Annotated in this window: 53 protein-coding genes (2 of these 53 only partly in view); 28 read left to right on the forward strand and 25 right to left on the reverse strand. The window is 71.1% G+C overall.

Annotated features, from left to right (window positions below):
- The 4 genes from NQU54_RS23485 to NQU54_RS23500 all read right to left on the reverse strand — a co-directional run.
- Positions 1-1,044, reverse strand: the 5' portion of a protein-coding gene (locus tag NQU54_RS23485) for a methyltransferase (RefSeq protein ID WP_257632859.1). It extends 99 nt beyond the left edge of the window; the window shows 1,044 of its 1,143 coding nt (coding positions 1-1,044); its start codon is at positions 1,042-1,044; the stop codon falls past the left edge of the window.
- Positions 1,045-1,334: 290 nt separating this feature from the next.
- Entirely contained in the window at positions 1,335-2,411 is a 1,077-nt protein-coding gene (locus tag NQU54_RS23490) for a CU044_5270 family protein (protein WP_257632815.1), read from the reverse strand.
- Positions 2,408-3,184 carry an RNA polymerase sigma factor gene (locus NQU54_RS23495; RefSeq protein ID WP_257632816.1) on the reverse strand — a complete coding sequence of 259 codons (777 nt, stop codon included), beginning with the start codon at positions 3,182-3,184 and terminating at the stop codon, positions 2,408-2,410. Before NQU54_RS23495 ends, NQU54_RS23490 begins: the two co-directional genes overlap by 4 nt.
- A 269-nt stretch (positions 3,185-3,453) precedes the next feature.
- Positions 3,454-4,404: a bifunctional helix-turn-helix transcriptional regulator/GNAT family N-acetyltransferase gene (locus NQU54_RS23500; RefSeq protein ID WP_257632817.1), complete on the reverse strand. Its 951-nt coding sequence runs from the start codon at positions 4,402-4,404 to the stop codon at positions 3,454-3,456.
- Positions 4,405-4,617: 213 nt separating this feature from the next.
- Between NQU54_RS23500 and NQU54_RS23505 the strand changes: the two genes are divergently transcribed.
- Positions 4,618-5,001 carry a VOC family protein gene (locus NQU54_RS23505; protein WP_257632818.1) on the forward strand — a complete coding sequence of 128 codons (384 nt, stop codon included), beginning with the start codon at positions 4,618-4,620 and terminating at the stop codon, positions 4,999-5,001.
- 285 nt (positions 5,002-5,286) lie between these two features.
- Positions 5,287-5,928: a hypothetical protein gene (locus NQU54_RS23510; protein ID WP_257632819.1), complete on the forward strand. Its 642-nt coding sequence runs from the start codon at positions 5,287-5,289 to the stop codon at positions 5,926-5,928.
- Between the two features lie 149 nt (positions 5,929-6,077).
- Here the strand turns inward: NQU54_RS23510 and NQU54_RS23515 are convergent, their stop codons facing one another.
- The gene (locus tag NQU54_RS23515; protein WP_257632820.1) at positions 6,078-7,136 is read right to left on the reverse strand and encodes a LacI family DNA-binding transcriptional regulator; all 1,059 of its coding nucleotides are present in this window, start codon (positions 7,134-7,136) and stop codon (positions 6,078-6,080) included.
- Between the two features lie 174 nt (positions 7,137-7,310).
- Here NQU54_RS23515 and NQU54_RS23520 point away from each other — a divergent pair, with 174 nt between their 5' ends.
- The 11 genes from NQU54_RS23520 (at position 7,311) to NQU54_RS23570 (ending at position 17,449) form a co-directional block, all read left to right on the forward strand.
- The gene (locus NQU54_RS23520; protein ID WP_257632821.1) at positions 7,311-8,468 is read left to right on the forward strand and encodes a Gfo/Idh/MocA family protein; all 1,158 of its coding nucleotides are present in this window, start codon (positions 7,311-7,313) and stop codon (positions 8,466-8,468) included.
- 7 nt (positions 8,469-8,475) lie between these two features.
- On the forward strand, positions 8,476-9,441 hold the full coding sequence (locus NQU54_RS23525) for a DUF6807 domain-containing protein (RefSeq protein ID WP_257632822.1): 966 nt from the start codon (positions 8,476-8,478) through the stop codon (positions 9,439-9,441).
- A 14-nt stretch (positions 9,442-9,455) separates the two neighbouring features.
- Positions 9,456-10,196: a cupin gene (locus NQU54_RS23530; protein ID WP_257632860.1), complete on the forward strand. Its 741-nt coding sequence runs from the start codon at positions 9,456-9,458 to the stop codon at positions 10,194-10,196.
- 102 nt (positions 10,197-10,298) lie between these two features.
- Positions 10,299-11,546 (forward strand): ABC transporter substrate-binding protein, encoded by a 1,248-nt coding sequence (locus NQU54_RS23535; protein ID WP_372505996.1) that lies wholly within the window; start codon positions 10,299-10,301, stop codon positions 11,544-11,546.
- Positions 11,543-12,505: a carbohydrate ABC transporter permease gene (locus NQU54_RS23540; RefSeq protein WP_257632823.1), complete on the forward strand. Its 963-nt coding sequence runs from the start codon at positions 11,543-11,545 to the stop codon at positions 12,503-12,505. The genes NQU54_RS23535 and NQU54_RS23540 overlap by 4 nt, the downstream gene beginning before the upstream one ends.
- Positions 12,502-13,374, forward strand: coding sequence for a carbohydrate ABC transporter permease (locus NQU54_RS23545; protein WP_069864061.1), 873 nt, complete (start codon positions 12,502-12,504; stop codon positions 13,372-13,374). The genes NQU54_RS23540 and NQU54_RS23545 overlap by 4 nt, the downstream gene beginning before the upstream one ends.
- 10 nt (positions 13,375-13,384) lie before the next feature.
- Positions 13,385-13,969: a hypothetical protein gene (locus NQU54_RS23550; RefSeq protein WP_099013808.1), complete on the forward strand. Its 585-nt coding sequence runs from the start codon at positions 13,385-13,387 to the stop codon at positions 13,967-13,969.
- Positions 13,966-14,178 (forward strand): twin-arginine translocation signal domain-containing protein, encoded by a 213-nt coding sequence (locus NQU54_RS23555; RefSeq protein ID WP_257632824.1) that lies wholly within the window; start codon positions 13,966-13,968, stop codon positions 14,176-14,178. The genes NQU54_RS23550 and NQU54_RS23555 overlap by 4 nt, the downstream gene beginning before the upstream one ends.
- 117 nt (positions 14,179-14,295) lie before the next feature.
- Positions 14,296-15,456 (forward strand): Gfo/Idh/MocA family protein, encoded by a 1,161-nt coding sequence (locus tag NQU54_RS23560; RefSeq protein WP_079152980.1) that lies wholly within the window; start codon positions 14,296-14,298, stop codon positions 15,454-15,456.
- The gene (locus NQU54_RS23565; RefSeq protein ID WP_257632825.1) at positions 15,453-16,622 is read left to right on the forward strand and encodes a dihydrodipicolinate synthase family protein; all 1,170 of its coding nucleotides are present in this window, start codon (positions 15,453-15,455) and stop codon (positions 16,620-16,622) included. The genes NQU54_RS23560 and NQU54_RS23565 overlap by 4 nt, the downstream gene beginning before the upstream one ends.
- Positions 16,619-17,449, forward strand: coding sequence for a sugar phosphate isomerase/epimerase family protein (locus NQU54_RS23570; RefSeq protein ID WP_257632826.1), 831 nt, complete (start codon positions 16,619-16,621; stop codon positions 17,447-17,449). The genes NQU54_RS23565 and NQU54_RS23570 overlap by 4 nt, the downstream gene beginning before the upstream one ends.
- A 111-nt stretch (positions 17,450-17,560) precedes the next feature.
- Here NQU54_RS23570 and NQU54_RS23575 read toward each other — a convergent pair whose 3' ends face one another.
- The 6 genes from NQU54_RS23575 to NQU54_RS23600 all read right to left on the reverse strand — a co-directional run bounded on the left by NQU54_RS23575 (position 17,561) and on the right by NQU54_RS23600 (position 25,538).
- Positions 17,561-18,952 carry a helix-turn-helix domain-containing protein gene (locus NQU54_RS23575; RefSeq protein ID WP_257632827.1) on the reverse strand — a complete coding sequence of 464 codons (1,392 nt, stop codon included), beginning with the start codon at positions 18,950-18,952 and terminating at the stop codon, positions 17,561-17,563.
- A gap of 502 nt (positions 18,953-19,454) precedes the next feature.
- Positions 19,455-19,850 carry a D-ribose pyranase gene (rbsD, locus tag NQU54_RS23580; protein WP_257632828.1) on the reverse strand — a complete coding sequence of 132 codons (396 nt, stop codon included), beginning with the start codon at positions 19,848-19,850 and terminating at the stop codon, positions 19,455-19,457.
- Positions 19,847-20,773: a ribokinase gene (rbsK, locus tag NQU54_RS23585; protein ID WP_257632829.1), complete on the reverse strand. Its 927-nt coding sequence runs from the start codon at positions 20,771-20,773 to the stop codon at positions 19,847-19,849. Before rbsK ends, rbsD begins: the two co-directional genes overlap by 4 nt.
- Before the next feature lie 19 nt (positions 20,774-20,792).
- Positions 20,793-22,742 carry an ABC transporter permease/substrate-binding protein gene (locus NQU54_RS23590; protein WP_257632830.1) on the reverse strand — a complete coding sequence of 650 codons (1,950 nt, stop codon included), beginning with the start codon at positions 22,740-22,742 and terminating at the stop codon, positions 20,793-20,795.
- On the reverse strand, positions 22,732-24,249 hold the full coding sequence (locus NQU54_RS23595; RefSeq protein ID WP_257632862.1) for a sugar ABC transporter ATP-binding protein: 1,518 nt from the start codon (positions 24,247-24,249) through the stop codon (positions 22,732-22,734). Before NQU54_RS23595 ends, NQU54_RS23590 begins: the two co-directional genes overlap by 11 nt.
- A gap of 272 nt (positions 24,250-24,521) precedes the next feature.
- Positions 24,522-25,538: a LacI family DNA-binding transcriptional regulator gene (locus tag NQU54_RS23600; RefSeq protein WP_257632831.1), complete on the reverse strand. Its 1,017-nt coding sequence runs from the start codon at positions 25,536-25,538 to the stop codon at positions 24,522-24,524.
- Positions 25,539-25,711: 173 nt separating this feature from the next.
- On the opposite strand from NQU54_RS23600, the gene recD2 reads away from it, so the two are divergent.
- Complete coding sequence (gene recD2, locus NQU54_RS23605; protein WP_257632832.1) at positions 25,712-27,955, forward strand: SF1B family DNA helicase RecD2; 2,244 nt, start codon at positions 25,712-25,714, stop codon at positions 27,953-27,955.
- Between the two features lie 151 nt (positions 27,956-28,106).
- Positions 28,107-29,396 carry a citrate synthase gene (locus tag NQU54_RS23610; RefSeq protein ID WP_069864091.1) on the forward strand — a complete coding sequence of 430 codons (1,290 nt, stop codon included), beginning with the start codon at positions 28,107-28,109 and terminating at the stop codon, positions 29,394-29,396.
- 748 nt (positions 29,397-30,144) lie between these two features.
- On the opposite strand, the gene NQU54_RS23615 is transcribed toward NQU54_RS23610, so the two are convergent.
- From NQU54_RS23615 to NQU54_RS23635, 5 genes are all read right to left on the reverse strand, one after another.
- Complete coding sequence (locus tag NQU54_RS23615; protein ID WP_257632833.1) at positions 30,145-32,502, reverse strand: heavy metal translocating P-type ATPase; 2,358 nt, start codon at positions 32,500-32,502, stop codon at positions 30,145-30,147.
- 87 nt (positions 32,503-32,589) lie between these two features.
- Positions 32,590-32,814, reverse strand: a complete 225-nt coding sequence (locus tag NQU54_RS23620; RefSeq protein WP_087684215.1) for a heavy-metal-associated domain-containing protein — start codon at positions 32,812-32,814, stop codon at positions 32,590-32,592.
- 142 nt (positions 32,815-32,956) lie between these two features.
- Positions 32,957-33,178, reverse strand: coding sequence for a hypothetical protein (locus NQU54_RS23625; RefSeq protein WP_308408501.1), 222 nt, complete (start codon positions 33,176-33,178; stop codon positions 32,957-32,959).
- Positions 33,175-33,492 (reverse strand): hypothetical protein, encoded by a 318-nt coding sequence (locus tag NQU54_RS23630; protein ID WP_257632834.1) that lies wholly within the window; start codon positions 33,490-33,492, stop codon positions 33,175-33,177. The genes NQU54_RS23625 and NQU54_RS23630 overlap by 4 nt, the downstream gene beginning before the upstream one ends.
- A complete protein-coding gene (locus NQU54_RS23635) occupies positions 33,489-33,842 on the reverse strand; it encodes a hypothetical protein (protein ID WP_257632835.1) in 354 nt (117 codons plus the stop codon). The genes NQU54_RS23630 and NQU54_RS23635 overlap by 4 nt, the downstream gene beginning before the upstream one ends.
- A gap of 181 nt (positions 33,843-34,023) precedes the next feature.
- Between NQU54_RS23635 and NQU54_RS23640 the strand changes: the two genes are divergently transcribed.
- Complete coding sequence (locus NQU54_RS23640) at positions 34,024-34,836, forward strand: helix-turn-helix domain-containing protein (protein WP_257632836.1); 813 nt, start codon at positions 34,024-34,026, stop codon at positions 34,834-34,836.
- Complete coding sequence (locus NQU54_RS23645; protein WP_167501739.1) at positions 34,833-35,051, forward strand: DUF397 domain-containing protein; 219 nt, start codon at positions 34,833-34,835, stop codon at positions 35,049-35,051. The genes NQU54_RS23640 and NQU54_RS23645 overlap by 4 nt, the downstream gene beginning before the upstream one ends.
- Positions 35,052-35,142: 91 nt before the next feature.
- On the opposite strand, the gene NQU54_RS23650 is transcribed toward NQU54_RS23645, so the two are convergent.
- The 3 genes from NQU54_RS23650 to NQU54_RS23660 form a co-directional block, all read right to left on the reverse strand.
- Positions 35,143-35,352, reverse strand: coding sequence for a helix-turn-helix transcriptional regulator (locus tag NQU54_RS23650; RefSeq protein WP_257632837.1), 210 nt, complete (start codon positions 35,350-35,352; stop codon positions 35,143-35,145).
- Positions 35,353-35,635: 283 nt separating this feature from the next.
- Positions 35,636-36,655, reverse strand: a complete 1,020-nt coding sequence (locus tag NQU54_RS23655) for a Gfo/Idh/MocA family protein (RefSeq protein WP_257632838.1) — start codon at positions 36,653-36,655, stop codon at positions 35,636-35,638.
- 92 nt (positions 36,656-36,747) lie between these two features.
- Positions 36,748-37,668, reverse strand: a complete 921-nt coding sequence (locus NQU54_RS23660; RefSeq protein ID WP_257632839.1) for a sugar phosphate isomerase/epimerase family protein — start codon at positions 37,666-37,668, stop codon at positions 36,748-36,750.
- 333 nt (positions 37,669-38,001) lie between these two features.
- Between NQU54_RS23660 and iolC the strand changes: the two genes are divergently transcribed.
- The 5 genes from iolC to NQU54_RS23685 all read left to right on the forward strand — a co-directional run bounded on the left by iolC (position 38,002) and on the right by NQU54_RS23685 (position 44,305).
- Positions 38,002-38,949 carry a 5-dehydro-2-deoxygluconokinase gene (gene iolC / locus NQU54_RS23665; protein ID WP_257632840.1) on the forward strand — a complete coding sequence of 316 codons (948 nt, stop codon included), beginning with the start codon at positions 38,002-38,004 and terminating at the stop codon, positions 38,947-38,949.
- An 86-nt stretch (positions 38,950-39,035) separates the two neighbouring features.
- Positions 39,036-39,923, forward strand: coding sequence for a Cgl0159 family (beta/alpha)8-fold protein (locus NQU54_RS23670; RefSeq protein WP_167501734.1), 888 nt, complete (start codon positions 39,036-39,038; stop codon positions 39,921-39,923).
- A gap of 42 nt (positions 39,924-39,965) precedes the next feature.
- On the forward strand, positions 39,966-40,898 hold the full coding sequence (gene iolB, locus NQU54_RS23675; protein ID WP_257632841.1) for a 5-deoxy-glucuronate isomerase: 933 nt from the start codon (positions 39,966-39,968) through the stop codon (positions 40,896-40,898).
- On the forward strand, positions 40,895-42,781 hold the full coding sequence (iolD, locus tag NQU54_RS23680) for a 3D-(3,5/4)-trihydroxycyclohexane-1,2-dione acylhydrolase (decyclizing) (protein WP_257632842.1): 1,887 nt from the start codon (positions 40,895-40,897) through the stop codon (positions 42,779-42,781). The genes iolB and iolD overlap by 4 nt, the downstream gene beginning before the upstream one ends.
- Positions 42,782-42,808: 27 nt before the next feature.
- Positions 42,809-44,305, forward strand: coding sequence for a CoA-acylating methylmalonate-semialdehyde dehydrogenase (locus NQU54_RS23685; RefSeq protein WP_257632843.1), 1,497 nt, complete (start codon positions 42,809-42,811; stop codon positions 44,303-44,305).
- A gap of 198 nt (positions 44,306-44,503) precedes the next feature.
- On the opposite strand, the gene NQU54_RS23690 is transcribed toward NQU54_RS23685, so the two are convergent.
- The 4 genes from NQU54_RS23690 to NQU54_RS23705 all read right to left on the reverse strand — a co-directional run bounded on the left by NQU54_RS23690 (position 44,504) and on the right by NQU54_RS23705 (position 46,647).
- On the reverse strand, positions 44,504-45,010 hold the full coding sequence (locus NQU54_RS23690; RefSeq protein WP_257632844.1) for a hypothetical protein: 507 nt from the start codon (positions 45,008-45,010) through the stop codon (positions 44,504-44,506).
- 166 nt (positions 45,011-45,176) lie between these two features.
- The gene (locus NQU54_RS23695) at positions 45,177-45,800 is read right to left on the reverse strand and encodes a hypothetical protein (RefSeq protein ID WP_257632845.1); all 624 of its coding nucleotides are present in this window, start codon (positions 45,798-45,800) and stop codon (positions 45,177-45,179) included.
- Positions 45,797-46,309, reverse strand: a complete 513-nt coding sequence (locus tag NQU54_RS23700; protein WP_257632846.1) for a hypothetical protein — start codon at positions 46,307-46,309, stop codon at positions 45,797-45,799. Before NQU54_RS23700 ends, NQU54_RS23695 begins: the two co-directional genes overlap by 4 nt.
- An 8-nt stretch (positions 46,310-46,317) precedes the next feature.
- A complete protein-coding gene (locus tag NQU54_RS23705) occupies positions 46,318-46,647 on the reverse strand; it encodes a hypothetical protein (protein ID WP_257632847.1) in 330 nt (109 codons plus the stop codon).
- Positions 46,648-47,002: 355 nt separating this feature from the next.
- On the opposite strand from NQU54_RS23705, the gene NQU54_RS23710 reads away from it, so the two are divergent.
- From NQU54_RS23710 to NQU54_RS49340, 3 genes are all read left to right on the forward strand, one after another.
- Positions 47,003-49,102, forward strand: coding sequence for an FUSC family protein (locus NQU54_RS23710; RefSeq protein WP_257632848.1), 2,100 nt, complete (start codon positions 47,003-47,005; stop codon positions 49,100-49,102).
- Between the two features lie 155 nt (positions 49,103-49,257).
- On the forward strand, positions 49,258-50,019 hold the full coding sequence (locus NQU54_RS23715; protein ID WP_257632849.1) for a thioesterase II family protein: 762 nt from the start codon (positions 49,258-49,260) through the stop codon (positions 50,017-50,019).
- A gap of 112 nt (positions 50,020-50,131) precedes the next feature.
- Positions 50,132-52,951, forward strand: coding sequence for a helix-turn-helix transcriptional regulator (locus NQU54_RS49340; RefSeq protein WP_306278985.1), 2,820 nt, complete (start codon positions 50,132-50,134; stop codon positions 52,949-52,951).
- A 64-nt stretch (positions 52,952-53,015) separates the two neighbouring features.
- Here the strand turns inward: NQU54_RS49340 and NQU54_RS23730 are convergent, their stop codons facing one another.
- On the reverse strand, positions 53,016-53,657 hold the full coding sequence (locus NQU54_RS23730) for a response regulator transcription factor (protein ID WP_257632850.1): 642 nt from the start codon (positions 53,655-53,657) through the stop codon (positions 53,016-53,018).
- Entirely contained in the window at positions 53,650-54,894 is a 1,245-nt protein-coding gene (locus tag NQU54_RS23735; protein WP_257632851.1) for a sensor histidine kinase, read from the reverse strand. Before NQU54_RS23735 ends, NQU54_RS23730 begins: the two co-directional genes overlap by 8 nt.
- Positions 54,895-55,062: 168 nt before the next feature.
- Here NQU54_RS23735 and NQU54_RS23740 point away from each other — a divergent pair, with 168 nt between their 5' ends.
- The 3 genes from NQU54_RS23740 to NQU54_RS23750 form a co-directional block, all read left to right on the forward strand.
- A complete protein-coding gene (locus tag NQU54_RS23740) occupies positions 55,063-55,638 on the forward strand; it encodes a hypothetical protein (RefSeq protein ID WP_257632852.1) in 576 nt (191 codons plus the stop codon).
- Positions 55,639-55,706: 68 nt separating this feature from the next.
- Positions 55,707-56,207, forward strand: coding sequence for a PH domain-containing protein (locus tag NQU54_RS23745; protein WP_257632853.1), 501 nt, complete (start codon positions 55,707-55,709; stop codon positions 56,205-56,207).
- Positions 56,204-56,828, forward strand: partial view of a PH domain-containing protein gene (locus tag NQU54_RS23750; protein ID WP_257632854.1) — the start only. It continues 914 nt past the right edge of the window; the window shows 625 of its 1,539 coding nt (coding positions 1-625); the start codon lies at positions 56,204-56,206; its stop codon lies off the right edge, out of view. Before NQU54_RS23745 ends, NQU54_RS23750 begins: the two co-directional genes overlap by 4 nt.

Here is a 56,828-nt window from a genome sequence, read left to right on the forward strand (position 1 = left end):
GTCCAGGCGGTCGAGCACGGTCAGCCCCGCCGTGTCGAAGGCGGCCAGCAGCTCGGCGCGCGTGCGCAGTCCGAGGTGTTCGGCCAGGTCGGAGAGGATCAGCCAGCCCTCGCCGCCGGGGGCCAGATGTCCGGTCAGCCCGTTCAGGAAGCCGTGCAGCATTTGGCTCGACGGGTCGTAGATCGCGTATTCCAGCGGTGCGGAGGGCCGGGCCGGGACCCAGGGCGGATTGCACACCACCAGCGGGGCGCGGCCGGGCGGGAAGAGGTCGGCCTCGATCACTTCGACCCGCTCGGCGAGGCCCAGGCGCGCCACGTTCTCCCTGGCGCACTCCAGCGCCCGTGCGTCCTGGTCGGTGGCCACGACGCGCTCGATGCCACGCCGGGCCAGGACGGCGGCCAGGACGCCGGTCCCGGTGCCGATGTCGAAGGCCAGCTCGCGCGTGGGCAGCGGGGCCTCGGCCACCAGGTCCACGTACTCGCCGCGCACGGGTGAGAAGACGCCGTAGTACGGATGGACGCGGTCCCCGCCCAGCGCCGGGACCTCGACGCCCTTCTCCCGCCACTCATGCGCGCCGATCAGACCGAGCAACTCACGGAGCGAGACGACCGAGGGGCCCCGCGCCGGGCCGTACGCCTCGGCGCATGCGCGCCGTACGTCCGGCGCCCGGCGCAGCGGTACGCCGAAGTCCGCGTCCAGCGGCACCAGCACCATCCCCAGCAGCCGGGCCCGCCGGGACCGGGCCTGGCGGTACCGGTGGAACGCCTCGGCCGGTGTCGCCGCCGGTGCCCGCCGCTCCCTGGCCCGGCGCGGGCCCCGGTCGATCCGGCGCGCCAGCGCCGTCAGCAGCTGACGGGCGCACTGGTAGTCGCCGCGCCACAGCAGCGCGGTGCCCTCGCAGACGAGGCGGTGGGCGGTGTCGGCGGGCATCCGGTCGTCCGCGACCGCGACCCGCCGGGGCGGCGGTACGCCGCTCTCGGAGCGCCAGTGGGCGGTCCGGGTCCGGCCGTCCTCGGTCCACTCGATGACCTGCTGGGTACTCAGGGGTACGCCCTTTGCTCTTGTGCCGTTCCGACGCGCCGCATGGGCGCGCCGTGTCTACGTTGTCCGCCCGTTGCCCGTTGCCCGTTGCCCGTGTGCCGTGGACGCCCGTGTGCGTCCGCTGATCCTTCCTGTATCGGCCTGCCCGCGCGAGCGGTTTTCGGCCTAGGTGACGGCGTGACATATATCTATCGGGCTCCGCGCTGTGCGGCCGTTGATGCGAAAGTCCGTTGATGCGAGAAGGGCGTCCGCCGGAGCGGACGCCCTTCGACAGGCGGGGTCGGACGGCCGGCTCAGGAAGCGTCGGCCCATGTCACCTCGCCCTTGTCATCGGTGACGGCGACGTCCAGGAGGGCGCTTCTGTCCGTTCCGAGGTAGGCCAGGCTCTTCGAGTCGAAGACCCAATAGCCGCCCGTGGTCTTCGAAGGGTTCCTGCGGTCGGTGTATGTGAGGCCGATACCGGTCCGGCCCGCGCCGTCCTTGACGTTCTTCACGACGCGTACGTCCGGCAGTTTGGCCACGGCACGGTAGAGCGCGGCACTCAGATCGGGCAACAGCGTGGCCTGATCGAGGATGACCCCGACGTTCTCGAAGACCGTCTCCGTCAGACGGGACTTCACCACCCCGTTGCCGCTCTCGAGCTTCTTCAGCAGCGCGTCGGGGTCGGTGGGGAGCGCCTGAAGCTGTCGGAAGGTCAGATAGCCGGTGCCCACCATGGTGATGTCCTGGCGCTGCGAGGGGTCGGGCTCGCCGCCCGGGGACAGCGCGACGAGGCGCCGGAGCCCGTCCCCCTTGCCGTCCACGGGCTGCCACTCCTGGCTCTGGACGTTCCCCTTGTACCTCTTGGTGCCGGTGATGTCCCCCTTGGAGTCGCGCACGGGCTTGGAGGGCCCGCCCCATATGGCCGAGGAGCCCTGGGACTTGGTGTAGATGAACTGGTCGTCGCGGACCGTGACCGCCGGGCGGTCGGCCGCCGTCACGGCGATCCGGTCCAGCAGCTGTACGGCCTGTCGGTGTTCGGCCGCGGTGCCGCCGGTGGCGGTGGTGGTGCCCTTACCGCCGTTACCGTCCTTGCCGTCCTGTACGACGTCGACCGCCACCGCGCCCATGCCCACGACGGCGGCCAGTGCCAGCGGCGCCGCGATGAGAACGAGGCGCCGCCCGGGGCGCCGGGGTGCGAGTGGCACGGGTGAGGCGCTCGTCGTACCCGACTGCGCGTGGATGGTCTCGTTGGTGATGTGCTCCATCAGATGTTCCCTCAGGACGCGGTGGCGGTCCCGCCGGAGCACCGGACGGCCCGGTGCGGGCAGCAACTCGGCCAGGTCCTGGTGGTCGACCGGCTGATCGCGTCGTCGCGGGTCGGTGTTCATGGCTTCTTCTCCTGCGTGGACCGAGCCGCCTGGTGGCGGCTGCCCGGTATCTGTCCGGCCGTGGTCGCACGTTGCACCGTGTCGTGCCCGGTGCCGTGGCCCGCGCCCGGGTTGCCGCCCGTGCCTCGATTGCCGCCGCCCGTGCCTGGGCGCTCGCCGTTGCCGTCCATGCGGCTCGTGCCGCCCGTCCCGCTTGTACCGCTCGTGCCGCCGCTGCCGTCCGTGCCGTCGATGAGTTCGAGCTCGGTGAGCTTGCGCAGGCGCTTTCTCGCGCGCGAGAGGCGGGCTCGTACGGTGCCGACGGCCACGCCCAGCGCCTCGGCCGCCGTGGCGGCGTCCAGGCCCTCCCACACGCAGAGCGTGAACACCTCGCGTTCCCCACGGCGCATCGTGCGCAACGCCCTCTGCGCGGCGGCCAGCTCCTCGGTGTCGGCCAGGCGCTGGGCCACCTCGTCGGCGAAGTCCGGCACGGGGCCCGGGGGCGGGAGCCTGGCGAGCGCGGCCTGGTGTCTTCGCGCCGCCCGCGCGGTGTTGCGCGTGACATTCGTCGCGATCCCCAGCAGCCACGGACGCGGGCTGTCGTCCCCCGGGAACAGCCGCTCGCGCAGTCGCCATGCCTCCAGGAAGGTCAGCGACACGATGTCGTCGGCCATGGCCCAGTCGCCGGTCAACCGGACGGCGTGCCGGTAGACCACCGACGCGTACTCGTCGAAGAGCTGCCTGAAGGCGTCCGGATCTCCGGCTCGCACGCGGGCGCGCAGTGAAGTCTCCACACCCCTCCCTGTCCTTCGCGCGGACCGCGTTGCGGGTGATCCGCGTCACGGTCGGGCCGGGTCCCGGCGAGCCCGGTCGCGGAGACGTCTGGCAGGACAGGCGGCGCTCGCCAGGGCAGGTGGCGCCCGCCGGGACAGGCGGCGCTCGCCGAGCAGGAGCCACCCGCCCGGCCCCGGCGACGCCCGCTCGGGCAGGCGATGCCCGCTCGGGCAGGGGACGCCCGCCCGGACGGAGCCGCTCCCCGGACAGAGCGGCCCGCGGACAGCCGTCAGCCGTGTGCGGAGTCCTGGAGTGGGAGCCGCCAGTCCTGGCCGACCAGGGGCGAGCCGTAGCCGCGGTGCCGCTTCTCGGCGACCAGCTCGAACCCGGCCCGCTGGTAGATCCGGCGGGCGGAGGTCAGGACGTCATTGGTCCACAGCACGAGTTCGTGATAGCCCGTCTCACGCGCGAAGTCGATACACGCGCTCACCAGCCGCTCGCCGATCCGCCGCCCCCGCGCCTCCGGTTCGACGAGCAGCAGCCGCAGCCGGGCCGTATCGGGCCGCTCGTCCCGGACGCACATCACCGATCCGACGGGACGGCCGTCGAGTTCCGCGATCCACGCCCGCTCGCGGGCCGGGTCATGGCCCGCGCCGAACTCCCCGACGATCTGGGCCACCAGGGCCTCGAACTCGGCGTTCCAGCCGAACTCCCGGGCGTACACGGCGCCGTGGCGCTGCACGATCCAGCCCAGGTCCCCCGGCTCCGGTCCGCGCAGCTGCACCTCGGCCCCCGCGGGGCCGTCGAACACGCCCCGGGCGGTGGCCAGCGCCTCCCGCAGCCGCCCCAGCTCGTTCCGGGAGACCTTGGTCAGCAGCCCGGTCACCGCCTCCCGTGAGCGCCGGTCCAGGTCCTCCGCCGCCGTCCGGCCCGCCTCGGTGAGCAGCACCTCCTGGAAGCGGGCGTCGCGGTGGTGGCGCTCGCGGGTCACCAGCCCCCGCTCCTCGAACCGGCTCAGCGTGCGGCTCAGATGCGGGGCGGTGACGCCCAGGAGCTCCCGGAGCGCCGAGACATGGGTGCGCTCCCGCCGGGCCAGCTCGTAGAGGACGCGGGCCTCGCTCAGCGTGTACGGGGTGTTGAGCTGCCCGGGGTAGTCGAGGACGCCGATCAGCCGGGTGTACATCCGATTGAAGTCGCGGACCTCGTCCACGGCCAGCTCAAGATCGTCGCGTGGCTCCATCCGGCACCCTCCGTACCCCTGCGGTCAAGACGATTCGCTTGATCTCATAGTTGCGTCAGATCAAGTATTTGGGAAGGGGGGAGGCCCCACGACTGGGGAGGCTCTACGACAGGGGAGGCCCCACGACAAGGGAGGCCCCACGACCGTCGCGTTGGGCAAGCAGCGACTCCGGCGAAGGCCGCGATGTCAGGTCCGCTACGTACACTGACGGGCATGGCATGCCGTATCAGCGAGTTGGTCCTCGACTGCGCCGACCCCGAGCGGCTCGCCGCGTTCTGGAGCGAGGTGCTCGGCTATGTCGAGCTCGGCCGCGAGGACGACGGGAGCATCGAGATCGGGCCGCCCGACGTCGGCTTCGGCGGCTCGCAGCCCACCCTGGTCCTCAGCCCCAGTGGCGACCCGCGGCCCGGGAAGCTCCCCCTGCACATCGACGTCAACGCCACCGACCGCGACCAGGACGCCGAGCTGGAGCGGCTGTTCGCGCTCGGCGCCAGGACCGCCGACATCGGCCAGACCGGCACCGAGAGCTGGCATGTGCTGGCCGACCCGGAAGGCAATGAATTCTGCCTCCTGCGCCGCCGGCTCCAGCCCCTCTGATCACCTGCGCCCCGGCGCCATCGACGAGCGGCCAGGCCGTCCGCGGAGCTCGCGGCGGCGGGCCTCCGCGTAGAACTGGGCCGTAGGACTTCGATCCCGCGCGCAACCCCCATTGCCTGTCCCCGTTCCCGCAGGAGACGGGGACAGGCAACGTGCGCGTCCCTCCACCGCCAACACCCCCGTTAGCCGGGTGTTAGCCGAGCGGCAGCCTCGCGGTAGCGGCCCCTACCAGAGTGGGTGACGTACCGAGGAGACAGCGACACCGAGCCCCTGGGGGGACCTGAAATGAGCTCCAGCACCGCCACCCGCACCGTTCGCCGCCGCACCCTGCGCATTGCCGCCGCTGCCCTGATCGCAGCCGCCGGTCTCAGCCTGACCGCCTGCTCCGGCTCGGACTCCACCGCCACGAAGCCCGCGGCCTCCGCGGGGTCCAGCAGCACGGACTCCTCCACCGGAGCGCAGGGCTCGGATGCCAAGGTCGACACCAAGGCGGGCACTGCGGACAAGGCGGCATCCCCGTCCCGTACCGAGACTCTGGTGGACGGCAGCACGGCCGAGATCTACAAGCTCGGCGATCTGCACTACCGCCTCAAGATCGTCAACGACGGTGATGTCCTGGCCACGCTGGAGGCGAAGGAGGGGGACGCCGGGCTCGACGGCAACGGCATGTTCGTCGTGCTCACGGCGGGCGGCGAGGTCCACTCCTGGATGGGCGGCGAACAGCGGGGACCGGGCACCTTCAAGCTCGCGGGCGGCTGGACGGCCAAGGTCACGAAGCTCGGCGACCTCCACTACCGCGCGGAGATCCTCGGCAACGAGGGCTCGGTGGACGGCACGCTGGAGGCGGACCAGCACGACGACGGGCTCGAGGCCAATGGCGTGCACATCGTGCTCAGCGCCGGTGGTGTGATCAGCGCCCACGAGTAACCGTCCGCCCGGCCGCGGCGGTGGAGCTGCCTCCGGCGGCTCCACCGCCGCGGTGACGTAAGCGTTCGATATGCGGCTCCGCCGCGTGGGCGACCGGCCACGGCGCCGCCACGGGCGATCGACGCAGGTCGGCGGTTCCAGCGGAGCGCTCAGCCGTGTGGTGGGGCCGTGGAGGAGCGGGCCATCAGTTCGGCCCTGACCATCGCCACTCCGCCCGGCGGCTGCGGCTCGCGGCCCAGGGCCAGCCGCCCGGCCCGCGCGCCCGCGTCGTGCAGCGGCAGCCGCATGGTGGTGAGGGCGGGGACGGCGTCCGCGCTGAACGGGAGGTCGTCGAAGCCCGCGACCGAGACGTCCTCGGGGATCCGCAGCCCCTGGTCGCGCAGGGCCGCGCAGACGCCGAGCGCGATGGTGTCGTTGGCGGCGACGATGGCCGTCGAGCTCCGGTCGCGGCGCAGCAGTTCGAGGGTGGCGTCATAGCCGGAGGCGCGGTCGTACAGGCCGTGCACGGTCAGCCGCTCCTCGTCGGCGTCGGGACCGTTCACCCCCGCGGCGCCGAGCGCCGCCCGGTGGCCCTCCAGCCGGTGGCGGGTCGTGGTGCGATCGGCGGGGCCCGCCACATAGCCGATCCGGCGGTGGCCGAGGGTCAGCAGATGTTCGGTGAGCCGACGGGCGCCGCCGCGGTTGTCGAAGGTGAGGGTGGTCGCGTCCTCGATCGGCGGGCGGCCGCACAGCACCACCCGGGTGCCGGACGCGGCCAGCCGGGACGCCTTGGCGGCCACGGCGGCGGCGTGGTCGGGGTGTTCGACCGCGCCGCCGGTGAGCACGACGGCGGCCGCGCGCTGCCGCTGGAGCAGGGTCAGGTAGTTCAGCTCGCGCTCGGGGGAACCGCCGGTGTTGCAGATGACCGCGAGCTTCTCGCCGCCCCGGCCCGGTTCGCCTCCCGGTGCGCCCATTTCGGCCTGTACGGCGCCCGCGATGATTCCGAAGAAGGGGTCCGCGATGTCGTTGACGAGCACTCCGACCAGATCGGAGGTGGCAGCGGCGAGAGCGCTTGCCGGTCCATTGACCACGTACTCCAGCTCATCGACCGCTCGCAGCACCCGGGTCCGGGTCGACTCGGCGACGGGGTAGTTGCCACTCAGGACGCGCGACACGGTGGCCGCCGAGACCCGAGCCCGTGCCGCCACATCGGCCAGGGTCACTGCCATGTTTCCTCCGTTGGGTGGTCACTTTCCGGTACACCGTGCGCGCTGGTAGGGCCCTCCATGCTCTCACTCCAGGAGCGGCGCGATTCTGCCCTCCGGGGTCTTGTCCTGTCATCCGGACCATGCCTAGGGTCCTCCCCAGCAAGCGCTTACCCCCGGCGCGAGGAGCTTTAGCCCATGGCCGCAGCAGACACCGCCCGTATCCGTGCCGCAGTGGTCGGCACCGGAGGAATCGTCACCGGCAGCCATCTGCCCGCACTGCGTGATCACGCCGACCGTGTGGACCTCGTCGCCGCCGTCGACGTGGCCACGGACCGGCTCGACGCCTTCCGCGCCACCGCGGCCGAGGGCGGCACCTTCGATGTCACCGGCTATTCCGACGCGACGGCCATGCTGGCGGCCGAGCGTCCCGACCTGGTCCTCATCGGCACCCCGCCCTCCCTGCACCGCGAGCAGACGGTGGCCGCGCTGAAGGCCGGCGCCTGGGTGCTGTGCGAGAAGCCGCTGTGCCTCACGCTCGCCGAGTACGACGAGATCGCCGGGGCCGAGCGGGAGGCGGGCGGCCCGTACGCCTCCGTGGTCTTCCAGCACCGCTACGGCTCGGGCGCCGTCCACGCCCGCGAGTTGCTGGCCGAGGGCGCCCTGGGCCGGCCGCTGGTGGCCCACTGCCAGACCACCTGGCACCGTGACACCGCCTACTACGCGGTGCCGTGGCGCGGCCGTTGGGAGACCGAGGGCGGCGGCCCGTCCATGGGCCACGGCATCCACCAGATGGATCTGCTGCTCCACCTCCTCGGCGACTGGACCGAGATCCGCGGCATGGCCGGACGCCTGGTCCACACCGTGGAGAGCGAGGACGTCTCCACCGCGCTGGTGCGGTTCGCGGGCGGCACCATGGCCACCGTCGTCAACAGCGTGCTCTCACCCGACGAGGTCAGCCGGATCCGCATCGACTGCGCGGACGCCACCGTCGAGCTGACCCACCTCTACGGCCACCGCAACGACGACTGGGTCTACACCCCGGCCCCGCACGTCCGCGACGAGCCCGTCCGGCAGCGGCGCTGGCGCACCCCGGCCACCGATCTGCCCAGTTCGCACGGGGCCCAGCTGTCCGCGTTGCTGGACGCGATGCGCGAGGGCGTACGGCCGCCCGGCAGCGGCCCGGACGCCCGCCGCACCCTCGAGTTCATCGCCGCGCTGTACAAGGCGGCCTTCACCGGGCGGCCCGTGCGCGCGGGCGAGATCGCGCCCGGGGACCCGTACTACGAGGCCATGCACGGCGACCACCCCGAATGGGCACCGAAGGCAGCGACCGCCACCACGAAGGAGAGCTGAGGCCGCCATGACCCAGCGCATCACCGTCACCCACACCCACGGCGACCGGATCTCGGTCGCCTCCGGCGGCGTCGAGCTGATGGCCTATGTCTACCGGCCCGACCCGGACGCCTTCGAGGCCCGTAAGCCCTACGCCCACCCGCTGCGCACCCTCGCCGGGAACCCCGTCTCCGGCTACCGGCCCAACGACCACCGCTGGCACAAGGGCCTCCAGATGACCGCCAGCCATCTGTCCGGCCAGAACTTCTGGGGCGGCAACTCCTACCTCGGCCCCGAGCAGGGCTATCAGCGGGTCGAGGACCGCGTCGGCTCGATGCGCCACGACGGCTTCGAGGAGTTCACCGCCGCCGAGGACCGGCTGCGCTTCGTGGAGAAGCTCACCTGGGTCGCCAATCCTTCCGTACCACACAGCGGCGGCCAGGAGTGGGCGCGTGAGCTGCGCACCATCGAACTCCACTCGGTGGAGCCGGAGGAGGGCGCCTGGGCCCTGGACTGGTCCATCCGGCTCACCAACATCCGTGACGAGGCGCTGCACTTCGGCTCCCCGACCAGCGCCGGCCGGGAGATGGCCGGCTACACCGGGCTCAACTGGCGCGGCCCGCGCGACTTCACCGGCGGCGATGTCATCGGCCCCGACGGGCGCGGCGGCGACGGCGAGACCGGCGCCTCGGACCTGATGGGCACCCCGGCCGCCGAGGCCCCCTGGATCGCCTTCACCGGTGAGCACGACGATGTCGACGGGCACTCCACGCTGCTGTTCGCGCACGCCCCGGAGAACGCCGATTCCATCCACGCCTCCCACTGGTTCGTGCGCTCCGAGCCGATCCCCTCGGTCGCCCCCTCCTGGGCCTTCTTCGAGGAGTTCGAGCTTTTGCCGGGGGAGTCCTTCGGCTACCGCTACCGGGTGGTGGTCGCCGACGGGGCCTGGGACCGGGCGCGCGCCGAGGGCTACCTCAAGAACCACGGGTGGTGAGGGCGTTGAGCGCGATGTCCGCCCCGCTGCCCGGCGGTGTGGGGCTCTCCCACATCAGCGCGTACGAGTGGGAGGCCGCCGACGGGGTGTGCGGCGGCAGCCCCCATCTCCATCTGGCCTGCACCGAGGCGTATGTGGTCACCGCGGGACGCGGCGCCGTGCAGACCCTGACCCTCGGGGACGGCTTCACCGAGACCCCGCTGGAACCGGGCGCGGTGGTGTGGTTCACCCCCGGCACGATCCACCGGATGGTGCAGGGCGGCGGCCTCAGGGTGACCGTGCTGATGCAGAACAGCGGGCTGCCGGAGGCCGGGGACGCCGTCTTCACCTTCCCGTCCGAGGTGCTGGCCGACCCCGGGCGCTACGCGGCGGCCGCCACGCTCCCCGCCAAGGAGGGGCCGGAGGCCGACGCGGCCGCCCGGCGCCGCCGGGATCTGGCGATCGAGGGCTATCTGACGCTGCGGGCCGCCCTCGAGAAGGGCGACGACGCACCGCTGCGCGCCTTCCACGAGGCGGCGGCGCGGATCGTCGCGCCCAAGGTCAAGGAGTGGGAGCCGCGCTGGCGGGACGGGGCGCTCGCCGCCGCGCGCCGCACCGGTGAGCAGCTGACCGCGCTCGCCGAGGGCGACCCCTCGCATCTGGCCGAGGCACGGGTCACCGCGACCGGGCCCAGCCGCCGGGGCGGCTACGGCATGTGCGGCCGCCGGGACGAGTACGAACTGCCCGGTGTCACGCTCCCGTACTACGGCGAATAACCGCCGTGGACACCACCACGCACGCTCAACGGACGGATCAGGAGGGAGGTCGGCTCCGGTATGCGCTGAAACAGGACAACGGCGTCCTGCGCCCTGGCGATCGTGCTCATCCTCGGAGGGACCCTCACGGGCTGCGGCGGCGATGGCGGCGGCGGCTCGGGCGGCAAGGTCGGCCTGCGGTTCACCTGGTGGGGCAACCCCGACCGGGCCGCCCGCACCGAGCAGGCCATCAAGCTCTTCGAGAAGCGCCACCCCGACATCGACATCAGCACGTCCTTCGCGGGCTTCGACACCTACAAGGCGAAGCTGGCCACCCAGGCGGCGGGCGGCGACGCCCCCGATGTGATGCAGCTGGACTACCGGCAGATCGATCAGTACGCGACCTCCGGCATCCTGCTGGACCTCGGCGAACACCCCCAGCTGCGCACCTCGGAGATCGACAAGGGGCTGCTGGCCACCGGGGTGGTGGACGGTAAGCAGTACGCGCTCCCGGTGGCCCGCGGCACCGAGACGATGGCGTACGACGCCACCCTGTGGCGCAAGGCGGGCGTCCCCCCGCCCACCCCGGGCTGGACCTGGGACGACTGGGCCGACGCCATGCGCAGGCTGGCGGCGTCCAAGGCGACCGAGGGGCGGACCGGCTCCACCGACCCGGGCCAGAGCGAGGACATCTTCGAGATCTGGCTGCGCAGCCAGGGCAAGTCCCTCTACACCGAGGGCGAACGGCTGGGCTTCACCGCCGACGATCTGACCCGCTACTGGGAGTGGTGCACCGAGCTCCGCAAGGAGGGCGCGGTCTCGCGCGCCGAGCAGACCACCCAGATGGACGGGACGGTGGAGAACACCCCGCTGGGCCGGCTGACGACCGTCTCCGACTTCAACTGGGACGCCCCCACCAGCGGCTACGCGGCCATCGTCGGCGAGGGGCTGAAGCTGGCGCCGCTGCCGGTCGGCGACGACGGCACCCCCGGGCAGTACTTCAAACCGTCGATGTTCTTCGGCGCCTCGGCCAAGACCGAACACCCCGAAGAGGCGGCCCGGTTCATCGACTTCCTGCTCAACGACAAGGAGGCGGGCGCCATCCTGGGCGCCTCCCGCGGCATCCCGGCCAACGACACCATCCGGCAGGACGTGCTGCCGAAGCTGGAGGGCTTCGACCAGGTCATCTCCACGTACCAGGAGCAGTTCGAGGGCAGGCTCAAGGATCCGCCGCCCGCGCCGCCCAAGGGCGACACCTCGCTTCAGGGCACCTTCTCGCGCGACTACGACCAGGTCAGCTACGAGCGCATGTCGCCGCGCGAGGCGGCGGAGGACTACATCACCGAGGCGAAGGCGGAGCTGAGGCAATGACCGCGACCGCGACCCGCCCCCAGGACGCCACGCCCTCCGCCAGTGGCGGCAAGCGGGCGCCGAAGCGCGAGCGGCAGGGGGCCGCCTGGGTGTTCCTGTCCCCGTGGGTGCTCGGCGCCGCCGCGCTGACGCTGCTGCCCATGGCCGTGTCCCTGTATCTGTCGTTCACCGACTACGACATGTTCGACGCGCCCCGGTGGATCGGCTTCCGCAACTACACCCAGATGTTCACCGAGGACCCCCGCTACTGGCGGTCGGTCATCACGACCCTGACGTATGTGGTGATCGCGGTGCCGCTCCAGCTCCTGCTGGCGCTGGCCGTCGCGATCGCGCTGAAGTCGGTCAGACGCGGCAAGGGCTTCTACCGCTCGGCGTTCTACGCGCCCTCGCTGCTCGGCGCGTCGATGTCCATCGCCCTGGTCTGGCGGGCGATCTTCAACGACGGCGGCTCCGTCGACAACCTGCTCTCCGGTATGGGCATCGACATCGGCGGCTGGATCAACAGACCCGGCTGGGCCATCATGTCGGTCGCGTTGCTGACCATCTGGCAGTTCGGCGCACCCATGGTGATCTTCCTGGCCGGGCTCCAGCAGATACCGGCCGAGCTGTACGAGGCGGCCGCGGTGGACGGGGCCTCCTGGTGGCGGCAGTTCCGCTCCATCACCATCCCCATGCTCTCCCCGGTGCTCTTCTTCAATCTGGTGCTCCAGATGATCCAGGCGTTCCAGGTCTTCACCCCCGCCTTCGCGGTCAGCGCGGGCAAGGGCGGACCCGCCGACTCCACGCTCGTCTACACGCTCTACCTCTACGACCGCGGCTTCACCGCCTCCCATATGGGCTACGCCTCCGCGATGGCCTGGGTGCTGCTGCTGGCCATCGGGGTCGTCACCGCGGTCCTCTTCCGCACCTCCCGGGCCTGGGTCTTCTACGCCAACGACAACAACGAGGGGGGCCGATGACCACCGCCCCGATCACCACCACCCCGGCGGCGCGGCGGCGGCCCACCGGCCGGATCGTGCTGCACCTCTGCCTGATCGCCGTGCTGCTGGTGATGCTCTATCCGCTGGCCTGGCTGGTGGCGACCTCGTTCAAGCCCGCCGACGAGGTCATCGCCAGCCTCAAGCTGCTGCCCAGCCACTTCGAATGGGGCAACTACTCCACCGCCCTGGACGGGGTGAACGAGGTCAGCGTCGGACGGCTGCTGTGGAACTCGCTGCTCATCGCGTGCGGCGCGGTGCTCGGCAACGTCATCAGCTGCTCACTCGCCGCGTACGCCTTCGCTCGGCTGCGGTTCCGGATGCGCGGTCCGCTCTTCGCCTTCATGATCGCCACGATCATGCTGCCGCACCATGCCATCCTCATTCCGCAGTACATCATCTTCAACCAGCTCGGCATGGTGAACACCTACTGGCCGATGATCCTGCCGAAGTTCCTGGCCACCGACGCCTTCTTCGTCTTCCTCATCGTGCAGTTCATGCGCGGACTGCCGCGTGAGCTGGAGGAGGCGGCGCGGATCGACGGCTGCGGGCCCTTCCGCTCGTTCTTCAGCGTCATCCTGCCGCTGACCAGGCCCGCCCTGATCACCACCGCGATCTTCACCTTCATCTGGACCTGGAACGACTTCTTCACCCAGCTCATCTATCTCTTCGAGCCGGAGAAGTTCACCCTGACCCTGGCCCTGCGGTCCTTCGTGGACGCCTCCAGCCAGTCGGCCTTCGGCCCGATGTTCGCCATGTCCGTCTTCGCGCTGCTGCCCATCGTGCTCTTCTTCCTCGCCTTCCAGCGGTTCCTGGTCGAGGGCATGGCCAGCTCCGGACTGAAGGGGTGACGGACCGACCATGGCCACCGCCACCAAACGTGAACCCGGCGAGCTGTTCGGCCCGCGCTTCGCGCTCTTCGCCGACGTCCTGGCGGTGGGCCTGGCCACGGCCGCCGCTTCGCTGCCCCTCCTCACCGCCCCGGCCGCCATGTCCACGGCCTGCGCCGTCCTCGACCGGCGGGTGCGCCAGGACGTGCCCACCACCGCGGGCGGCTATCTCCGCGCCCTGCGGGAACGGCTGCGCACCGGCGATCTGCTGGCCGGGGCCGGGCTGCTGGCCGGCGGCGCCCTGCTGCTGTTCAACGCGCTCGCGGCGGGCGCGGGGCTGCCCGGCGCGGTGGTCTTCCGGCCCGTGCTGCTCGCCGTGGGCGGACTGCTCGCCGTCGTGCTGCTGCGGGCCTGTGCCCGCCCGGAGTCGGCGACGAGTTGGCGTACCGCGCTGCGCTCGGCGGCGTACGACAGTGTGCGCAGGCCCCGGGCGAGCGGTGTGCTGCTGCTGGCCGTCGCCACCGCCGCCGTCTGCGCCTGGTCCTATCCACCGCTGGCCTTCCTCGTCCCCGGTCCCCTCGCCCTGGCGGCCCGAGCCACGGAGCACCACCTTTGACGCCCCTGCGCCGCCGCCACTTCCTCGCCGGGACCGCCGTCGCGGGCGGGCTGCTGGCCGTGGGCGCGCCGGGTGGCGCCTCGGCCTCGGGCGCCGTCGTGGACTCCGGCGAGCGCTACAGCTGGCTGGGCGGCGGGCTGACCCCGGCGGGGCAGCGGGTCCTGATCACCGGGCGTTCGCCCCTGCGCTACCGGCTGGCGCTGCGCTGAAGCGCTGACTGTCACCGCCTCGCCCCTGTGTTCGGTCTGTACAGGGGCGGGGCGGGGCGGTTAGCGTGGATACTTAGAAAGCGCTTACTGTTACTCGCTGTGAGGAGAAGAACCCACGTGACTCGCAAGACAGTGCGGATCGCCATGAACGGTGTGACCGGCCGGATGGGCTACCGCCAGCACCTCGTCCGCTCTCTCCTCGCCATTCGCGAACAGGGCGGTCTGGACCTCGGCGACGGCACCGTGCTGTGGCCCGAGCCGCTGCTCGTCGGCCGCCGGGAGCACGCGCTCAAGGAGATCGCCGAGCACCACGGCCTCGACCCGGTCGCGGATGTCTCCACCGACCTGGACGCGGTGCTGGCCGACGACGGCGTCGACATCTACTTCGACGCGCAGGTCACCGCCGCCCGTGAGGAGGCCATCAAGAAGGCCGTCGCGGCGGGCAAGCACATCTACACCGAGAAGCCCACCGCCACCGGTCTGGAGGGCGCCCTGGAGCTGGCCCGGCTCGCCCAGGCCGCGGGCGTCAAGCACGGCGTCGTCCAGGACAAGATCTTCCTGCCGGGGCTGCTGAAGCTGAAGCGCCTCATCGACGGCGGCTTCTTCGGCCGGATCCTCTCGGTGCGCGGGGAGTTCGGCTACTGGGTCTTCGAGGGCGACTGGCAGAGCGCCCAGCGGCCCTCCTGGAACTACCGGTCCGAGGACGGCGGCGGCATCGTGGTCGACATGTTCCCGCACTGGGATTACGTGCTGAACGAGCTGTTCGGCGCCGTGCGCACCGTCCAGGCGCAGGCCATCACCCACATCCCGACCCGCTGGGACGAGCGGGGCAAGCCGTACGAGGCCACCGCCGACGACGCGGCCTACGGCATCTTCCAGCTCGAGGGCGGTGCCATCGCCCAGATCAACTCCTCCTGGGCGGTCCGGGTGGGCCGGGACGAGCTGGTCGAGTTCCAGGTCGACGGCACCGAGGGCTCGGCCGTCGCGGGCCTGCGCAACTGCCGCGCCCAGCACCGCTCGGCCACCCCCAAGCCGGTATGGAACCCGGACCTGCCCGCCACCGAGTCGTTCCGCGACCAGTGGCAGCAGGTGCCGGACAACGAGGAGTTCGACAACGGTTTCAAGGCGCAGTGGGAGCTCTTCCTGCGCCATGTCGCGCTCGACGAGCCCTGGCGGTGGGACCTGCTGGCCGGTGCGCGCGGCGTCCAGCTCGCCGAGCTGGGCCTGAAGTCGTCGGCGGAGGGCCGCCGCCTGGACGTACCGGAGCTGAGCCTGTGACCATCCACCTCCCCGGGCCGGGCGGTACGACCCGCGCCTACGAACCCCGCGCCGAGCCGCTGTCGCCGACACCCGGGGCGCCCTTCACCTCCCGTGTGGTCTTCTCGGCCGCCCATGTGGTGGCCGACCCGTACGCCGATGTGACCCCCGACGGCCCGGCCGCCGTCGACTGGGACGCCACCCTGGCCTTCCGCCGCCACCTGTGGTCGCACGGGTTGGGCGTGGCCGAGGCCATGGACACCGCCCAGCGCGGTATGGGCCTGGACTGGGCGGGCGCCGCCGAGCTGATCCGCCGCTCGGCGGCCGAGGCGAAGGCGGTCGGCGGCCGTATCGCCTGCGGTGTCGGCACCGACCAGCTGTCCGTCACCGAGATCGGCTACCCCTACGGCCTGGACGAGGTCCGGGCCGCGTACGAGGAGCAGCTGGCCGTCTGCGAGGAGTCCGGCGCCCAGGCCATCCTGATGGCCTCGCGCGCCCTGTGCGCCGTGGCCAAGGGCCCACAGGACTACCTGGAGGTCTATGGCCATCTGCTGCGCCAGTCCGCCGAGCCGGTGATCCTGCACTGGCTGGGCCCGATGTTCGACCCGGCCCTGGAGGGCTACTGGGGCAGCACCGACCTGGACGCCGCCACCCGTACCTTCCTCGACGTGATCGCCGCCCACCCCGACAAGGTCGACGGCATCAAGGTCTCCCTGCTGGACGCCCAGCGCGAGATCGACCTGCGGCGCAAGCTGCCGGACGGGGTGCGCTGCTACACGGGCGACGACTTCCACTACCCCGAGCTGATCGCGGGCGACGACCGGGGCTTCAGCCACGCCCTGCTCGGCATCTTCGACCCGCTGGGCCCACTGGCGGCGGCGGCCGTACGCACGCTGGACACCGGTGATGTGCCCGGCTTCCGCGCCCTGCTGGACCCGACGGTGGAGCTCTCCCGCCACCTCTTCCAGACCCCGACCCGCTACTACAAGACCGGTGTGGTGCTGCTCGCCTGGCTGGCGGGCCACCAGTCGCACTTCACGATGGTCGGCGGCCTCCAGTCGGCCCGCTCGCTGCCGCATCTGGCACGGGCGTACGAACTCGCCGACGGGCTGGGCCTGTTCCCGGACCCGGCGCTGGCGGAATCCCGGATGAAACACCTGCTGTCCGTGTACGGAGCCGCCCGATGAGCGCCCCGTCCCGGCTGAGCCTCAACCAGGAAACGATCAAGCAGTGGTCGCTGCCCGAACTGGCCGAGGGCTGTGCCGAGGCGGGCGTCACGGGCGTGGGCCTGTGGCGCGAGCCGGTCCAGAAGTACGGCGTGGCGGCCACCGCCGAACTGGTGCGGGGGGCCGGCCTGACCGTCACCAGCCTGTGCCGGGGCGGCTTCTTCACCGCGATCGAGCCCGAGGCGCGCGCCACCGCCCTGGCCGACAACCGCAGGGCCATCGACGAGGCCGCCATCCTGGGCACCGACACCCTGGTCCTGGTCTCCGGCGGCCTCCCGGCGGGCAGCCGCGACCTCTTCGCCGCCCGCGAGCGGATCGCCGACGCGCTGGGGGAGCTCGCCCCGTACGCCGCCGACCACGGCGTCCGCCTGGCCATCGAGCCCCTGCACCCCATGTACGCCTCCGACCGCTGCGTGGTCTCCACCCTCGCCCAGGCCCTCGACCTGGCCGAGCGCTTCCCGGCGGAGCAGGTGGGTGTGTGCGTGGACACCTACCACGTGTGGTGGGACGACAGCGTGGCCGCCCAGATCGCCCGCGCGGGCGCGGGCGGCCGTATCGCCGCCTTCCAGCTCGCCGACTGGATCACGCCCCTGCCGGAGGGCGTCCTCCTGGGCCGGGGCCAACTCGGCGACGGATCGGTCGACTTCCGCTGGTTCCGCGAGCGGGTCGACGCGACCGGCTACACCGGTCCGATCGAGGTGGAGATCTTCAACCCGGACCTCTGGGCCCGGGACGGCGCGGAGGTCCTGGCGGAGGTCGCCGACCGCTATCGGACGCTGGCGCTGTAGGGACTGCTTCGGGGTGTGTCGGGCAGGCGTGCGTCCAGGCCGCTGAACGTACCCCGGCGCCGGAGGGAGTCCTGAGACTCACTGGGCCATGCCTGACGCCGTTTGGCAGCGTCATGCGAGGGCACCGACGCGTTGAGCGAACGCACGTACGCCGGGAAGGGCACGGTCGTGCCGCATCAGCCCGGCGGCCATCGTCCGTACGGAGCCGCGGCGCACCTCCTGCGGTGCGGCGTGCTCCGCGGCCAGCAGTGCGCGGTAGCAGCGGTCGGGTTTGCCCCACTGGTCGAAGGCGCGAGCGACGTCGATCCAGTAGCGGGCCTGGCGTTCGCTGGTGGGTAGGGCGGCGGTGTCGATACGGCGGGCGTGCTCGATGGCTTGTCCGGCGTCGCCGAGCAGATAGCTGATGGAGATCTGGTGGAGCAGCACCTGACTGGGGCCGAAGACGGTGCCGCGCAGTAGTTCGTCGTGGCCGAGTTGGCCAGCGGTGGCCTGTGCCTCGGTGATGAGCGCCTGCGCGGTGTGCCGGTCGCCTTGCTTCGCCGCGGTGTAGGCGGCGGTGGCGTACAGGTTGCCCTGGACGGACAGCCGTTCGGTCATGTCCGTGGTGCGGTCGGTGGCCAGTTGCTGGGCTGCGGTCACGGCGACATCGGTGGCGCGGGCGTAGTGGCCCTGGCGGCGCCAAGCGCTGGAAACCATGCGATGGGCCTCGGCGACGGTCAGTGCGTCCGCGCCACCCAGGGCGGCGGTCAGCGCCCTGTCGGCGGTGACCGCCGCGAGGCCGTCCTCGCCGAGCTTGATGCAGAGCCTGGTCGCGACGGTGTAGAGGTCGGCGACCGGGGTCGCCGTCTGCCGGGGATGCCCCTCGGCGCCGAGGGCCTGCGCGAGCGCGATCCGGGACGGCAGGGCGCGGGCAAGGGCGTCGTAGCGGCAGGCGCTGAAGTCGCGTCGGGAGGCGTCGACCGCCGCGAGGACCGTGGACGGGGTGGGGTCCGTCCCGAGCAGCGGGCTGTTCTGCCGGTGCAGCAGCAGGTCCTCAAGACCCGACAGGATCGGCCGCGCCGGAGACTGGGCGGCGGCCGGGGTGGGTCCCAAGACCGCGCTGGAGGTCGCCCCGGCCAGACCGGTCAGGAGTTTACGGCGTCGCACTGGGTCGTCCCCCTCTTCGCCGAACAGGGCCTGCGCGCCCACCCTAGTGGTGCCGGAGAGGGGCTGATCGACGTATCCGCGGGATGTCGCCTGCTTGTGTCGGGGTGCGAGTCCCAGCAGGTCGGGCGGGATGTCCAGACACTCGGCAACCTGCCGTAACAGCTGTACATCGCGCATGGGCTGTTTGCCGCGCTCCATCCGGGACAGCGAGGCGGCGGTGTAGCCGACGGCCGCTCCGAGTTGGGCCAGCGTGATGTCAGCCGCGCGCCGGGCCAAGCGGACGATCGCCCCGGCGTCACGGCGGGCGAGGGCATCGCGCATGGCGACTGAGCGCCAGATCGGATGAGTGCCGTCCACGACAAGTCACCTCCTACAGGGACCTATTGTTCCGCCAAACCGTCGCCATTACGGGGCGTTGCAAACCATTTGCGCCGCGTGTAACTCGTGTGCGCCCCCGGTGGCTGCGCCTCCCGCCGCCACCCGAGTTGCGGTGTCCTCGAAGACCAGGACGGCCCGCAGCGAGCGGGTCGCAGTGCACCCCAGGAGTGAGCGCCATGAAGCGGAAGGATCCGGCGGCTGAGAGGGCGTGGGCGTCGGTCACACACGCGACTCCGCTGAAGCGGGACGCGATGTACGACCACCGTGCCCAGCAGGCTGCCCTCCGAGGTTGTCGCGCCCGGGAAAATTTCCGTGCAACCGTTCCGGCCCTTGGCGGGTCGTATCTGGCATCGGGCTTCCTGGGAGGGATCCGGGGGGATGCGGAGGAAGCCCTGGGGAGGGGAAACGAGGGGCCCGGACCACGGCCGGGCCCCTCGAAATGTCACACCGCGCCCGGGGGCGTGCCGGCGCGGCGTACGCCTCAGAACGGCACCCCGCAGCGCAGCAGCACATTCGCGTACGGCCGCGCCTCCCCCGTGCGCACCACCAGCCTCGCCCCCGACGTCAGCATCTTGAGCTCCTCGTGCGGGACCAGGTCCAGCGTGGGACGGGGGAAGAGGCGGTCGAGCAGGGCGGTCGCCCCGGCGTTGTGCGCGCGCACCTCCCACGCCGCCGTGGCCCGTTCGACCACCAGCTCGTCCAGCAGCCCGGTGAGCACCCGCTCGAACGACGGGACCCCGGCCGTGAAGGCGAGGTCCACCACGAACGGCCCGTCCGGTATCGGAAGGCCCGCGTCGCACACCATCACCGTGTCGGTGTGGCCCAACAGGGCGATGCCCGCGCTCAGATGGCGGTTGAGGATCCCGGTCCGCTTCACAGAGCCGCCACCTCCTCGGCGGTGGGGAAAGACGCCTGCGCCCCCGGCCGGGTCACCGCGGCCGCGCCCACGCGCACCGCGAACCGCACCGCGGTCGGCAGGTCGTCGCCGACGCCCAGGCGCCAGGCGAGCGCGCCGGTGAAGGCGTCCCCGGCGCCCGTGGTGTCCACGGACTTCACCGCGAGACTGGGCACCAGCACCGTACGGTCGCGGTCGGCCACCAGCGCGCCCTCGCCGCCGAGGGTCACCACGACCGAGCGCGGACCGCGCGAGCGCAGGGCGTCGGCCCACTCCTCGGGGTCGTCGGAGGACCCCGCTGGGTCGTCGCTGAGCAGGAACCGCGCCTCGTGCTCGTTCACCACCAGCGGATCGCAGACGGCCAGCACATCGGTGGGCAGCGGCGCGGTCGGCGAGGGGTTGAGCACCACCCGGGGCCCGGGGCGGCCGCCGAAGCCCGCGTCCGCCGCGCGGACCACCTCGGCGACCGTCTCCAGGGGGATCTCCAGCTGCAACGACACCACCCGCGCCGCGGCCAGCAGGCTCGCGGCGGCCTGGACGTCGCCGGGGGTCAGCCGGGCGTTGGCGCCCTGGGAGACCACGATGCTGTTGTCCCCCGAGGGGTCCACCGTGATCAGCGCGACCCCGGTGGGCGCGCCGCCGACGAGGACGCCCGCGGTGTCGACCCCGGCCGTCCGCTGCGAGTCCAGCAGCAGCCGGCCGTAGTCGTCGTCGCCGACCCGGGCCAGCAGGGCCGTCCGGGCTCCCAGCCGGGCGGCGGCGACGGCCTGGTTGGCGCCCTTGCCGCCGGGGTGGACCGCCAGGTCGGAACCGAGGACGGTCTCCCCGGCCCCGGGCCGGCGGTCGACTCCGATCACCAGATCGGCGTTGGCCGACCCCACGACCAGCAGGTCGTAGTCGTGCATCCGCACGTCCTTTCGTTTGTCACTTCGCGGCGACGACCTTCACCGGCACCTTCACCATGCCGTCGATCTTCTGACCCTTGGCGGCCCTGACGGCGTTCTCCACCACCATCCGGCCCAGCTCCTCGGGCTGCTGGGCGACGGTCGCGGCGAGGGTGCCGTTCCGCACCGCCTCGAGCCCGTCCGGGGTGCCGTCGAAGCCGACGACCGCGACGGACTTGCCCGCCTTGGACCCGAGCGCCTTGACCGCGCCGAGCGCCATCTCGTCGTTCTCGGCGAAGATCCCGTCGACGCCGGGGTGGGCCTGGAGCAGATTGGTGGTCACATCGAGCCCCTTGGCCCGGTCGAAGTCGGCGGTCTGCTTGCCGACGACCTTGATGTCCGGGTACGCCTTCAGGCCCTCTGCGAAGCCCTTACCGCGCTCACGCGAGGCCGAGGTGCCGGGGGTGCCCTGTAGCACCAGGATCGTGCCCTTCTCTCCGAGCCGCTCGGCGAGCGTCTTCGCCGCCAGCTTGCCTCCCGCGATGTTGTCGGAGGCCACCAGGGTCGCGATCTTCGCCTTGTTGACGCCGCGGTCGGCGGCGAGCACCGGGATGCCCGCCTTGCCGGCGGCCCGGACGGACGGGCCGGCGGCATCGGAGTCGACCGGGTTGATGATGATCGACTTCATGTTCTGGCTGGTGAAGTTCTGGATCTGATTGGCCTGCTGGGAGGCGTCGTTCTGGGCGTCGGTGACCGTAAGGCTGATCCCGGCGCGCTTGGCCTCCTTCTGGGCGCCCGCCTTCAACTGGACGAAGAAGGGGTTGTTGAGGGTGGAGACCGACAGTCCGACCTTGGTGTCCGCGCCCCCTGAGGAGCCCGAGCGCCAGACGGAGGCGCCGAAGGCGATGGCGGCGACGACCACGGCGGCCAGCGCGAACTTGCCCGCGTTGACGGCCTTCTTACGGCCGCCACCGGACGGCCCGCCCGCCGCTGCCCCGGGTGCGCCCGGCCCGGCCCCGGCGCGCCTGCGCACCGTGTCCAGCAGCACCGCGAGCGCGATGACGACACCGATGACGACCTGCTGCCAGAAGGCGGACACCTCCAGCAGGTTGAGCCCGTTGCGCAGCACCGCGAGGATCAGCGCGCCGATGAGCGTGCCGGACGCCTTACCGACGCCGCCGGACAGGCTCGCGCCGCCGATGACGACCGCGGCGATCGCGTCGAGTTCGTAGCCGACGGCCGCCTGCGGCTGCGCGGAGGACAGCCGGGAGGCGAGCACGATGCCCGCGATGGCCGCGAAACCGCCGGAGAGCGCGTAGACGACCAGCTTCTGACGGGTCACCCGGATCCCGGAGAGCCGGGCCGCCTCCTCGTTGCCGCCGATCGCGTACATCGCGCGGCCCGCGTAGGTACGGCCCAGCACACCCGCGGTGATCAGCCCCATCACGACCATCACGATCACCGGGACGGGCAGCCAGCCGCCGAGCGTGTCCCCGAGGTTCGACACCGAGTCGGGGACGGGTATCGGGCTGCCCTGGGAGATGACCAGGGCCAGGCCGCGGCCCACCGACAGCATCGCGAGCGTGGCGATGAACGGCGGCAGCTTCCCGAACGAGACCAGCGCCCCGCTGACCAGACCGCAGGCGACACCGGTGGCGACGGCCAGGAGCGCCGCGAACCAGACCGGCAGCCCCTGTGAGGTCGCGGACCAGGCGAGCACGGTGGCGGACAGCGCGGCCACCGAGCCGACCGACAGATCGATGCCCGCGGAGACGATGACGAAGGTGACGCCGAAGGCGAGGATCGCGGTGACCGCCGCCTGGACGCCGACGTTGAGGAGATTGTCGGTGGTGAGGAAGTCGCCGGACAGCAGTGCCATGGCCGCCACCAGCAGCACCAGGGCGCTCAGGGCGCCGTTGTCGAGCAGCACGCGGCGCAGCGCCGACGGGCCCCCGGGGTCCTTGGTGGCGTCAATCGTGTCAGTGGCCACGGGAGCCCTCCTTTTCCTTGCCGCCGACCTCTTCGTCGGCGCCCTTGACGTCCTTCACCGCCAGGGCCATCACGGCGTCCTGGCTCGCTTCCCGCGCGGTCAGCTCGCCCGCGATCCGGCCCTGGGCCATGACCAGGACCCGGTCGCTCATCCCCAGCACCTCGGGCAGATCGCTGGAGATCATCAGGACGGCGTGGCCGGACGCGGTGAGTTCGTTGATGAGTTGGTAGATCTCGACCTTGGCGCCCACGTCGATTCCGCGGGTCGGCTCGTCGAGGATCAGCACCTTGCTGTCGGCGAGCAGCCACTTGCCGATGACGACCTTCTGCTGGTTGCCGCCGGAGAGGGTGCGCACCCGCTGGTCGAGCCCGGCCATCCGGACGGCCAGCCGCTCGGCGACACCGGCCGCCGCGCGCCGCTGGGCGGCCCGGTCGACCAGCCCGCCGCGGGTGGCGGCGCGCAGTGTGACCAGGCCCAGGTTCTCCTGTACGGAGCCGTCCAGGACCAGCCCCTGGCCCTTGCGGTCCTCGGGGACGAGGCCGATCCCGGCCCGCATGGCGGCCACCACGTCCTGGCGGGGCAGCGGGTGGCCGAGCACCTCGACGGAGCCGGAGTCGTACGGGTCGGCGCCGAAGAGCGCCCGTACGACCTCCGTACGGCCCGCACCGACCAGCCCGGCAAGGCCCACCACCTCCCCGGCGTGCACCTCGAAGCCGATGTCCTGGAAGCTGCCGTTCCGGGTGAGTCCCCGGACCTTCAGCAGGGGCTCACCGGCGTTCCCGCGCTCGCGCGGGTACTGCTGCTCGATGGAGCGGCCCACCATCAGCCGCACCAGCTCGTCCCGGTCGGTGGCGGCCGGTACCTGGGTGACGCTGCGGCCGTCGCGCAGCACGGTGACGCGGTCGCCCAGGGCGGCGATCTCCTCCAGGTGATGGGTGATGAAGACGACGCCCACACCGTCCGCGCGCAGTGCGCGCACGATCCGGAAGAGCTTGTCGACCTCCTCGGTGGTGAGCACGGCGGTCGGCTCGTCCATGATCAGGACGCGCGCCTCCAGGCTCAGCGCCTTGGCGATCTCCACCATCTGGAGCCGGGCGATGCCGAGGTCCCGGACGCGGGTCCGGGGCGAGACATCCACCCCGACGCGGGCCAGCAGCTCGGCGGCGCGCGCGTCCATCGCCTTACGGTCGATCATGCCGAAGCGGCGCGGCTGACGGCCCAGGAAGATGTTCTCGGCCACGGTGAGGTCCGGGACGAGGTTGAACTCCTGGTAGATGGTGGCGATCCCGAGCCGCTCGGCGTCCTGCGCGCTGTTGATGCGCACCGGCTCGCCGTCGACCAGGATCCGCCCGCCGTCGGGGCGGTGCGCCCCGGAGACCATCTTGATCAGCGTGGACTTGCCGGCGCCGTTCTCGCCCAGGAGGACGTGCACTTCGCCCCGGCGCAGATCGAAGTCCACCCCGTCCAGCGCGATCACCCCGGGGAAGGTCTTACGGACCCCCTCCATGCGCAGCAGCTCCGCCCCGGTGTCACCGGCGGACGCGCCCTCGGGCGCCGGGCCATGGGAGCCGGGCGCCGCGGCCGCAGCCGCGGACGGGCCGACGGCGCCACCCGTGATCCCGGCCTCGGCGTCCGCCCGCGCGGACCCCGTGTCTCCTTCCGGAGTCCCGGCGTTGGGAGTCGACACACTGTCGGGGGAGGGCGTGGAGGTGGGGGACGTGGCGCCCGAGGGCGTGGGGTCCGCGTTCGGCGCGGGGGAGGACCGTTCGGACTCGGCACTCAAGGCTTGCTCCCTTCGGGCTCGCCGCACGAGCGGCGGGTGACCAGACGCGCGGACAGGGTCACCGACTCTGCGGGCCGCCCCTCGACGAGATCGATCAGCGCGCGTACGGCGGCATGGCCGAGCGCCCCGGTCGGCTGGGCGATGGCGGTGATCGGCGGATCGGTGTGGACGAACCAGGGGATGTCGTCGAACGCGGCGAGTGCCACACCGTCCGGCACCCGCAGGCCCCGCGCGCGGATCTCGTCCATGGCGCCGAGCGCCATCAGGTTGTCCGCGGCGAAGATCGCGTCCGGCGGGTGCGGCAGGTCGAGGAAGCGGGCGGTCACCCGGCGGCCGCTGTCCGCCTGGAAGTCCCCCTGGCCGATGTGGTCCTCGTGCAGCTCCAGGCCGAACTCGGCCAGCGCGGAGCGGAAGGCGTCCACCCGTTCGCGGCCGGTCGTGGTGGCCGCCGGGCCCGCGATGATCGCGACCCGGCGGTGGCCAAGGGCGCACAGATGGGCCACCAGAGCGCGGATGGCCCCCCGCCCGTCGGTGCGGATCACCGGCACCCGGTCCAGGCCCTCGCCCTCGATCCAGCGGTCGACGAAGACCATGGGGGTACCGGCGCGGGCGGCGGCCAGCATCATCGGGGAACCGCCGTCGGTGGGGCTGACCAGCAGTCCGTCTATGCGGCGGTCCATGAGGGTACGCACATGGTGGTCCTGGAGGTCGGGCCGCTCGTCGGCGTTGCCGATGATCACGCTGTAGTCCAGCTCGCGGGCGGCGTCCTCGACCGAACGGGCCAGCTCGGTGAAGAAGGGATTCAGCACATCGCTGATGACCAGGCCCAGGGTCCGGGTCTGATCGGTGCGCAGTGAGCGGGCCACCGCGTTGGGGCGATAGCCGAGGTCGGCGACCGCGGCGAGCACCCGTTCGCGGGTGTCCGTGCGAACGGAGGGGTGGTCATTGAGCACCCGTGAGACCGTTGCCACGGAGACTCCGGCACGCCGCGCCACATCTTTGATGGCCGGCATCGTCCACCTCCTTGTGGAATCGATTACATGGAATTGGAATCGATTACATTCGGCGGGGCAAGAGGTCGGCCCGCGCTGCAACCGGATCGTGATATTCCGGGTGCTCGGGACCCCCTGGGAGCGTTGTCCACAGGCCCGAACCACCTGTCGGCTCCCGGCGGTACGGTCGAGGCATGCTCAAACTCGCGGTGGTCGAAGGGGTCCTGGAGCGGATCACCTACGCCAATGAGGAAAACGGCTATACGGTCGCCCGGGTCGACACCGGCCGTGGCTCCGGCGATCTGCTCACCGTCGTCGGCTCGCTGCTGGGCGCCCAGCCGGGCGAGTCGCTGCGCATGGAGGGCCGCTGGGGTTCCCATCCGCAATATGGCAAACAGTTCACGGTCGAGAATTACCAGACCGTCCTCCCCGCCACCGTCCAGGGCATCCGGCGCTATCTCGGCTCGGGCCTGATCAAGGGCATCGGCCCCCGGATCGCCGACCGGATCACCGAGCACTTCGGCATCGACACCCTCGATGTCATCGAGGAGCGGCCGGAGCGGCTGATCGAGGTCCCGGGCCTTGGCCCCAAGCGCACCAAGATGATCGCCGCCGCCTGGGAGGAGCAGAAGGCCATCAAGGAGGTGATGGTCTTCCTCCAGGGGGTGGGCGTCTCCACCTCCATCGCGGTGCGGATCTACAAAAAGTATGGCGACGCGTCGATTTCGATTGTGAAGAACCAGCCGTACCGGCTGGCGGCCGACGTCTGGGGCATCGGCTTCCTCACCGCCGACAAGATCGCCCAGTCGGTCGGCATCCCCCATGACAGCCCCGACCGGGTGAAGGCCGGTCTCCAGTACGCGCTGTCCCAGTCCGCCGACCAGGGCCACTGCTATCTCCCCGAGGAGCAACTCATCGCGGACGCCGTGAAGTTGCTCCAGGTGGACACCGGCCTGGTCATCGACTGTCTGGGCGAGCTCGCCGCCGAGGAGGAGGGCGTGGTGCGCGAGCCGGTCCCGGGCCCGGAGGGCGGCGAGCCGATCTCCGCCGTCTATCTGGTGCCCTTCCACCGCGCCGAGATCTCCCTCGCGGGCCAGGCGCTGCGGCTGCTGCGCACCGAGGAGGATCGGATGCCCGCTTTCCAAGGCGTGGACTGGGACAAGGCACTGGGCTGGCTGGCCCGCCGCACCGGCGCCGATCTGGCGCCCGAGCAGAGCCAGGCGGTGCGGCTCGCGCTGACCGAGAAGGTCGCGGTGCTCACCGGCGGGCCGGGCTGCGGCAAGTCCTTCACCGTGCGGTCCGTGGTGGAGCTCGCCCGCGCCAAGCGGGCCAAGGTGGTGCTCGCGGCGCCCACCGGCCGGGCCGCCAAGCGGCTGTCCGAGCTGACCGGCGCCGAGGCGTCCACCGTCCACCGGCTGCTGGAGCTCAAGCCCGGCGGGGACGCGGCGTACGACAGGGACCGCCCGCTCGACGCTGACCTGGTGGTGGTCGACGAGGCGTCGATGCTCGATCTGCTGCTGGCCAACAAGCTGGTCAAGGCGGTTCCGCCCGGTGCCCATCTGCTCTTCGTCGGGGATGTGGACCAGCTGCCCAGCGTGGGCGCCGGCGAGGTGCTGCGCGATCTGCTGGCTCCCGGCAGCCCCGTCCCGGCGGTGCGGCTGACCCGGATCTTCCGCCAGGCCCAGCAGTCCGGGGTGGTCACCAACGCCCACCGGATCAACGAGGGGGTGCCGCCGGTCACCCAGGGCCTGTCGGATTTCTTTCTCTTCGTCGAGGACGACACCGAGGAGGCCGGGCGGCTCACGGTCGATGTCGCGGCCCGCCGCATCCCCGCGAAGTTCGGCCTCGACCCCCGCCGTGACGTGCAGGTTCTGGCCCCGATGCACCGGGGCCCGGCGGGCGCCGGCACGCTCAACGGACTGCTTCAGCAGGCCATCACCCCGGCTCGCCCGGACGTCCCGGAGCGCCGCTTCGGCGGCCGGGTCTTCCGGGTCGGCGACAAGGTGACCCAGATCCGTAACAATTATGAGAAAGGGGCCAACGGGGTCTTCAACGGCACGGTTGGCGTCGTCACCTCACTCGACACCGATGAGCAGCGGCTGACCGTGCGGACGGACGAGGACGAGGAGGTACCGTACGACTTCGACGAGCTGGACGAGCTGGCTCATGCCTATGCGGTGACCATCCATCGGTCCCAGGGCAGTGAGTACCCGGCCGTCGTGATCCCGGTGACCACCGGGGCCTGGATGATGTTGCAACGCAACCTCCTGTACACGGCCGTGACCCGTGCCAAGCGCCTTGTGGTGCTGGTCGGCTCGCGCCGTGCGCTCGGACAGGCGGTGCGCACCGTCTCGGCGGGGAGGCGTTGTACCGCGCTGGATCACCGACTCGGCGGCGATGTGAGAGTCGAGCGTGTCAAGAGGGTTTCCGAACGATGACGAACGGGGCAGGATGGCCGTGAAGGCGGCACTGAGTGCCGCCAAAAGGCTCTTCAGCCGACCCCGAGTGCACGATCGCGACCCGAGTAGGGGAAGGTGGGGGGAGTCAGGGCACCTCGAAGAAGAGAACCAGACGTCGGTGAGGGATGACGTGAGCGACAACTCTGTAGTACTGCGGTACGGGGACGGCGAGTATGCCTACCCGGTGGTCGACAGCACCGTCGGCGACAAGGGCTTCGATATCGGCAAGCTGCGCGCCCAGACCGGTCTGGTGACCCTGGATTCCGGTTATGGCAATACCGCCGCGTACAAATCCGCGATCACCTATCTGGACGGTGAGCAGGGCATCCTGCGTTATCGGGGCTACCCCATCGAGCAGCTGGCGGAGCGCGCCTCCTTCCTGGAGACGGCCTTCCTGCTGATCAACGGGGAGCTGCCGACCGTCGATGAACTGGCGGCCTTCCGCGAGGACATCACCCGCCACACCCTGCTCCACGAGGACGTCAAGCGGTTCTACGACGGCTTCCCGCGTGACGCCCACCCGATGGCGATGCTGTCCTCCGTGGTCAGCGCGCTGTCGACGTTCTACCAGGACAGCCACAACCCCTTCGACGAGAAGCAGCGCAACCTCTCGACGATCCGGCTGCTGGCCAAGTTGCCGACCATTGCCGCCTACGCGTACAAGAAGTCGGTCGGCCACCCCTTTGTCTACCCGCGTAACGACCTCGGCTACGTCGAGAACTTCCTCCGGATGACCTTCTCGGTCCCCGCGCAGGAGTACGACCTCGACCCGATCGTGGTCTCCGCGCTCGACAAGCTGTTGATTCTGCACGCCGACCACGAGCAGAACTGTTCGACCTCCACGGTTCGGCTGGTCGGCTCCTCGCAGGCCAATATGTTCGCCTCCATCTCGGCGGGCATCAACGCCCTGTGGGGCCCCCTGCACGGCGGCGCCAACCAGTCCGTGCTGGAGATGCTCGAGGGCATCCAGGCGTCGGGCGGCGACGTCGACACCTTCATCCGCAAGGTGAAGAACAAGGAAGACGGCGTGAAGCTCATGGGCTTCGGGCACCGCGTCTACAAGAACTTCGACCCCCGGGCGAAGATCATCAAGTCGGCGGCGCACGATGTCCTCTCCGCGCTCGGCAAGTCCGACGAACTGCTTGACATCGCGCTCAAGCTGGAGGAGCACGCCCTCGCGGACGACTACTTCGTCTCCCGCAAGCTGTACCCGAACGTGGACTTCTACACCGGTCTGATCTACCGGGCGATGGGCTTCCCGACCGAGATGTTCACCGTGCTGTTCGCGCTCGGCCGGCTGCCGGGCTGGATCGCCCAGTGGCACGAGATGATCAAGGAGCCGGGCTCCCGCATCGGCCGCCCGCGCCAGATCTACACGGGCGTCGTCGAGCGCGACTTCGTCCCGGTCGAGGAGCGCTAAGCACCATCGCGTCCCCGGGTGCCCCCGTCCTGATTGGGTCGGGGGCACTTCGCGTATCCGGGTACTTGGGTCTTCGGCGGGTGCCCCTTAGATAGGGCCGGGTGCCTTCGCGTACCGGGCCCTGGGGCTGACCGGCCGGGGCCCACCGGTGGCTAGGGACGAGTCGCAGGGTGCCGTCGAGGTTCCGGATGCTTGGGTCTTCCGGCGAGTGAGCCGAAGGGGCGCGTCGCTGTCGTAAGGGAGAGCGCGCGGAGGCCCCTGAGGAACGAAGGGGCCGAGCACGGTCGACCGTCGACAGCGACTTTTGCGCCCCGGCGGGGGCACCTCCCAGCGGTAGCTGGGGGAGAACCGAGCCTCAAAAAATACCGAGAAGCGCCCCGCTTCCGATCCCCCCACGGGTCGGAGCGGGGCGCTCCCCTTGCCCCGGAGCGGATTCCCCCCACGGGATCCGGCCGGGCGTCTACGGGCCCTTGCGGGCCGTTGGGCGACGCGATCTGCCGGGACGCGTACCTACGGGAGGGCCGCTCAAAGCTCCCCGAGTACGTCGTCCCGGCTACGCGTAGCGGGATACGTCCCCCAAGACGAATCCCCACCGTCCCATTAGACTCGCGACCCCCCTCGATGGTTACGTTGGGTTGTCTGTGATCTGCGTCTCTTGCCGTAAGGGCCATAAAAGGGCAAGAGCCTCGATTTGAAGATCGAGGCTCCGCCGTATGGGTGTTGTGCGGCTTATGGGGACTTGGTGAATCTATGTGGACGCTGTGAAGGTCCGCAGTCGCAGACTGTTCGTCACCACGAACACGGACGAGAACGCCATGGCCGCTCCCGCGATCATCGGATTCAGCAGTCCGGCCGCCGCGAGCGGCAGCGCGGCGACGTTGTAGCCGAAGGCCCAGAAGAGGTTGCCCTTGATGGTGCCGAGCGTACGCCGTGCCAGCCGGATCGCGTCCGCCGCCACCCGCAGATCGCCCCGGACCAGGGTCAGATCCCCGGACTCGATGGCCGCGTCCGTGCCCGTGCCCATCGCGAGCCCGAGGTCGGCGGTGGCGAGGGCGGCCGCGTCATTGACCCCGTCGCCCACCATGGCGACCGTACGGCCCTCGCCCTGTAGCCGCTTCACGACGTCCACCTTGTCCTGCGGCAGCACCTCGGCGATCACCTCGTCGATGCCGACCTCGCGGGCCACCGATTCGGCGACGAGCCTGTTGTCGCCGGTCAGCAGCATCGGGGTGAGGCCGAGCGCCCGCAGTTGGGCGACCGCCTCGGCGCTGGTCTCCTTGATGGCGTCGGCCACCAGGAGGACGCCGCGCGCCTCGCCGTCCCAGGCCACCGCGACCGCCGTCCGCCCCTCGGACTCGGCCGCCGCCTTGGCGGCCGCCAGGTCCTCGGGCAGCTCGATGGCCCATGCGCCGAGCAGCTTCTCGCGGCCGACCAGCACCGCATGGCCGTCCACCATGCCCTGGACGCCGAGGCCGGGCTCGGACCGGAAGTCCGCGGGCACCGGGAGGTCGCCGACGCGTTCGGCCGCGCCGTCCGCGATGGCGCGTGCGATCGGATGCTCCGAGGCGTGCTCCAGGGCGCCCGCGAGCCGCAGCAGCTCCTCCTCGTCCACGCCGGGCGCCGTGACGGCCCCGTGCAGCCGCATCTGCCCGGCCGTCACCGTGCCGGTCTTGTCCAGGACCACGGTGTCCACCCGGCGGGTCGACTCCAGCACCTCGGGCCCCTTGATCAGGATGCCCAGCTGGGCGCCGCGGCCGGTGCCGACCATGAGCGCGGTCGGGGTGGCCAGGCCCAGGGCGCAGGGGCAGGCGATGATCAGGACGGCGACGGCCGCGGTGAAGGCGGCGGCCGTGCCGCCCGTGGTGAGCAGCCAGCCCAGCAGGGTGCCGACGGCGATCAGCAGCACGATCGGTACGAAGATCCCCGAGACCCGGTCGGCGAGCCGCTGCACCTCGGCCTTGCCGTTCTGCGCGTCCTCGACCAGCTTGGTCATGCGGGACAGCTGGGTGTCCGCGCCCACCCGGGTGGCCTCGACCACGATCCGGCCCGCCGTGTTGACGGTCGCGCCCGTCACCGGGTCGCCGGCCGCCACGTCCAACGGCACCGATTCGCCGGTGAGCATCGAGGCGTCCACGGCGGAGGAGCCCTCGACCACCGTGCCATCGGTGGCGATCTTCTCGCCGGGGCGCACCACGAAGTGGTCGCCGACGGCCAGCTCGCCGACGGGGATCCGTACCTCGCGCCCGACCCGTCCACCGCCCTCGGCCGGGAGCGCTTCGCGCCCGCCCCCCTCGTACCGGAGCACGGCCACGTCCTTGGCGCCGAGCTCCAGCAGCGCGCGCAGCGCCGCGCCCGCCCGCCGCTTGGACTTCGCCTCCAGATAGCGGCCGAGGAGGATCAGCGCGGTCACCCCGGCCGCCGCCTCCAGATAGATCGAGGACGATCCGTCGGTGCGGGAGACGGTCAGCTCGAAGCCGTGGCGCATACCGGTCATGCCCGCGTCGCCGAAGAACAGCGCCCACAGGGACCAGCCGAGGGCCGCCAGGGTGCCGATGGAGACGAGGGTGTCCATGGTGGCCGCGCCGTGCCGGGCGTTCGTCCAGGCGGCCTTGTGGAAGGGCGCACCGCCCCAGACGACCACGGGCGCGGCGAGGGTGAGCGAGAGCCACTGCCAGTTGTCGAACTGGAGGGAGGGCACCATCGCCAGCACCACGACGGGCAGGGAGAGGAGGATCGAGACGAGCGTGCGGTGGCGCAGGGAGGTCGATTCGCCCTCGCCGCGCGGGTCGGTCCGCGGGGCGCCGGAGTCCTCGGCGGCGCGGGGCTCGGGCACGGCGGGGCGCGGTTCCTCGGCGGTGTACCCGGTTTTGACGACGGTGGCGATCAGGTCGGCGACCTCGAGCCCCTCGCCGTAGGTCACGTTGGCCTTCTCGGTGGCGAAGTTCACCGTGGCGGTGACGCCGTCGAGGCGGTTGAGCTTCTTCTCGATGCGCGCGGCGCAGGACGCACAGGTCATACCGCCGATGGCGAGCTCGACCTGGGAGGTCCCACCGGCCGTCGCCGCGGTGTCGGCGGCGGGCCCGACGGGGGGTGCCGTGCTGGTCATGTCTGGTCTCCTGGGAGGAGGGCCGGGCCGTACGGCGACTGTATGAGCAGGGCGGCACGGTCCGGCTGAGGTTTGGTGGGGGCTCGCTCAGGCCCGGCCGGCGAGCTCGTAGCCCGCCTCGTCCACGGCGGCGCGGACGGTCTCGTCGTCCAGCGGGGCCGCCGAGACCACGGTGACCTGGCCGGTGGACGCCACGGCCTTGACGGAGGTGACGCCGTCGAGGGCGCCGATCTCCTCGGAAACCGCGCCTTCGCAGTGGCCGCAGGTCATACCGGTCACCTGGTAGACGGTGGTGACTGCCTCGGGGCTCATGGGGTTCTCCTGTGTGGGGTGGGCGTGACGGTCGGTGCGCAGGAGGCGCCGGAATGCCTCAGCGACTCCTGACACTCCCCACTCTATACCCCTAGGGGGTATGGATGGAAGCCGGTGGTGCGCCGGTCCGTGGACGGCGGTCTCAGTGCCGCCAAGGGCGCCCGGGGGCGCTCTGCTCGCGGTGGCGGGGGCACTGGCACGGCGGCCACGCCTGCCCCAGCCCGTAGGCGTCGGTGCTGTCTCTTCCGGCCAGGACGGTCACCACCGCACGCCGCGCGATGACGATGCCGTCGCGCGCCATCGTGTAGACGCGCATCGTCATACGGGGCCCCTCGCCCCCGCCCCGGGCCTTGTAGGCGTTCACCGGCCCTCCCCCTCGACCGGGGCCAGCAGCTGGAGCACGCTGCGCAGGCCGCGCTTCACCGCGCCCAGGTGGTAGGCCAGTTCCTCCGGCCCGGCGGTGGCCAGGTCGAGGGATTCGGCCCCCGCGAGGGCCTGTCCGGCCACGATCACGACGGCCTGTTCAAGGCCGTCGCGGGTGGGCTTCCCGGCCGCGACACACGCCGGGCACAGGCCCGAACGCGGTTCGGCGAGGTCACGGAGCCCGAAGGTGCCGGGGGCGGCGCACAGCACGCAGCCGGGGGCCGGAGCGGGCGCGGCATGGCCGACGGCGGTCACCGGATCACCACCATCCCGTGCGGAGCACAGATCAACTCCACCCGGGGGACACTCTTCGGCCGCTCTCGCCGCCGCCGCTCATCGGCCACCGCGTAGGGACGCACCAGCGCGGGCAGCTCGCTGTCCAGCGGCAGGAGGGGAATGGTGTGCAGTTCCAGGGTCGGCGAGCCGGTGTACGGGTGCGCGGGCACCGGCCCGGGGGCCGGGAAGTCCGCGGCCGCCCCCGCCATGGGGTCGGAAGGCCCCGGGTGCGACGTGGGGAGGTTCGGGGCGGCACGGTGACGGCCGGACGGCCGTAAGGCCAGAACTGCCCTCACCCATGCGAGTGCGCACCGGATAGGGTCGTGCATGCGATCAGCTCCTCGAAAGCTGGTGGCCACGCCCCGGGGCCGGTAGCACGGTCGCCGGGGTCAGACGTTGCTCAGACCGTGTGACCGGTCATCACTCTTTGTACGGGAAGCATTGCCCTCTGGTGCCACAATCAGAGGGCGGTGGCGTTGACTTCGCCGCTTGTCAATGAAGGGTGGGCACATGGGTGCAGCGGAGAAACTCAATCCGTCGTCGTCTGTGCTGGCTTTTGCTGCCTGCGAGTTACGCCGGGCGCGTGAGGAAGCCGGTATGTCCCAGCGTGCCCTGGCGAAGTCGGTGTTTGTGACTCCGTCGCTCTTGGCGAAGCTGGAGGCAGCGCAGCGGGTCCCGTCCGGAGAGTTCGCGGCTCGTGTGGATGAGGTGCTGAACACTGGGGGGCTGTTCGGCCGTCTCTGGCCGCTGATCATGAGGTACGCGTATCCCTCGTGGTTCCGCCCCTACGTTGAGCTTGAGGCGCAAGCCCAGGTAATTCGGTCGTTCGAATTACGCGTGATTCCCGGCCTGTTGCAGACCGAGGACTACGCGCGGGCCGCGCTGGAAGCGGGACGCCTGAGCAACGTCGACGACCTGCTGGCGGCGCGGCTGACACGGCAAGACATCCTGACCCGGGAGAACCCGCCTGAGCTGTGGATCATCCTTGATGAGAACGTACTTCGTCGCCCTCCCGGGACACCCCGTGTGATGCATGACCAACTGGCCCGGGTCATTGAGGCATCCGAGACTCCGACCACCGTTGTCCAGGTGGTCCCCTATTCCGCCGGACCGCATGCGGGTGTCGGCTCGTTCCACGTTCTGACCCTTGAGGAAGGGCCCGAAGTCGTCTTCGCAGACGGGTTCGCACAAGGCCAGCTGCTGCCCGATCCTGAACATGTCAGGGCAGCCCTGCGCGCCTATGATCTGCTCAGGGCACAGGCCCTGTCACCAGCAGCCTCAATCGACCTGCTCGCCACCACCATGAAGGAACTTCAACCATGATCCGCAACGTGAGCGCCGTGCCCGGTGTGGTGTGGCGCAAGAGTACGTATAGCGATAGCAACGGGGGCACATGCGTTGAGGTGGCAGACGGCATTCCTGCCGTCGTCCCCGTGCGTGACAGTAAAGACCCCAACGGCCCCGCGCTGCTCTTCCCCGCCTCGTCCTGGGCATCGTTCATATCGGCCGTCAGGGGCGGACAGTTGCCCGGCACCTGACCTTGCCGGCGTACCGTCAGGTTACGGCCCCTGCCGTTCGGCAGGGGCCGTTGTGCTGGCCCGGTACGGCCGCCCTCCGCATGGGAAACCCCTAATCCTCGGCGTCCCGCCGGGCGCGGCGGTTGCCGGGTCTGCGGAGCACCCAGGAGCGGATCGTATCCGCGTACCAGTACGGCTTGCCGCCCTCCACCAGATCGGGGGGCGGCAGCAGGCCGTGCTTGCGGTAGGACCGTACGGTGTCGGTCCGTACACCGATATGCGCGGCGATCTCCTTGTAGGACCACAGCCTCCGGTCGGTCATCTCTTTACGCCCTTCCGCGGGGCGTCGCGGTCACGGCCCGGTGGGGCCGTCGGGGGAGCCACGGCGCGCCTGCTCACGTTCCATCAGCCTGTGCCCGGTCAACGACGCTGAGTGAAGGGCGGCCCGGGGCTGTTGAACATCTGTGACGTAGGCGTAGGGAGATGTGACGGCTGTGACGCGGGGGTGACGCAGGGGACGGGATGCGGACGCCATGACGCTGACGCCCAGTGGGCCGGCCGTAAGGTCACGGTCGGTCCACTGGGCGTCAGCTGGAGAGGGGGCGTCAGTTGTAGAAGGCGGGGCGCTCGATCATCTCGACGGCGATGCGCCCACCCGTGGCCTGGGCCCGGATCCCCGCCTCGCTGACGGCGGTCGCGGCGTAGCCGTCCCAGGCGCTGGGGCCCTCGACCTCCCCGCGCCGGGTGGCGTTGACCCAGCTCTGCACCTCGCGGTCGTATGCCTCGGCGAAGCGGGCCACGAAGTCGGGGGCGATCTCACCGCCCCAGGTGCCGGGCCGGTTGACCAGCATCCCATGGGCGTCGCCGACGCGGGCGGTGCCGCGTTCGCAGACCGCCTCCGCCTGTACCTGATAGCCGAAGCCGCAGGTGGCGAAGATCTCCACATTGACGATCGCGCCGCCGGTGGTCTCGAAGATCACCAGCTGGGGGTCGCTGAGCGGTTCGGGCGACAGCGAACTGGGCGCCGGCTTGAGCACGGTGACCGCGGCGATCTCCTGCTCCAGCAGCCAGCGCGACTGGTCCATCTCATGCACCACCGAGTCGGTGATCATCATCTCGTTGGTGAAGTACGAGTGCACCGAGGCGTTGCGGTGGCGGCAGTGCAGCAGCAGCGGGCGGCCCAGCTCACCACCGTCCAGCACCGCCTTGAGCTGCATGAACTCGGTGTCGTAGCGGCGCATGAAGCCCACCTGGACCCGGCGGTGGCCCAGCCGCTGCTCGGCCTCCAGCACCCGCAGCGCGGACGCGGAGTCCGGGGTGAGCGGCTTCTCGCACAGCACCGGCAGATCGCGCTCGAACGCGCTGAGCAGCGCGGCCTCGTGCGCGGGTCCCGGCGAGGCGATCAGCACCGCGTCCACACCGGGCGCGGCCATCGCGGCGGCCGGGTCGGTGAACGCCTGACAGCCGTCGGCGGTGTCGGCGACCGCCTTGGCCCGCGTCTCGTCGATGTCGACCACGGCGGCCACCCGCGCGCCGCTGATCACGTCGTTGATGCGGCGGACATGGTCGGCGCCCATCTTGCCGGTCCCGATGACGGCGACCCCGAGCGTTCCCTGCTGGGTCATTGGCTGCTCTCTTCTCTCTCTGCTCTCTGGACGGTTCGGCGTCCCTGCGGGTGGTTCGGCCGTCCCCGCGGGCGGGGCGGCGAAAAGGGAGGTCAGGCGCCGCAGGAGCGCAGGAAGCGCCGGGTGCGCTCGGCGATGGGGAAGGGCTGGTCGGGCGGGCAGGGGTACATGTCCTGCTCCACGATGGCGAACAGGTCCACATCCAGATTCTGGGCCGCGGTCAGGACGGGGCCCAGCTCCGGGACGCCGCCCGGCGGTTCGCACATGACACCGCGCTGGACGGCGGGGCCGAACGGCACCCCGTTCTCGACCACATCGGCGAGGATCTCCGGGTCGACCTGCTTCAGGTGGAGATAGCCGATGCGCTCGCCGTAGGTCTCGATCAGCTTGACGCTGTCGCCGCCGCAGTAGGCGTAGTGGCCGGTGTCCAGACAGAGGTTGACCAGGCCGGAGTCGGTGGCGTCCAGGAAGCGGGCCACGTTCTCCTCGGTGTCGATATGGGTGTCGGCATGCGGGTGGACGACGATGTCGAGCCCGAAGCGCTCGCGCACCTCACGGCCGAGCCGCTCCATCCCGGTGGACAGATGGCGCCACTGCTCGGCGGTGAGCGTCGGGGGCTCGATCAGCTCGGCGGTCTTGTCGTCCCGCCAGAAGGAGGGGATGACCACGAGGTGCTTCGCGTTCATCGCCCGGGTCAGCTCGGCCACCTGGGAGACATGCTCCCAGGTGGCGTCCCAGACCTCGGGGCCGCGGTGCAGCGAGGTGAAGACGGTGCCCGCCGAGACGGTGAGGCCGCGCCGGCCGGTCTCCTCGGCGAGCCGGGCCGGGTCGGTGGGCAGATAGCCGTACGGACCCAGCTCGATCCACTCGTAACCGGCCTCCGCGACCTCGTCGAGGAAGCGCCGCCAGGGGACCTGCTGATCGTCGTCGGGGAACCACACCCCCCAGGAGTCGGGGGCCGAGCCGACCCGGATGCGGTCCAGGGCGGGTACGGGGGAGGCGTCGGCAGTCATGGCAGAGGGTCTCCTCGGTGTGCTGGGGTGCCCGCGTCGTACTGCTTTGGGCAGCTTCACCGGCCGGGCGGGCGGCCGTCAAGGGTTCGTCAGGACATTCGGACGTCTGGTCAGGGAGAGGAGTTCGATCAGGGGGAGTCAAGAATCGTCATGACAACATCTCATCCGGACGTAGCGACCCATAGCGGCCCCCGGGGGGTCGGGTGATGACGTCCGTATGTAAGGACAAATTCTTGACAGTGGCCGGGCGCACGTCTAGACCTGAAGGGCCGGGGTACGTCCCGGAGTTCCGCGCATCAGACCCTGAGCTGCGTCTTTCCCGAAGGGGCAGGCATGAGTGAGCCGTACGACCTGATCACGATGGGCCGCATCGGAGTGGATCTCTATCCGCTCCAGACCGGTGTGCCCTTGCCGCAGGTTGAATCGTTCGGAAAGTTCCTCGGCGGCTCGGCGACCAATGTCGCGGTCTCCGCGGCGCGCTTCGGCCACCGCTCCGCGGTGATCAGCCGCACCGGGGCGGATCCGTTCGGCGACTACATCCACCAGGAGCTGCGGGCCTTCGGGGTGGACGACCGCTTCGTCACCCCCGTCGAGCAGTACCCCACCCCGATCACCTTCTGCGAGATCTTCCCGCCGGACGACTTCCCGCTGTACTTCTACCGCCGTCCCAAGGCACCCGATCTGGAGATCCACTCCGATGAGCTGGACCTCGACGCCATCCGTGCCGCCCGGATCTTCTGGATGACCGGCACCGGGCTCAGCGAGGAGCCCAGCCGCACCAGCACCCTCGCCGCGCTCGCCGCCCGCGCCAAGAGCGGCACCACCGTCTTCGACCTCGACTGGCGGCCGATGTTCTGGGCCGATCCGGAGGCCGCCCGCCCCTTCTACGCCGAGGCGCTGCGCCACGCCACCGTCGCCGTCGGCAACGTCGACGAATGCGAGATCGCCACCGGGGCGCGCGAGCCCAAGGCATGCGCACAGGCGCTGCTGGACGCGGGCGTGGAGCTCGCCGTCGTCAAACAGGGCCCGCGCGGGGTGCTCGCCGTGCACCGCGACGGCACCACCGCGGAGGTCCCGTCCGTCCCGGTCGAGGTGGTCAACGGGCTCGGCGCGGGCGACGCGTTCGGCGGCGCCCTGTGCCATGGTCTGCTCTCGGACTGGCCCCTGGAGCGCGTCATGCGATACGCCAACGCGGCGGGCGCCATCGTGGCGTCCCGCCTCGCCTGCTCCTCCGCGATGCCCACCACGGCGGAGGTCGAGGCCCTGCTGGCGGGGGACTGACCACAGGCGCCGGACCCTCCCCTCGTCGGTCACGCGGCCCCGCGCTCCGTGTGCCCTTCATGAATCGCGAATGCGAGGAAATTCCCTTGAGTATCAGCGTTTCGGACCTTGTGACGGTGCGGAGCCGCCACCCGGAGGCCATCGCCGAGGCGGCCGCCCGCCGGGTCCGCCGCCCCCTCATAGGCGACAGCGGCCGTCTGATGATCGTGGCCGCCGATCACCCGGCGCGCGGCTCCCTCGCCGTCGGCGGCCACAAGCTGGCCATGGCCAACCGGGTCGATCTGCTGGAGCGGCTGTGTATGGCGCTGTCCCGTCCCGGGGTCGACGGGGTGCTCGCCACCGCCGACATCCTGGAGGACCTGCTGCTGCTCGGCGCCCTCGACGGCAAGGTCGTCATGGGCTCGATGAACCGCGGCGGTCTCGCCGGGGCCTCGTTCGAACTCGACGACCGGTTCACCGGGCACCGCCCCCAGGACATCGAGCGTCTCCGCTTCGACGCGGGCAAGCTGCTGCTGCGCATCGACTACGAGGACGCCGGTTCGCTGACCACCATGGTCACCACGGCCCGCGCCATCGACGACATGGCCGAGCGGCGGCTGCCCGTCTTCGTCGAGCCGTTCATCTCCCGGCGCACGGGCGGGAAGGTCGTCAACGACCTGAGCGCGGAGGCCGTCACCAAGTCCATCGCCATCGCCTCCGGCCTCGCCGGAACCTCCGCCTACACCTGGCTGAAGGTGCCGGTCACCGAGGACGCCGACGAGATGGCGGCGGTGATGGAGACGAGCACTCTGCCGGCGGTGTTGCTCGGCGGCGACGTGGGCAAGTCTCCGCAGGACCAGGAGGAGGCGTACGAGAAGTGGCGCAAGGCGCTGGGGCTGCCCACCGTGCAGGGTCTTGTCGTCGGGCGCTCGCTGCTCTATCCGGCGGAGGGCAGCGTCGAGACCGCTGTGGACACCGCCGTCGGCCTGTTGTGACGCTACCCGACGTGATGCGAGGAAAGGCGGAGACCTCACGCCATGACCACCACTGATCCGTTCCCCGGCTTCCATGTGCGGGCAGGCAAGGCGGCCGACGGCCCCTACGCCGTGGACATCACCCCCGAGCGGGCCGGCTGGGGCTACTCCAGCCTGCGGGTCCTCGATCTGCCGCCCGGCGGTTCGCACTCGCTGGTCACCGGTGACAGCGAGTGGATCGTGCTGCCGCTGAGTGGTGGCTGCACCGTGATCGCCGAGGGTGAGACCTTCGAACTGCACGGCCGGGAGAGCGTGTTCAGCGGGGTGAGCGACTTCGTCTATCTGCCGCGCGACTCCCACGCCCAGATCGCCAGCGGCGCCGGCGGCCGTTTCGCGCTCACCGGCGCCCGCTGCGAGCGCCGGCTGCCCGCACGCTACGGACCGGCCTCCGCCGTCCCCGTCGAGCTGCGCGGCAGCGGCAACTGCTCGCGCCAGGTCAACAACTTCGCCGCCGCGGCCCCTGCCGGAGGCGGAAAGTCAGGTGGCGGTTTCGAATGCGACAAGCTCATCGCCGTGGAGGTGCTCACCCCCGGCGGCAACTGGTCCTCGTACCCGCCGCACAAGCACGACCAGTGCCGCCCGGGTGAGGAGAGCGAGCTGGAGGAGATCTACTACTTCGAGATCGCCGAGGCCCACGGCAACGAGGGCGTCGGCTATCAGCGGGTCTCCCCGTCGGGCCACGGCCGCGGTACCGACGTCCTCGCCGAGGTCCGCTCCGGTGACACCGTCCTGATCCCCGACGGCTGGCACGGCCCCTCCATCGCCGCCCCCGGCCATGACATGTACTACCTCAACGTCATGGCGGGCCCGGGGGAGGAGCGCGCCTGGCTCATCTGCGACCACCCCGACCACGCCTGGATCCGTGCCACCTGGCCGGACCAGCCCGTCGACCCCCGTCTGCCCCTCTATCGAGCACCCGCTGGAGACCCCCGATGAACGCTTCGGCAGTGCGCCGCCTCACCGTCGCCCAGGCGCTGGTGGAGTTCCTGGCCCACCAGTACACCGAGCGGGACGGTCGGCGGCATCGTCTGATCAACGCCACCTGGGGCATCTTCGGCCACGGCAATGTGGCCGGGCTCGGCCAGGCGCTGCTCGAGTCCGGACCGGACACCATGCCGTATCTCCAGGGCCGCAACGAGCAGGCGATGGTGCATGCGGCGGTCGGCTACGCCCGCCAGAACAACCGGCTCGCCGCCCAGGCCGTCACCACCTCCATCGGCCCCGGCGCCACCAACCTCGTCACCGGTGCCGCGCTCGCCACCGTCAACCGGCTGCCGGTGCTGCTGCTGCCCGGCGACATCTTCGCCACCCGGCCCGCCGACCCGGTGCTCCAGCAGCTCGAAGTGCCGTACGCCGGCGACATCTCGGTGAACGACGCGCTGCGCCCGGTCTCCCGCTACTTCGACCGGGTGATGCGCCCCGAGGCGCTGATTCCGGCCGCGCTCCAGGCCATGCGGGTGCTGGCCGACCCGGCCGAGACCGGCGCCGTCACCCTGGCCCTCCCGCAGGACGTACAGGCCGAGGCGTTCGACTGGCCCGAGGAGTTCTTCGCCGACCGGGTCTGGCACGTTCGCCGCCCCGCCCCCGAAGCGGCCGAGGTGGCCGTCGCCGTGCGGGCGGTCCGCGCCGCCCGCCGGCCGCTGATCGTCGCGGGCGGCGGGGTCCACCACAGCGAGGCCGAGGGGGCGTTGCGCGCCCTCGTCGACGCGACCGGCATCCCGGTGGCCTCCACCCAGGCGGGCAAGGGCTCGCTGCGCTACGACCACCCCGCCGACATCGGCGGGATCGGCCACACCGGCACCGCCGTGGCGGACGACCTCGCCCGCGCCGCCGACCTGGTCATCGGCGTGGGCACCCGCTACAGCGACTTCACCACCGCCTCCGCGACCCTGTTCGCGGACCCGGCCGTCCGCTTCCTCAACCTCAACATCGCACCGTTCGACGCCCATAAGCTCGCCGCCACCACCGTGGTCGCCGACGCCCGCGCCGCGCTCGAGGCGCTCACCGCCGAGCTGGCGGGCCACCGGGTCGACGAGGCGTACGAGGCCGAGTACCGCACCGGCAAGACCGCGTGGGAGCGCCGGGTGGACGCCGCCTACGCCGCCGCGGACGAGACCGCCCGGCCATCCCAGACCCAGGTCCTGGGCGCGCTGGACGCGGTCGTCGGCGACGAGGACGTGGTGATCAACGCGGCGGGCTCGCTGCCGGGCGACCTGCACAAGCTGTGGCGCGCCCGCTCCCCGCGCCAGTACCACCTCGAATACGGCTACTCCTGTATGGGGTACGAGATTCCCGGCGCCATCGGCGTACGGCTCGCGGCGCCCGACCGGCCGGTCTGGGCGCTGGTCGGCGACGGTACGTATCTGATGATGCCCACCGAGATCGTCACCGCGGTCCAGGAGGGCATCAACATCAACATCGTGCTCTTCCAGAACCACGGCTACGCCTCGATCGGCGGACTGTCGGAGGCCACCGGCGCCGAGCGCTTCGGCACCGCCTACCGCTTCCGGGATGCCGACGGGCAGTACACCGGCGATCCGCTCCCCGTCGACCTGGCCGCCAACGCCGCCTCGCTGGGTATGGACGTGCTGCGTGCGAAGAGCGTGCGCGAGCTGCGCGAGGCGCTCGCCGCGGCCCGCGCCTCGGACCGGTCCACATGTGTCTACGTGGAGACCGAAACGGCCGACACAGTGTCCGGCGCACCCGAGGCACAGGCGTGGTGGGATGTGCCTGTCGCCCGGACCGCGACCCGTCCGGCCGCCGTGAAGGCCCGTGAGGACTACGACCGGCAGGCCGCCGCACGCCGCCGCCACCTCTGACGTTTTTCGACAGAAAGGCCCGCACCCATGAAGACCGTCAACCACTGGATCGGCGGAAAGACCGCCGAGGGCGCGACCGGCACCTACGGTCCGGTCTACAACCCCGCCACCGGCGCCCAGGACACCCAGGTCGCCCTGGCCTCGGTGGAGGAGGTCGACGCGGCCGTGGCCGCGGCAGCGGAGGCGTTCCGCACCTGGGGCACGGTGTCCCTCGCCAAGCGCACCGCGATCCTCTACAAGTACCGCGAACTGCTGGACGCCCACCGCGACGAGATCGCCGAGCTGATCACCGCCGAGCACGGCAAGGTCCACTCGGACGCGCTCGGCGAGGTGGCCCGCGGTCTGGAGATCGTGGAGCTGGCCTGCGGGATCGCCGAGAAGCTGAAGGGCGAGCTGTCCACCCAGGTCTCCACCGGGGTCGATGTGTCCTCGATCCGCCAGCCGCTCGGTGTGGTCGCGGGCATCACACCGTTCAACTTCCCGGCGATGGTGCCGCTGTGGATGTTCCCGGTGGCCATCGCCTGCGGTAACACCTTCGTCCTCAAGCCCAGCGAGAAGGACCCCTCGGCCTCCCACCGGCTGGCCGAACTGGCCGCCGAGGCGGGGCTGCCGGACGGGGTGCTCAACGTCGTCAACGGCGACAAGGCGGCCGTGGACCGGCTGTTGGAGCACCCGGACGTGGCGGCCGTCAGCTTCGTGGGCTCCACGCCGATCGCGAAGTACATCCAGTCCAAGGCCGTCGAGCACGGCAAGCGGGTGCAGGCGCTCGGCGGCGCCAAGAACCACATGCTGGTGCTGCCCGACGCCGATCTGGACTTCGCGGCCGACAACGCCATCAACGCGGCCTATGGCTCGGCCGGTGAGCGCTGCATGGCGGTCTCCGTGGTCGTCGCCGTCGGCGGCGCGGGCGACGAACTGGTGAAGAAGATCGCCGACCGGGCCGCCCGCCTGCGGATCGGCCCCGGGAACGACCCGGCCTCCGAGATGGGCCCGCTCATCACCAAGGAGCACCGCGACAAGGTCGCCTCCTATGTGCACGGGGCCGCGGCCCAGGGCGCCGAGGTGGTGGTGGACGGTACGGGGTACACGGTCGAGGGCTACGAGAACGGCTTCTTCATCGGCGTCTCGCTGCTGGACAAGGTCCCGCCGACGGCCGACGCCTACCGTGACGAGATCTTCGGCCCGGTGCTGTGCGTGGTGCGCGCCGAGACCTATGACGAGGCCATCACGCTGATCAATGGCTCCCGGTGGGGCAACGGCACGGCCATCTTCACCCGCGACGGCGGCGCCGCCCGCCGCTTCCAGCTGGAGGTGGAGGCGGGCATGGTCGGCGTCAATGTGCCGATCCCGGTGCCCGTGGGCTACCACTCCTTCGGCGGCTGGAAGGACTCGCTCTTCGGCGACCACCACATCTACGGCAACGACGGGGTGCACTTCTACACCCGCGGCAAGGTCGTCACCACCCGCTGGCCGGAGCCGTCGGAGGAGGTCGGCATCAACCTCGGGTTCCCGAAGAACCACTGACCGGCTGTCCGACCGGCCCCTGCGCGCACGGGACGCGCGTGCCCCTCGCCCCAGCCCGCTCGGGGGCGGGCGGGGGGCTTCAGTCGTCAGCACCCACGCCCGAACCCGAGGCCGACCCCGCGCTCCACCAGGGAAGCACCCCATAGCCCCACCGTCAGCACCCCGGACAAGATCACCAACAGAGCCGCGGCATTGGGGCTAGGAGTGCTCGATCGTCTTTCCCTCAGGGACTTGGTAGCAGCCTGAGGTGACTTCGATGCCGATGCTTGGGGTGTCACGCTTGCTGTACCCGACGATCCAGACGCTCATCTTCTCGGAGTCGTTGTCGGCGACGATATTGAGGTTCTTGTTCGCACTGTTGTCGCGGTAAGAGCTCTTGATCACCCAATCGCCCGTACCGAGTTTCTCCTCGAGGTTCTTCATGGCGACGTCGTTGTCCGCGCCGGACTTGGGCTTGAAGTTCCACGGGTGGTAGATCTGGAAGTACTTGTCCGGGTCCTTGCCGGAGCACGCCTTGACGCCGGGCCCGGGTTGGGACGCTGTACCGGGCACGCCGATGAAGTCGTAGATCTGGCTGGAGACCGCTTTCACGGCGGCAACCGCCTCGTCGGTGCCGGCCGTGCCCGCGTGGGGAATCCCTGGGGCCGAGTCGCCCGACTCGCTGGTATTGGTGGCGGGAGATTCCGAGGTGTCGTCGTTGGTCATGCCGCATCCACTGAGAAGAAGGCCGGTCAATACGAGAGGGGACACGGCACTGCCCGGGCGACGCCGATGAGCGGTGGAGAGCGGTGCGCGGAGCATGCGAGTCCTTGGTGTCGTTCGGCAGGTCGATGGTGGGCCGGTGGGTGTTTGCGCGCCTGGGTGGGATTCGTTACCAGGGAGCGGTGACGTCGCCGTACTCGCCGACCACGACCAACGCTTGGTTCTTCAGCGCAGTCGTGCCCTTGTTCCAGTACTCACTGTGGCCTTCCGCTCCCGTGGTCGCTTGGGGGCCGCTGCCCTCGGCGTGCGTGTTCATCTGGTGCGCGCCGAAGGCGTCGTCCTTCTTGTCCCACTCCATCCACTCGTCGGTGTGCACCTTGGAGGGGAACATGCCGGCGGTGATCCACGTCCACTCGTTCGCGGGCGGCTTGGGGATCCCGTTCAGCTCCGTCTGGTACTGGCCCCGCTTCTCGTCGAGGACGATACGGTTGGCCTCGTCCCGAGCCGTGGCGGGCAGGCCATCGAGCCCGCCGACGGTGTTCGGCTGGAGCGCGGTCCAGGCCGCCTGCTGTTCGGGGTCGAGCCCCTTCCACCAGTCCGCGTTGGCCTTCGGGCTGCCGTCCTTAGGGGGCTGCGGCAGGGAGTCCAGATAGTCCTGGCCCGCCCTGCGGACGCCCTCCGTGTCCTTCCCCGCGTCCGCCCAGTCCTCAGCGGACACGACCAGGTCGTCGTCCGCCTTGAGCTTGCGCAGCTGCGGCGCCCACTTCTGGTCCGCGTCCGTGGCCTCCTTCAAAGCCTCCGCGATGCGGTTGGCGACGCCCTGGCTATCGCGTAGTTCGGGTTCGGGTCGAAGTTGCCCGCCTGGCGCTGGATCGCCCGGACCTGCTCGGACAGGGTGCCGCTGGCCGAACCGGGCTGCGGCGGGGAACCGCCCGGGTTCTCACCGGCCGCCGGATAGGCCACCGAGCCATCGGCGCCCACCGTGAACTTGTGCTCGGCCGCCTCCGACAGCGCCCGCTTCAGTTTGTCCTGCGCCGGGCGCATGTCCGCCGCGAAGGCGTTCAGGGCTGTGCCGATCAGGCCGCACTCGACCTGCACGTAATGGAAGTCCTTCGCCACCTCGCGCAGTTGGACGACCGCGGCATCGACCGCCTCACCCCTCAGTGCCTTCCGCATCTGGACGGTGATCCGCTGCTCCAGCGCGTCCTTCGCCTGGCTCCCCATGTCGCTGACCGAGCGGTAGCCGGTCGCCGCTTCCTCGAACTCGTGCAGCTTGAGCGTCTTCAGCGCCTCGATGTCCATGGCTCAGGTCACTTTCCCTCGCCGCCGACGGCCGGGGTGTCGCGGTACTGCTTTCCCATCTCCACGAAAAGGCCCTTGACGTTCTCGTCGGTGAGTAGCAGGTCCTTGCCCGCCCGCTCCAGGTTGCCTTGCAGCGTGGTGCATCGCCCGGACAGTTTGTCCAGGTACGTCTTCCAGCTCTGGTAGACCTCGGACTGCGCCGCCGCGGTCTCCACCCCTCCGTCGGTGGCAAGACCGTGCTGGCCGGTCTCGAGGGAGGTCAGCACCTTCTTCGCGTTGCCGCAAAGACCCCCGACGGCGCTGCCCGCCGCTGTCCACGCGGTCTTGCTGGACTTCACGCCCCCTCGGCGCCGCCGTCCCCGGCGCTCGCCAGCCGCATCCCGGGCCCGCCTGCGGCGCCGTCCTTGAGACGCGCCCATTCCTCCTCGAACGAAGCCATCTTCCCCCTCCACTACGGCTTGAGCCGCTCATCACCCTCATCAGCCGCTGCCAGGCTAGAGGGAACAATACGGCGGCTCATGAGCACACGTACTCACAAACCGGGACGCATCTCCAGACGTCGGCCCGTCGTGAAGGGCCGACTCACGGCAGGTGAGGGGGCGGTACGGATGTGGTGGGGGGTCTCCGGAGGCGACGCCCAGGGACCGGAACGGTTGGTTCAGTTCTCCTGGGGCCACCCCGTAGTCTCGCCGTATGACCTGGTCGCATGCGTTGAAGGAGACCGCCCGGACGGGCCTCGCGATCGAGCGCACCAGGACCGAGCCGCTGGTCGCGGTCCGCGCCGCGGGCGGGGTCGCGCTCGTCGTCGGGGTGGCGCTGTGGCTCGGCTCGACGACGCTGGCCGTTTCGGGGGCCTTCGGCGCGTTCTCCGCCGGGATCGCCACCTTCCAGCGGAGCTGGCGTCCCCGACCCTGGCTGGCGCTGGTTGCCGCGGGCGGTCTCGCGGTGAGCACCTTCCTCGGCTATCTGGCCGCCGCGCACACTCTCAGCTTCGTCCTCATGCTCGGCGTGTGGACGCTGCTGACGGGCATGGCGTGGGCGGTCGGCCCGGTCTCCGGGCTGGTCTCCACCCAGATGGTGGCCGTCATGCTGATCACGGTCACCCTCCCGACGTCGACCCTGGGCGCCCTGGGGCACGCCCTGCTGATCGGGCTCGGCGGTGTGGTGCAGGCCGCCCTGATCGTGATCTTCCCGGTGCGGCCCTGGGGCGTGCAGCGCGACGCCCTCGCGGACGCGCTCGCCGCCGTCGCCGACTACGCGCGCCGGCTGCGTCAGGACCCGGTGGCGCCGTTCGACCCCAAACCGCTGATGGAGGCCCGCAGCGCGGCCGCCCTCTCACCCCGTCAGGCCCGCCGCCGCCCCCGCCAGCTACGCGGCTACCGGCTGCTGGCCGAGCGGATCCGCCCGGTGCTCACCTCGCTCGCCGACCCGGTGGTCGGCGCCCCCGAGGAGGGCCCGGAGCGGGACCGGGTGCGGGAGTTGCTCGCCGCCACCGGCACCGTACTGGACGCCGTGGCGCACGCCATCCGGCACGGCAGACCGGTGCGGGTGCCCGTCGACGCCATGTCCGTCCTGCGCGTGCCCGAGGAGGGGCCGCGGCTGAACGGCGCGGCCCGCCGGGCCGCGCTGCGGCTCATCTCGCTGGTGGCGGATGTGGTGGAGGCGTCCGAGGAGCCGGTGGAGGAGGTGTCCGCCGACGGCCATATGGTCCGCTTCCTGCCCCGTCCCGGCATCTCCGGCACCGTGACCGCGGCGCTGCGCGCCATCCACCGCGAGGCCCGCTGGTCCTCCCCGGTGCTGCGCCACGCGGTGCGCCTGTGCGCGGTCGCCACCAGCGGCTATCTGCTGAGCCGGGCCTTGCCGCTGGGGCACGCCTACTGGACGCCGCTGACCTCCACGATGGTGCTGCGGCCGGACTTCGCCCAGACCTACTCCCGCGGGGTCGCCCGCTTCCTCGGCACCCTGGCCGGGGTGCTGGTCGGCGGCGGGCTGGTGGCGCTGGTCCACCCCGGCCCGTATCTGAGCACCGCGCTGGCCGTGCTGTGCGTGATGTCGATGTATCTGCTGCTGCGCACCGGCTTCATCGTGACCTCCGCGTGTGTGAGCGCGTACGTCGTCTTCCTGCTCAGCATCCCGGGCCAGGCGTGGCAGCAGACCGTCCAGGCGCGGGTGGCGCTGACCCTGCTCGGCGGGGTGCTGGCGATGGCCGCCTACGCCGTCTTCCCCGCCTGGGAGACGCCACGGCTGCGGGACCGGCTGGCCGACTGGCTGGCCACCAACGGCGCCTTCGCCACCGCCGTCTTCGACGTCTACGCCCACCCCGCCGACCGCCGCTCCCGGCAGGTGCGGGACGCCCTGCTGGACGCCCGCGCGGCGCGGGCGGCCTGGGAGCGGAGCGAGGCCCAGGCCCACCGGGAGCCGGTGCGCCACCGCGGACTGTCCCGGGGCGCCGCCCGGGACGCGCAGACCGCGCTGTCCACGATGGGGCGGGTGGTCATGCTGGTGGAGGCGCATCTGCCGGAGCGCGAGGCGCCCCCGTCGCCCGAGGCCGCGGACTTCGCGGAGACGCTGCGGCGGTCGATACCGGAGGCGGCCGACGCGGTACGGGAGCGGCGGCCGCCGGAGTGGACGGCGGTGCACGCCTCGCTGGAGCGGTGGCAGGACGCGGCCGGGGACCGCCCGGGGGTGGCGCCGCGCGGCGCCGGGCAACTGGTGGAGGCGCTGGACGACTTGGCTGAGGCGCTCAGCAAGGGCGCGCGGCCCTCGGGCACGCCCCGTGACCCCCGCCGCTGAGGCGCCCCCTAAACTAGGGGTGCCCCCTACACCCATGGCCGTGTTAGTCATAAAGGGGCAGTGCTGCTCCGATGCGTTCTGGGATCCTTCTCCAGGACGCCCTCAGGGCTGCCCCCCCCACGTAGCGATTGATGAGTGAAAGACTTTCCCACCATATGGGTGCACAGCGTGAAGACAGCGTCTGGATACGGCGGTTCTATCCGGCGCCCGAAAGTCGCGTCCGTCTGATTTGTCTGCCGCACGCCGGGGGTTCGGCGTCGTTCTTCCATCCGATGTCCCAGACGCTTTCGGCCTCCGCCGACGTTTTGTGCGTGCAGTATCCGGGGCGTCAGGACCGGCGGCAGGACCCGCTGATCGAGAACATCGAGGAGTACGCGGACGCCATCGCCGCGGAGTTGAAGCCCTGGCTCGATCTCCCGGTCGTCTTCTTCGGGCACAGCATGGGCGCCGTTCTGGCGTTCGAGGTGACCCGCCGGCTGGAGGAGGCCGACGTGGAGTTCTCCGCGCGCACCGTCTTCGCCTCCGGCCGCCGGGCGCCGTCCCGTTACCGCGACGAGAATGTGCACCGGCGCGATGACGACGGTGTCGTACGCGAGATGAAGCTGCTGAGCGGCACCGATTCGCGCATCCTCGGAAACGAGGAGATTCTGCGCATGGCGATGCCGGCGATTCGCGGTGACTACACGGCGATCGAGACCTACCGCTCGGTGCCCGGCGCCGCCCTCCGCTCGCCGATAACCGTGCTGACCGGCGACAAGGACCCCAGGACCAGCCTCGACGAGGCCGAGGACTGGCGGTCGCACACCACCGGGGCGTTCGATATCCGGGTGTTCCCCGGCGGCCACTTCTTCTTGGCCGACCATCAACGGGAAATCATGAGTCTTGTCGCGGAAACGCTCTCGGGTCCCAGACCCTGAGCCCTGCGCTTCCCACACCCAGCCGACGCCCTGCACCACACCACTTGTCACACTCGATGTCCCCGGCGGCTCTCCGGGGACATCAGGTGGCGTTCAACGGGGGACGAAATCCTTGCCTGCGAACCTCTTCGAATGGGAGAACCACCTGTCCGCGCTGGGCGAAATGCTGCGCGGCGCGACACAGGGCCGCGGTCGGCTGGCCCTGGTCAGCGGTGCGGTGGCCAGCGGAAAGTCCACGCTGCTCAACCAATTCGCCGAACAGGCCATCGAAAACGGCGCGTTGCTCCTGGAAGCGACCGGTTCGCGGGCCGAGCGCGACCTTCCGTTCGGAATTCTCCGAAAGATCTTCGACAACGCCGCGATGCCCGCCGATGTGCGGTCCGAGGCGATAGCGCTGCTGGACGGAAACGCGTCGGAAAGCACCGCCACGGGGCGTATGCAGGTGATGTCCCAGATCTCCTCGGTGCTGCTGCGGATGGTCGACGAGCGCACTCTCGTCGTCCTCGTCGACGATGTGCACTGCGGCGACGACCAGTCCCTGCAATTCCTGCTCCACCTGGCCCGCCGGGTCCGGCAGGCGAAAGTCCTCATCGTCCTCACCGAATCCCCCCGGCTCCGCCAGGAACAACTCACCTTCCACGCCGAACTGCTGCGCCAGCCCAACTGTGTGCGCATGCGGCTGCACATGCTCACCGAGGGCGGGGTCGCCCAGGCGCTCTCGGCCACCCTGTCCGCCACCGTCGCCGCCCGCCTCGCCCCCGAATGCCACCGCATCACCGGCGGCAACCCGCTGCTGCTGCGCGCCCTGCTGGAGGACTGGCGGACCGTCGGCGATCACGGCGAGGCCCAGCAGCGCCCCGCGCCCGGCGAGGCGTTCGCGCACGCCGTCCTCGGCGCTCTGCACCGCGGCGAACCCGATGTGCTGGGCATCGCCCGCGGGATCGCCGTCCTCGGCGACGCCTGCTCCCCGCGCCTGCTCGGCCAGCTCCTCGACCTGAGCGTCAACACGGTCCAGCAGGGCATCCAGGACCTCCACCAGTGCGCCGTGCTGGAGCACAACGCCTTCCGCCACGACGTGGCCCGCACCGCCGTGCTCGACGCCACCCCCGCGGCCGAACGCCGCACCCTCCACGCCCGCGCCGCCCGGCTGCTGCACACCGACGGCGCCTCCGCGCTCGACGTCGCCCGCCAGCTGGTCTCCGCCCGGCAGGACGCCGAGCGCTGGACCGTCCCCATCCTCCGCGAGGCGGCCGAATTCGCGCTGGTCGAGGAGGAGTTGGAGTTCGCGCTCCGCTGCCTGGAACACGCCCACCACGCATGCGGGCCCGGCCCCGAGCGCACCGCGCTGAAGGCCCGGCTGGTCAGCGTCGCCTGGCGGATCGGCCCGGCCGCCGCCGAGGGACATCTGCCGGAACTCACCGAGGCCGCCGAGCGGGGCCGCCTCGCCCCCCGCGACGTCGCCCCGATCACCTCCTACCTCGCCTGGTCGGGGCGGCTGGACGCGGCCGCCGACGCCGTCGCCGCCCTGGCCCGTACGGCGGGCCCGGCCGGCGCCGGGGGCACCGACGCCGCCATGGCCGCCGCCGTCTCCGCCTCCGCCCAGTGGCTGACGATGCTCAGCCCCCCGCTGCGCGAGCGCCTCCCCACCGTCGGCGCCGGAAGCACCACGGCCACCGGCGCCCCGCGCGACCTGGCCGACCTCGCCCACGCCCACGCCGCGGCCACCATGGCCGCCGCCCTCACCGAGGGCCAGGCCGACCGGGCCGTCACCGAGGCCGAACGGGTCCTCCAGCGCTACCACGTGAGCGACAGCACCCTCCAGCCGCTGGTCGTCGCGCTGCTGGCGCTGGTTCTGGCCGGCCGGCTCGACCTCGCCCTGTCCTGGTGCGAGCGGCTGCTCGGCGAATGCTCCGCCCGCCGCGTCCCCACCTGGCAGGCGCTGCTGACCGCCGTACGGGCCGAGATCGCGCTGCGCCAGGGCGATCTCCAGGTCGCCGCCCATCAGGCGCGCACCGCGATGTCCCGGATCTCGGTCCAGGGCTGGGGCGTGGGGCTGGGCCTGCTGCTGTCCACCCTGATCCAGGCCGAGACCGGGATGGGCCACTACGACGAGGCCATGGCGCTGCTCGAACAGCCCCTGCCCGAGGACCTGTTCGAGACCCTCCCCGGGCTGTTCTACCTGCGCGCCAGGGGCCGCTGCCATCTGGCCACCGGCCGCTACCACGCCGCGCTCGGCGACTTCACGGCCGCCGGTGAGCTGATGGAGGCGTGGCGGATGGACATGCCGCTGCTGTCCCCCTGGCGGCTGGACGCCGCCGACGCCTGGCTCGCCCTCGGCGACCCGGGGCGCGCCCGCGCACTGGCCGAGGAGCAGCTCCGGCGCGGCGCGGGGGACGCCCGGCTGCGCGGCGCCCTGCTGGTGGTGCTGGCCCGCACCGACGAGCTCAAGCGCCGGGTGCCCCGGCTCAAGGAGGCCGTCGAGATCCTGGAGGGCGGCGACGACCGCATCCAGCTGGCGGTCGCGCTTGGCGAACTCGGCCGCGCCTACCGCTCGTTGGGCGACTTCAACCGGGGCCGGGTGTTCGTCCGCAAGGCCTGGCACGTGGCCAAGACCTGCGGCGCCGATCCGCTGTGCCGTGAGCTGATGCCCCGGCACGCCGAGAGCGGCGAGTTCGCGGCGGCGGCCGCCGTCCAGCAGCAGGGCCAGGGCGCCGAACCGCAGCGCGATGTGGAGGCCCTGACCGAGGCGGAGGTGCGGATCGCGGTGCTGGCCGCGCACGGCAACACCAACCGGGAGATCGCCTCCAAGCTGTTCGTCACCGTCAGCACGGTGGAGCAGCATCTGACCCGCATCTACCGCAAGCTGAACGTCAAGCGGCGCCGCGACCTCCCCGCGAAGCTCTCCGACAGCAGCCTCACCGGCACGATGTGAGCCCCGTACGGTCGTAGGGTTCCGCGACGGCCGTACGGTTCCGTGGCCGTACGGCCGAAGCGGGTCAGGCCAGCAGGTTGCGTTCCATGGCCTTCATGACCGCCGCCGTACGGTCGGAGACGCCGAGTTTCCGATACGAGCGCAGCAGATGCGTCTTGACGGTGGCCTCGCTGACGAACAGCTCGGCGCCGATCTCCGCGTTGGTCAGTCCCCGGCCGACCAGCCGCAGCACCTCGCGCTCCCGGCCGGACAGCGGCGACGGCTCGGCGGCCCGGGTGCGGAAGAGCTTGCCCGCGAGGGACGGGGTGAGCACCGTCTCGCCGCGCGCCGCGGTCTGCACCGCGTCGATCAGCTCCTGACGTGAACTGCCCTTCAGTAGATAGCCCGCCGCCCCCGCCTCCACCGCGCGCAGGATGTCGGAGTCGTCCTCGTACGTGGTCACGATGACCACCTTGCAGCCCGGCACCTCGCGCAGGAGCTGCCCGGTGGCCTCGACCCCGTCCATCCCGCCCATGCGCAGATCCAGCAGCGTGATGTCCGGCCGCAGCGCGACCGCCTGGACCACCGCTTCCTCACCGGAACCGGCCTGCCCGACCACCGTGATCCCCTCGGCGGACTCCAGCATGGCGCTCAGCCCCTCCCGCACCACGGGATGGTCATCGGCCAGCAGCACCCTGATCGGGTCGGTCGCCGTACCCTCAGCCATTCACTGCCTCCCCGGTCGGCGCCGTCACCGGCACGCTCACCTCCACGGTGGTGCCCCGGCCGGGGCCGCTGGTGACGGACGCCACCCCGTCGATCTCCTCCACCCGGGCCTGCATCCCGCGCAGCCCGTAGCCTTCCTGGGTGCCGTCCGGGGTGAACCCCTCGCCGTCGTCGCGCACCATCAACCGCACCCCGTCCCGGTCGAACACCACGATGACATCGACCGTACGGGCCTGTCTGGCGTGCTTGCGCACATTGGCGATGGCCTCCTGCACGGTGCGCAGCAGGACGACGCTCACCGCCATCGGCAGCGACTTCTCCTCGCCCATCACCGAACACCGCACCTCCAGGCCGGTCTCGGCGACCAGCCCCTCCGCCTGCCGGCGCACCGCCTGCGACAGCGAACCGCCGCGCAGCGCGGGCGGGGTGAGGGCGGCCACGAAGTCCCGGGCCTCGGCGAGCGACTCCTTGGCCACCCGCCCGGCCAGCGACAGATGGTTCACCGCCTGGTCCGGTGCCTCGCGCACCTCCGACTCGGCCGCCTGCACCAGGCTGATGATGCTGGTCAGGCCCTGCGCCAGGGTGTCGTGGATCTCCCGGGCCAGCCGCTCGCGCTCGGCCGAGATACCGGCCTCGTGGGAGAGCCGGGCCACCCGCTCCCGGCTGCGCCGCAACTCCTCGATGAGCAGCCCGCGCTCCTTGCTCTGCCGCACCACCCGCTTGATCCACATCCCCAGCAGCACCGACAGCGCGATGCTCAGCAGTGAGATGGGCAGGATGCCCAGGACACTCAGCCCCAGGTCCTCCCCGGTGAACGCCACCACCAGCACGGGGCAGAGGTTGGCCACCGTGGCCAGCGCCACCGCCGAGGCCATCGGCAGGCTCATGATCAGCATCGGGATGACCGCGAACAGCGCGAACGCGCCGATCAGGTTGAACGCGGTGGTGAGACAGAACAGCGCCACCAGGACCGCCGCGAACACCAGGTTCCGCGGACCGTAGCTGCCCTCGACCATCAGCGACCGGCCGACCGCCGCGTACCAGGGCACGATCAGCGTCAGCGCGGCGATCGGGACGGAGTGGTTGACCTGGGAGCCGTTGGAGAGGAAGAGCAGAACCGTCGTGATGAGATAGGAGACGGCGAAGAAGCCGTCCCACAGGCCGAACCAGCGGGTGCCGGACTCGGGACCGTAGTACGCCCCGGTCTGCGAGTCGTCCCCCGGAGAGTGAATGCGCACGGCCTCAGTACTACCACGAGTGTCCACCGTGTCCACCGTTCGGTTGACAGCCGGAACCCACCGTTCAGATGTCCCGCGCCGCCCGGTCCGCCTTCTAGCGTTGACCTCAGCGGAACTGACAGGCGTCACACCGCTCAGCACATCGCCCCTTGGTTTGGAGAACGTCGTATGCCACAGATGAGCCAGTTCATGGCCGCACTGATCGCCAGCGGCACGATCCTGACCATCGTTCTGGCGACCGACCTCGGCCGCCGCCGCGTCACCACCATGCGGATGATGCGCTCGATCATCGCCGTGGGCGTGGTCATCGCGATCTTCGTCGACTCCTTCCCGACCAAGGGCGGCAACGACCTGTCCCTGCAACTCGTGGGCATCGGCGTCGGCGTCATCGCCGGTCTGATCGCCGGAGCGCTGCTGCCCGCCTACAAGGACGCCACCTCGGGCCAGCCGTACACCATCGGCGGCATCGGCTACGCGCTGGTGTGGATCGTCCTCTCCAGCGGGCGCGTCATCTTCGCCTACGGCGCCGAGCACTGGTTCCCCGCGGACCTGATCAAGTTCTCCATCGACTACGAGATCAGCGGTCAGGACACCTACGCCAATGCCTTCATCTTCATGGCGCTGGCCATGGTGCTGACCCGGACGGGCGTTCTGCTCGCCAAGATTCGCAAGTTGAAGAGCCACGGCGCCGGGAACGAGCAACTGACCCAGCAGGCTGCCGACGGTGTGTCGGCCGGAGCCTGATCTCATAGTCCCCGATCCCGCCGGGCCCGTACCGGCACCTCATCGTCAAGCAGGAGCAAGGGGAAGCAGTGGAACGCGATGACAACCTGAGGCTGCGACCGCCTCGCCACCGGGTCGACCGCCGTGCCCTCGGCTGGTGGACTCTTCAGTCGACGCTGTTCGCCCTTCCCTTGCCCCTCACCTTCGGCATCCTGTGGGCCACCATCCCCCCGACGCGTGAGTTCTTCATGTGGGCCACGCTGATCTCGTGCCTCCCCGGGCTGCTCTACATGGCCGTCATGCCGGCCTGGCGCTACCGGGTCCACCGCTGGGAGGCCACCGACGACGCGGTCTACGCGGCGTCCGGCTGGCTCTGGCAGCAGTGGCGGGTCGTCCCGTTGTCCCGGGTCCAGACGGTGGACACCCTGCGCGGCCCGATACAGCAGATGTTCGGGCTCTCGGGCGTCACCGTGGCCACCGCCTCCTCCTCGGGCGCGGTGAAGATCAAGGGCATCGACCACAAGGTCGCCGAGGCCCTGGTCGAGTACCTCGCCGCGCGCGTCCAGGCGGCCCCGGGAGACGCCACATGACCTCCGACACCACCGTGCCGTCCTCCGCGACCGACCAGGGCTGGGGGAAGCTGAACAGTCGGCTGCTGCTGGTCAACCTGTCCTTCCTGGGCGCGCCGGTGGGCATGTTCCTCGCCAGCCTCGTGCTCACCGGAGGCGAGGCCAACCTCCAGGTCATCATCACCTCCGCGTCGCTGTTCGTGACCTTCCTGATCATCAGCGGCATCGGGCTGATGCGCCTGTTCACCACCCGATACCTGCTCACCGAGGACCGGCTGGAGTTCCGCTCGGGCCTGCTCTTCCGCAGCCGGCGCTCGATCCCGGTCGGCCGCATCCGCGGCGTCGACCTCACCGCCAAGCCGTTCCACCGGATCTTCGGCCTCACCACGCTGCGGATCGACACCGGGGAGCAGAGCTCCAGCGTCGGCGGCTGCACCCTGGACGGCATCTCCAAGGCCGAGGCCCACGAGCTGAGCCGTCGCATCATCGCCCTGCGCGACGCCGGCCGGATCCGTCCGGCGGCCGACGACGACAGTGTCATCTGCCGGCTGGACTGGTCCTGGCTGCGCTACGGACCGCTGACCGTATGGGGCGTGGGCGGCGTTTTCATCGCTGCGGGCAGTACGTACCGGGTCCTGAACG

Source organism: Streptomyces malaysiensis subsp. samsunensis, from assembly GCF_024519315.1.
GTDB lineage: Bacteria > Actinomycetota > Actinomycetes > Streptomycetales > Streptomycetaceae > Streptomyces > Streptomyces malaysiensis.

Excerpts from the sequence above, each read along its gene's own strand:
- NQU54_RS23740 (WP_257632852.1), top strand. The coding sequence starts at position 55,063 with ATGCCACAGATGAGCCAGTTCATGGCCGCACTGATCGCCAGCGGCACG.
- NQU54_RS23510 (WP_257632819.1), top strand. The coding sequence starts at position 5,287 with ATGAGCTCCAGCACCGCCACCCGCACCGTTCGCCGCCGCACCCTGCGC.
- NQU54_RS23595 (WP_257632862.1), bottom strand. The coding sequence starts at position 24,249 with ATGGAGGGGGTCCGTAAGACCTTCCCCGGGGTGATCGCGCTGGACGGG.
- NQU54_RS23685 (WP_257632843.1), top strand. The coding sequence starts at position 42,809 with ATGAAGACCGTCAACCACTGGATCGGCGGAAAGACCGCCGAGGGCGCG.
- NQU54_RS23660 (WP_257632839.1), bottom strand. The coding sequence starts at position 37,668 with ATGACTGCCGACGCCTCCCCCGTACCCGCCCTGGACCGCATCCGGGTC.
- NQU54_RS23655 (WP_257632838.1), bottom strand. The coding sequence starts at position 36,655 with ATGACCCAGCAGGGAACGCTCGGGGTCGCCGTCATCGGGACCGGCAAG.
- iolB (WP_257632841.1), top strand. The coding sequence starts at position 39,966 with ATGACCACCACTGATCCGTTCCCCGGCTTCCATGTGCGGGCAGGCAAG.
- NQU54_RS23490 (WP_257632815.1), bottom strand. The coding sequence starts at position 2,411 with ATGAACACCGACCCGCGACGACGCGATCAGCCGGTCGACCACCAGGAC.
- NQU54_RS23715 (WP_257632849.1), top strand. The coding sequence starts at position 49,258 with ATGGGTGCACAGCGTGAAGACAGCGTCTGGATACGGCGGTTCTATCCG.
- NQU54_RS23600 (WP_257632831.1), bottom strand. The coding sequence starts at position 25,538 with ATGCCGGCCATCAAAGATGTGGCGCGGCGTGCCGGAGTCTCCGTGGCA.
- iolC (WP_257632840.1), top strand. The coding sequence starts at position 38,002 with ATGAGTGAGCCGTACGACCTGATCACGATGGGCCGCATCGGAGTGGAT.
- rbsK (WP_257632829.1), bottom strand. The coding sequence starts at position 20,773 with ATGCACGACTACGACCTGCTGGTCGTGGGGTCGGCCAACGCCGATCTG.
- NQU54_RS23515 (WP_257632820.1), bottom strand. The coding sequence starts at position 7,136 with ATGGCAGTGACCCTGGCCGATGTGGCGGCACGGGCTCGGGTCTCGGCG.
- NQU54_RS23650 (WP_257632837.1), bottom strand. The coding sequence starts at position 35,352 with ATGACCGACCGGAGGCTGTGGTCCTACAAGGAGATCGCCGCGCATATC.
- NQU54_RS23540 (WP_257632823.1), top strand. The coding sequence starts at position 11,543 with ATGACCGCGACCGCGACCCGCCCCCAGGACGCCACGCCCTCCGCCAGT.
- NQU54_RS23710 (WP_257632848.1), top strand. The coding sequence starts at position 47,003 with ATGACCTGGTCGCATGCGTTGAAGGAGACCGCCCGGACGGGCCTCGCG.
- NQU54_RS23520 (WP_257632821.1), top strand. The coding sequence starts at position 7,311 with ATGGCCGCAGCAGACACCGCCCGTATCCGTGCCGCAGTGGTCGGCACC.
- NQU54_RS23640 (WP_257632836.1), top strand. The coding sequence starts at position 34,024 with ATGGGTGCAGCGGAGAAACTCAATCCGTCGTCGTCTGTGCTGGCTTTT.
- NQU54_RS23570 (WP_257632826.1), top strand. The coding sequence starts at position 16,619 with ATGAGCGCCCCGTCCCGGCTGAGCCTCAACCAGGAAACGATCAAGCAG.
- NQU54_RS23615 (WP_257632833.1), bottom strand. The coding sequence starts at position 32,502 with ATGACCAGCACGGCACCCCCCGTCGGGCCCGCCGCCGACACCGCGGCG.
- NQU54_RS23700 (WP_257632846.1), bottom strand. The coding sequence starts at position 46,309 with ATGGACATCGAGGCGCTGAAGACGCTCAAGCTGCACGAGTTCGAGGAA.
- NQU54_RS23635 (WP_257632835.1), bottom strand. The coding sequence starts at position 33,842 with ATGCACGACCCTATCCGGTGCGCACTCGCATGGGTGAGGGCAGTTCTG.
- NQU54_RS23645 (WP_167501739.1), top strand. The coding sequence starts at position 34,833 with ATGATCCGCAACGTGAGCGCCGTGCCCGGTGTGGTGTGGCGCAAGAGT.
- iolD (WP_257632842.1), top strand. The coding sequence starts at position 40,895 with ATGAACGCTTCGGCAGTGCGCCGCCTCACCGTCGCCCAGGCGCTGGTG.
- NQU54_RS23505 (WP_257632818.1), top strand. The coding sequence starts at position 4,618 with ATGGCATGCCGTATCAGCGAGTTGGTCCTCGACTGCGCCGACCCCGAG.
- NQU54_RS23530 (WP_257632860.1), top strand. The coding sequence starts at position 9,456 with ATGTCCGCCCCGCTGCCCGGCGGTGTGGGGCTCTCCCACATCAGCGCG.
- NQU54_RS23690 (WP_257632844.1), bottom strand. The coding sequence starts at position 45,010 with ATGACCAACGACGACACCTCGGAATCTCCCGCCACCAATACCAGCGAG.
- NQU54_RS23500 (WP_257632817.1), bottom strand. The coding sequence starts at position 4,404 with ATGGAGCCACGCGACGATCTTGAGCTGGCCGTGGACGAGGTCCGCGAC.
- NQU54_RS23545 (WP_069864061.1), top strand. The coding sequence starts at position 12,502 with ATGACCACCGCCCCGATCACCACCACCCCGGCGGCGCGGCGGCGGCCC.
- NQU54_RS23730 (WP_257632850.1), bottom strand. The coding sequence starts at position 53,657 with ATGGCTGAGGGTACGGCGACCGACCCGATCAGGGTGCTGCTGGCCGAT.
- NQU54_RS23525 (WP_257632822.1), top strand. The coding sequence starts at position 8,476 with ATGACCCAGCGCATCACCGTCACCCACACCCACGGCGACCGGATCTCG.
- NQU54_RS23550 (WP_099013808.1), top strand. The coding sequence starts at position 13,385 with ATGGCCACCGCCACCAAACGTGAACCCGGCGAGCTGTTCGGCCCGCGC.
- NQU54_RS23620 (WP_087684215.1), bottom strand. The coding sequence starts at position 32,814 with ATGAGCCCCGAGGCAGTCACCACCGTCTACCAGGTGACCGGTATGACC.
- recD2 (WP_257632832.1), top strand. The coding sequence starts at position 25,712 with ATGCTCAAACTCGCGGTGGTCGAAGGGGTCCTGGAGCGGATCACCTAC.